Origin of the sequence: Thalassovita litoralis, from assembly GCF_900182725.1 — a bacterium.
In the GTDB taxonomy this organism is placed as follows: domain Bacteria; phylum Pseudomonadota; class Alphaproteobacteria; order Rhodobacterales; family Rhodobacteraceae; genus Thalassobius; species Thalassobius litoralis.
Map to the genome: position 1 here is coordinate 1 of NZ_FXTO01000002.1, position 57,671 is coordinate 57,671.

The 57,671-nt window shown below is 60.0% G+C and carries 49 protein-coding genes (1 of these 49 running past the window's edge); 20 read left to right on the forward strand and 29 right to left on the reverse strand.

Translation table 11 applies throughout. The features are described 5' to 3' along the window. Positions 1-253: 253 nt before the first annotated feature. Together FN828_RS02305 and FN828_RS02310 are read left to right on the forward strand one after the other, a co-directional pair. Positions 254-1,462 carry a serine hydrolase domain-containing protein gene (locus FN828_RS02305; RefSeq protein ID WP_142492038.1) on the forward strand — a complete coding sequence of 403 codons (1,209 nt, stop codon included), beginning with the start codon at positions 254-256 and terminating at the stop codon, positions 1,460-1,462. After that, positions 1,459-3,438, forward strand: coding sequence for an acetoacetate--CoA ligase (locus FN828_RS02310; protein WP_142491781.1), 1,980 nt, complete (start codon positions 1,459-1,461; stop codon positions 3,436-3,438). The genes FN828_RS02305 and FN828_RS02310 overlap by 4 nt, the downstream gene beginning before the upstream one ends. Before the next feature lie 65 nt (positions 3,439-3,503). Here the strand turns inward: FN828_RS02310 and FN828_RS02315 are convergent, their stop codons facing one another. Next, positions 3,504-4,316, reverse strand: coding sequence for a response regulator (locus tag FN828_RS02315; RefSeq protein WP_142491782.1), 813 nt, complete (start codon positions 4,314-4,316; stop codon positions 3,504-3,506). Positions 4,317-4,422: 106 nt separating this feature from the next. On the opposite strand from FN828_RS02315, the gene FN828_RS02320 reads away from it, so the two are divergent. The 4 genes from FN828_RS02320 to FN828_RS02335 all read left to right on the forward strand — a co-directional run bounded on the left by FN828_RS02320 (position 4,423) and on the right by FN828_RS02335 (position 9,739). Continuing rightward, positions 4,423-4,575, forward strand: a complete 153-nt coding sequence (locus FN828_RS02320) for a NepR family anti-sigma factor (RefSeq protein ID WP_142491783.1) — start codon at positions 4,423-4,425, stop codon at positions 4,573-4,575. Then, a complete protein-coding gene (locus tag FN828_RS02325) occupies positions 4,565-5,143 on the forward strand; it encodes an RNA polymerase sigma factor (RefSeq protein ID WP_142491784.1) in 579 nt (192 codons plus the stop codon). The genes FN828_RS02320 and FN828_RS02325 overlap by 11 nt, the downstream gene beginning before the upstream one ends. 38 nt (positions 5,144-5,181) lie before the next feature. Beyond that, on the forward strand, positions 5,182-6,876 hold the full coding sequence (locus tag FN828_RS02330; RefSeq protein ID WP_142491785.1) for a sensor histidine kinase: 1,695 nt from the start codon (positions 5,182-5,184) through the stop codon (positions 6,874-6,876). Positions 6,877-7,129: 253 nt separating this feature from the next. Then, positions 7,130-9,739, forward strand: coding sequence for a calcium-binding protein (locus tag FN828_RS02335; protein WP_185958909.1), 2,610 nt, complete (start codon positions 7,130-7,132; stop codon positions 9,737-9,739). A gap of 72 nt (positions 9,740-9,811) precedes the next feature. Here the strand turns inward: FN828_RS02335 and FN828_RS02340 are convergent, their stop codons facing one another. Then, positions 9,812-10,603 (reverse strand): HpcH/HpaI aldolase/citrate lyase family protein, encoded by a 792-nt coding sequence (locus tag FN828_RS02340; RefSeq protein ID WP_142491787.1) that lies wholly within the window; start codon positions 10,601-10,603, stop codon positions 9,812-9,814. Continuing rightward, the gene (locus FN828_RS02345; protein WP_142491788.1) at positions 10,597-11,433 is read right to left on the reverse strand and encodes an FAS1-like dehydratase domain-containing protein; all 837 of its coding nucleotides are present in this window, start codon (positions 11,431-11,433) and stop codon (positions 10,597-10,599) included. Before FN828_RS02345 ends, FN828_RS02340 begins: the two co-directional genes overlap by 7 nt. A 160-nt stretch (positions 11,434-11,593) precedes the next feature. Between FN828_RS02345 and FN828_RS02350 the strand changes: the two genes are divergently transcribed. Further along, positions 11,594-11,824 carry a sulfurtransferase TusA family protein gene (locus FN828_RS02350; RefSeq protein ID WP_142491789.1) on the forward strand — a complete coding sequence of 77 codons (231 nt, stop codon included), beginning with the start codon at positions 11,594-11,596 and terminating at the stop codon, positions 11,822-11,824. Here FN828_RS02350 and mobA read toward each other — a convergent pair. Further along, the gene (gene mobA / locus FN828_RS02355; RefSeq protein WP_142491790.1) at positions 11,803-12,423 is read right to left on the reverse strand and encodes a molybdenum cofactor guanylyltransferase MobA; all 621 of its coding nucleotides are present in this window, start codon (positions 12,421-12,423) and stop codon (positions 11,803-11,805) included. The genes FN828_RS02350 and mobA overlap by 22 nt on opposite strands. Positions 12,424-12,509: 86 nt before the next feature. Between mobA and FN828_RS02360 the strand changes: the two genes are divergently transcribed. Further along, on the forward strand, positions 12,510-13,013 hold the full coding sequence (locus tag FN828_RS02360) for a DUF2478 domain-containing protein (protein ID WP_185958910.1): 504 nt from the start codon (positions 12,510-12,512) through the stop codon (positions 13,011-13,013). A gap of 17 nt (positions 13,014-13,030) precedes the next feature. Here the strand turns inward: FN828_RS02360 and FN828_RS02365 are convergent, their stop codons facing one another. From FN828_RS02365 to FN828_RS02380, 4 genes are all read right to left on the reverse strand, one after another. After that, the gene (locus tag FN828_RS02365; protein ID WP_142491792.1) at positions 13,031-13,474 is read right to left on the reverse strand and encodes a MarR family winged helix-turn-helix transcriptional regulator; all 444 of its coding nucleotides are present in this window, start codon (positions 13,472-13,474) and stop codon (positions 13,031-13,033) included. 107 nt (positions 13,475-13,581) lie between these two features. After that, positions 13,582-13,773, reverse strand: a complete 192-nt coding sequence (locus tag FN828_RS02370; RefSeq protein ID WP_221930521.1) for a DUF2783 domain-containing protein — start codon at positions 13,771-13,773, stop codon at positions 13,582-13,584. A gap of 4 nt (positions 13,774-13,777) precedes the next feature. Next, positions 13,778-15,403, reverse strand: a complete 1,626-nt coding sequence (locus FN828_RS02375; RefSeq protein WP_142491793.1) for an FAD-dependent oxidoreductase — start codon at positions 15,401-15,403, stop codon at positions 13,778-13,780. A 92-nt stretch (positions 15,404-15,495) separates the two neighbouring features. Next, positions 15,496-16,446: an MBL fold metallo-hydrolase gene (locus FN828_RS02380; protein WP_142491794.1), complete on the reverse strand. Its 951-nt coding sequence runs from the start codon at positions 16,444-16,446 to the stop codon at positions 15,496-15,498. A gap of 198 nt (positions 16,447-16,644) precedes the next feature. Here FN828_RS02380 and FN828_RS02385 point away from each other — a divergent pair, with 198 nt between their 5' ends. Continuing rightward, on the forward strand, positions 16,645-17,121 hold the full coding sequence (locus tag FN828_RS02385) for a MarR family winged helix-turn-helix transcriptional regulator (protein ID WP_142491795.1): 477 nt from the start codon (positions 16,645-16,647) through the stop codon (positions 17,119-17,121). A gap of 12 nt (positions 17,122-17,133) precedes the next feature. On the opposite strand, the gene FN828_RS02390 is transcribed toward FN828_RS02385, so the two are convergent. Together FN828_RS02390 and FN828_RS02395 are read right to left on the reverse strand one after the other, a co-directional pair. Further along, positions 17,134-18,306, reverse strand: coding sequence for an HPP family protein (locus tag FN828_RS02390; RefSeq protein WP_142491796.1), 1,173 nt, complete (start codon positions 18,304-18,306; stop codon positions 17,134-17,136). Between the two features lie 56 nt (positions 18,307-18,362). Beyond that, complete coding sequence (locus FN828_RS02395) at positions 18,363-19,376, reverse strand: AraC family transcriptional regulator (protein ID WP_235891379.1); 1,014 nt, start codon at positions 19,374-19,376, stop codon at positions 18,363-18,365. Positions 19,377-19,433: 57 nt separating this feature from the next. On the opposite strand from FN828_RS02395, the gene FN828_RS02400 reads away from it, so the two are divergent. The 3 genes from FN828_RS02400 to FN828_RS02410 are packed head-to-tail and all read left to right on the forward strand — an operon-like array spanning position 19,434 to position 22,530. Next, entirely contained in the window at positions 19,434-20,201 is a 768-nt protein-coding gene (locus FN828_RS02400; protein ID WP_142491797.1) for an SDR family NAD(P)-dependent oxidoreductase, read from the forward strand. An 11-nt stretch (positions 20,202-20,212) separates the two neighbouring features. Then, the gene (locus FN828_RS02405) at positions 20,213-21,403 is read left to right on the forward strand and encodes an acetyl-CoA C-acetyltransferase (protein ID WP_142491798.1); all 1,191 of its coding nucleotides are present in this window, start codon (positions 20,213-20,215) and stop codon (positions 21,401-21,403) included. After that, positions 21,403-22,530 carry an acyl-CoA dehydrogenase family protein gene (locus FN828_RS02410; RefSeq protein WP_142491799.1) on the forward strand — a complete coding sequence of 376 codons (1,128 nt, stop codon included), beginning with the start codon at positions 21,403-21,405 and terminating at the stop codon, positions 22,528-22,530. The genes FN828_RS02405 and FN828_RS02410 overlap by 1 nt, the downstream gene beginning before the upstream one ends. Before the next feature lie 51 nt (positions 22,531-22,581). Here the strand turns inward: FN828_RS02410 and FN828_RS02415 are convergent, their stop codons facing one another. From FN828_RS02415 to FN828_RS02450, 8 genes are all read right to left on the reverse strand, one after another. Then, positions 22,582-24,888, reverse strand: coding sequence for a DEAD/DEAH box helicase (locus FN828_RS02415; protein WP_142491800.1), 2,307 nt, complete (start codon positions 24,886-24,888; stop codon positions 22,582-22,584). A 227-nt stretch (positions 24,889-25,115) separates the two neighbouring features. After that, a complete protein-coding gene (locus FN828_RS02420) occupies positions 25,116-26,513 on the reverse strand; it encodes a M20 family metallopeptidase (protein ID WP_142491801.1) in 1,398 nt (465 codons plus the stop codon). Next, positions 26,514-28,097, reverse strand: a complete 1,584-nt coding sequence (locus tag FN828_RS02425) for a gamma-glutamyltransferase family protein (RefSeq protein ID WP_142491802.1) — start codon at positions 28,095-28,097, stop codon at positions 26,514-26,516. Between the two features lie 4 nt (positions 28,098-28,101). Further along, positions 28,102-29,100 (reverse strand): ABC transporter ATP-binding protein, encoded by a 999-nt coding sequence (locus FN828_RS02430; RefSeq protein ID WP_235891380.1) that lies wholly within the window; start codon positions 29,098-29,100, stop codon positions 28,102-28,104. Then, complete coding sequence (locus FN828_RS02435) at positions 29,100-30,095, reverse strand: ABC transporter ATP-binding protein (RefSeq protein ID WP_142491803.1); 996 nt, start codon at positions 30,093-30,095, stop codon at positions 29,100-29,102. Before FN828_RS02435 ends, FN828_RS02430 begins: the two co-directional genes overlap by 1 nt. 4 nt (positions 30,096-30,099) lie before the next feature. Further along, positions 30,100-30,999, reverse strand: a complete 900-nt coding sequence (locus tag FN828_RS02440; protein WP_142491804.1) for an ABC transporter permease — start codon at positions 30,997-30,999, stop codon at positions 30,100-30,102. A 1-nt stretch (position 31,000) separates the two neighbouring features. Continuing rightward, complete coding sequence (locus tag FN828_RS02445) at positions 31,001-31,918, reverse strand: ABC transporter permease (protein WP_142491805.1); 918 nt, start codon at positions 31,916-31,918, stop codon at positions 31,001-31,003. Positions 31,919-32,050: 132 nt separating this feature from the next. Next, positions 32,051-33,571 carry an ABC transporter substrate-binding protein gene (locus FN828_RS02450; protein ID WP_142491806.1) on the reverse strand — a complete coding sequence of 507 codons (1,521 nt, stop codon included), beginning with the start codon at positions 33,569-33,571 and terminating at the stop codon, positions 32,051-32,053. Between the two features lie 161 nt (positions 33,572-33,732). Here FN828_RS02450 and FN828_RS02455 point away from each other — a divergent pair, with 161 nt between their 5' ends. Then, the gene (locus FN828_RS02455) at positions 33,733-34,509 is read left to right on the forward strand and encodes an IclR family transcriptional regulator (protein WP_142491807.1); all 777 of its coding nucleotides are present in this window, start codon (positions 33,733-33,735) and stop codon (positions 34,507-34,509) included. A 214-nt stretch (positions 34,510-34,723) separates the two neighbouring features. Here FN828_RS02455 and FN828_RS02460 read toward each other — a convergent pair whose 3' ends face one another. The 6 genes from FN828_RS02460 to FN828_RS02485 all read right to left on the reverse strand — a co-directional run bounded on the left by FN828_RS02460 (position 34,724) and on the right by FN828_RS02485 (position 42,596). Next, positions 34,724-36,337 carry an FMN-binding glutamate synthase family protein gene (locus FN828_RS02460; RefSeq protein ID WP_142491808.1) on the reverse strand — a complete coding sequence of 538 codons (1,614 nt, stop codon included), beginning with the start codon at positions 36,335-36,337 and terminating at the stop codon, positions 34,724-34,726. Between the two features lie 19 nt (positions 36,338-36,356). After that, on the reverse strand, positions 36,357-37,124 hold the full coding sequence (locus FN828_RS02465; RefSeq protein ID WP_142491809.1) for a BKACE family enzyme: 768 nt from the start codon (positions 37,122-37,124) through the stop codon (positions 36,357-36,359). Continuing rightward, the gene (locus tag FN828_RS02470) at positions 37,121-38,449 is read right to left on the reverse strand and encodes an aspartate aminotransferase family protein (protein WP_142491810.1); all 1,329 of its coding nucleotides are present in this window, start codon (positions 38,447-38,449) and stop codon (positions 37,121-37,123) included. The genes FN828_RS02465 and FN828_RS02470 overlap by 4 nt, the downstream gene beginning before the upstream one ends. Positions 38,450-38,455: 6 nt before the next feature. Next, positions 38,456-38,881, reverse strand: coding sequence for a universal stress protein (locus tag FN828_RS02475; RefSeq protein WP_142491811.1), 426 nt, complete (start codon positions 38,879-38,881; stop codon positions 38,456-38,458). Between the two features lie 12 nt (positions 38,882-38,893). Further along, complete coding sequence (locus tag FN828_RS02480) at positions 38,894-41,530, reverse strand: TRAP transporter permease (RefSeq protein WP_142491812.1); 2,637 nt, start codon at positions 41,528-41,530, stop codon at positions 38,894-38,896. Between the two features lie 103 nt (positions 41,531-41,633). Further along, the gene (locus FN828_RS02485) at positions 41,634-42,596 is read right to left on the reverse strand and encodes a TAXI family TRAP transporter solute-binding subunit (RefSeq protein ID WP_142491813.1); all 963 of its coding nucleotides are present in this window, start codon (positions 42,594-42,596) and stop codon (positions 41,634-41,636) included. A 146-nt stretch (positions 42,597-42,742) separates the two neighbouring features. On the opposite strand from FN828_RS02485, the gene FN828_RS02490 reads away from it, so the two are divergent. Continuing rightward, on the forward strand, positions 42,743-43,597 hold the full coding sequence (locus FN828_RS02490; protein ID WP_142491814.1) for a MurR/RpiR family transcriptional regulator: 855 nt from the start codon (positions 42,743-42,745) through the stop codon (positions 43,595-43,597). A 55-nt stretch (positions 43,598-43,652) separates the two neighbouring features. Here FN828_RS02490 and pepT read toward each other — a convergent pair whose 3' ends face one another. Continuing rightward, a complete protein-coding gene (gene pepT / locus FN828_RS02495) occupies positions 43,653-44,891 on the reverse strand; it encodes a peptidase T (RefSeq protein ID WP_142491815.1) in 1,239 nt (412 codons plus the stop codon). 49 nt (positions 44,892-44,940) lie between these two features. Next, on the reverse strand, positions 44,941-45,837 hold the full coding sequence (locus FN828_RS02500; RefSeq protein WP_142491816.1) for a LysR substrate-binding domain-containing protein: 897 nt from the start codon (positions 45,835-45,837) through the stop codon (positions 44,941-44,943). Positions 45,838-45,959: 122 nt separating this feature from the next. Between FN828_RS02500 and FN828_RS02505 the strand changes: the two genes are divergently transcribed. The 4 genes from FN828_RS02505 to FN828_RS02520 all read left to right on the forward strand — a co-directional run bounded on the left by FN828_RS02505 (position 45,960) and on the right by FN828_RS02520 (position 52,065). Next, positions 45,960-47,687 carry an acyl-CoA dehydrogenase family protein gene (locus FN828_RS02505; protein ID WP_142491817.1) on the forward strand — a complete coding sequence of 576 codons (1,728 nt, stop codon included), beginning with the start codon at positions 45,960-45,962 and terminating at the stop codon, positions 47,685-47,687. Then, positions 47,684-48,883: a CaiB/BaiF CoA transferase family protein gene (locus tag FN828_RS02510; protein WP_142491818.1), complete on the forward strand. Its 1,200-nt coding sequence runs from the start codon at positions 47,684-47,686 to the stop codon at positions 48,881-48,883. Before FN828_RS02505 ends, FN828_RS02510 begins: the two co-directional genes overlap by 4 nt. A gap of 42 nt (positions 48,884-48,925) precedes the next feature. Further along, positions 48,926-50,059 (forward strand): TAXI family TRAP transporter solute-binding subunit, encoded by a 1,134-nt coding sequence (locus tag FN828_RS02515; protein WP_142491819.1) that lies wholly within the window; start codon positions 48,926-48,928, stop codon positions 50,057-50,059. Between the two features lie 71 nt (positions 50,060-50,130). Next, a complete protein-coding gene (locus FN828_RS02520; protein ID WP_142491820.1) occupies positions 50,131-52,065 on the forward strand; it encodes a TRAP transporter permease in 1,935 nt (644 codons plus the stop codon). A 90-nt stretch (positions 52,066-52,155) separates the two neighbouring features. Here the strand turns inward: FN828_RS02520 and FN828_RS02525 are convergent, their stop codons facing one another. Then, entirely contained in the window at positions 52,156-53,199 is a 1,044-nt protein-coding gene (locus tag FN828_RS02525; protein WP_142491821.1) for a TRAP transporter substrate-binding protein, read from the reverse strand. A 63-nt stretch (positions 53,200-53,262) separates the two neighbouring features. Continuing rightward, positions 53,263-56,004: a benzoate-CoA ligase family protein gene (locus tag FN828_RS21075; RefSeq protein WP_142491822.1), complete on the reverse strand. Its 2,742-nt coding sequence runs from the start codon at positions 56,002-56,004 to the stop codon at positions 53,263-53,265. An 87-nt stretch (positions 56,005-56,091) separates the two neighbouring features. Between FN828_RS21075 and FN828_RS02535 the strand changes: the two genes are divergently transcribed. Then, on the forward strand, positions 56,092-56,490 hold the full coding sequence (locus FN828_RS02535; protein ID WP_142491823.1) for an acyl-CoA thioesterase: 399 nt from the start codon (positions 56,092-56,094) through the stop codon (positions 56,488-56,490). A 5-nt stretch (positions 56,491-56,495) separates the two neighbouring features. Then, on the forward strand, positions 56,496-57,281 hold the full coding sequence (locus FN828_RS02540; protein ID WP_142491824.1) for an IclR family transcriptional regulator: 786 nt from the start codon (positions 56,496-56,498) through the stop codon (positions 57,279-57,281). 61 nt (positions 57,282-57,342) lie between these two features. On the opposite strand, the gene FN828_RS02545 is transcribed toward FN828_RS02540, so the two are convergent. Next, positions 57,343-57,671 carry the final stretch of a TRAP transporter permease gene (locus tag FN828_RS02545; RefSeq protein ID WP_142491825.1) on the reverse strand. 2,011 nt of this gene lie beyond the right edge of the window, so only the last 329 of its 2,340 coding nucleotides appear in the window; its start codon lies off the right edge, out of view; its stop codon occupies positions 57,343-57,345.

Consider the following 57,671-nt stretch of genomic DNA (forward strand, 5'->3'; position numbering starts at 1 on the left):
AAGTTAAGTGCTCTTACGCCAATGGTACTGCATCTCAAGATGTGGGAGAGTAGGTAACCGCCAAACCTAGCAATAACCAATAATCTCTATATACGATGATCCTAATACAAAGCCCGGCCTTGCGCCGGGCTTTTGTTATTTTCACATCAGTGTTCCTACTGACTTGAATTGAACACCTCCGTGCAACATGCTGCCCCAAGCGAAGATATAGAGGGGGGAGCGCATGGAACGGGTGACACCGGAACAGCAGGGAATGGATGCGGGACGTTTGGCGCGGATTGGTGCCTGGATGGACCGTTATGTTGACGCGCGGAAATATCCGGGGTGTTCGGTCTTGGTCGCGCGTGGGGGCAAAGAAGTCTATCACCACGCGACCGGCCTGCGGGATATTGAACGGAATTTGCCGTTTGAGCGCGATACCGTGGCGCGGATTTATTCGATGACGAAGCCTGTGACCTCGGTCGCGATCCTGATGCTGGCCGAGCGGGGCCTGTTCCATCTGGATGCGCCGGTGTCAGAGTTTATTCCGGCGTTCCGTGATATGACCTGTCTGCTGCCGGGGGCGGTGGACATTGGGCAGGTGAAAGCCTGTGCAACGCCAACCTTGCATCACCTGCTGACCCATACATCCGGGCTAAGCTATCCATTCAATCCGGGGCTACTGCCTGCGGTGATGAATGATGTGGATATTCTGTTCAAACCGGATCAGGGCTCGTTGGAAGCGATGGCCAATAAGGTCGCGGATTTGCCGCTGGCGTTTGAGCCGGGTGCGCGTTGGGAATATTCGGTATCAATCGACATTCTGGGCCGGGTGGTCGAAGTGGTTTCTGGCAAATCGCTGGCAGAGTTCTTTGCCGACGAAATCACAGGACCGTTGGGCATGACGGAAACCGCGTTTTCGGTGGTGCCGCAGGGCCGCGACAGGTTTGCCGCGCTGTATACGCCGCTGGCCGGGGACGCGATGGCATTGAATTCGGCGCAGAAAGGGGCCGAAACATTGCGCAGGGTGGACGATCCGCAAACATCCCCGTTCCTTGAGGCATCCATGCACTCTGGCGGTGGGGGCTTGACCGGCACGCTGGATGATTACATGAAGTTCACCGAGATGTTGCGGCGTGGTGGGGAATTGGGCGCACGCCTGTTGTCCCCGAAAACCGTGGATTTCATGCGCCGGAACCATTTGCGGGGCGATATCGCTTCGATGGGACCGGCCAGTTTCGCTGAACAACCGATGGAGGGGATGGGCTTTGGCCTTGGGGGTTCGGTGGTTTTGGAACCGGGGCGCACCCGCGTTCCCAGCAGCGTTGGGGATTTCAGTTGGGGGGGCATGGCCTCTACCTTTTTCTGGACGGACCCGGTGCTGGATCTGAGCGTGGTATTCTTTACGCAATTGTCCCCCTCCAGCTCTTACCCCGCGCGGGCAGAGTTGAAAGCATTGATACATGGAGCAGTGGTGGCATGAGCGAAGATCGAAAAATTCTGTGGACCCCAACCAAAGAACGGGCCGAGGCCAGCCTGATGGCCGAATATATCCGATGGCTAAAGACGCATCGGGGGCTGGAGTTCGCAGACTATAACGCCCTGTGGGAATGGAGCATTTCCGATCTGGATGGGTTCTGGACCTCGATCGTGGAATTCTTCGATCTGAAATTCAGCAAGCCGTGGGATGTGGTGCTGAAAGAGCGCAAACAACCCGGAGCGGAATGGTTCGTGGGCGCCGAAATGAACTTTGCCGATCAGGTGTTCCGTTGGGCGGATGCAAAGCCCGATGCGCAGGCGTTGATCGTGCAGTCGCAAACCGTGGGCCGCAAGGAATATAGCTGGGCAGAGCTGCGCCAGTCGGTTGCCAATGTGGCCGATCATCTGCGTGGGATGGGCGTGGGCAAGGGCGACCGGGTGGTTGCCATCCTGCCCAATACGGAACTGTCGATCATTGCCTTTCTGGCAACGATCAGTCTGGGGGCGATTTGGTCGCTTTGTGCGCCGGATATGGGGCATGTCGCTATTCTGGATCGGTTTAAGCAGATCGAACCGAAGGTTCTGATTGCGCAGGACGGCTATAACCACATGGGCAAGATGATCGACCGGCGCGACATTATCGCCGGGATCGCTGCGGGCCTGCCAACGCTGGAACAGCAGGTGATCCTGCCGATTGTGGGGGATCTGCCCGACGGTGCCGTGCATTGGGATGACATGGTGCAGGGCGATGCGGAATTGCAGATCGAACAGGTGGATTTTTCCCATCCGATCTGGGTGGTGTATTCGTCCGGCACCACCGGAAACCCGAAACCCATCGTGCATGGTCATGGCGGCGCGTTGCTGGAAGGGGCGAAGGCCAGCCTGCATATGGACCTGACGGACCAGACGCGGTTTTCCTGGCTGACGTCCTCGGGGTGGATCATGTGGAACGTTCAGGCGACCTGTCTGGCCAAAGGGGCGACCGTGGCCATGTTCGACGGGGCGGCCAATTACCCCGATATGATGGAAGTTTGGCGGTTTGTTGCGGCTGAAAAGCTGGATTATTTCGGGGCAGGGGCCGCCTATTTCAGCGGATGCCAAAAGGCCGGGATCAAGCCCGCGGCGGAACTGGATTTGTCGGCGCTTGTGTCGATTGGCGCGACGGGATCACCGATGACCGCCGAAGGCTATGATTGGGTATACGGGGAAATTTCGACGGATGCGTGGCTGGCCCCGATTTCGGGCGGCACGGATATTGCCGGGGCTTTCGTCTGCGGCAACCCGATGCTGCCGGTGCGCGCAGGTGAAATGCAGGCGCGGGCGCTGGGGAATGCGGTTCGGTCATTTGACGAGATGGGCAATGAACTGATTGGCGAGGTTGGGGAACTGGTCTGTACCGAACCATTGCCATCCATGCCGCTGTATTTCTGGGGTGACGAGGGCAATCTGCGTCTGATCGACAGCTATTATGACACCTATCCCGGTGTCTGGCGGCACGGGGACTGGATTGAAATCACAGCCGAAGGTGGGTCTGTGATCTATGGCCGTTCGGATGCCACGATCAACCGGCGGGGGCTGCGCTTGGGTAGCTCGGAAATCTACCGCGCGGTCGAGGCGCTGGACGAGGTGCAGGATTCATTGGTCGTTGATCTGGAATTTCTGGGTCGGGACAGCTTCATGCCGCTGTTCGTGGTGATGACGCAGGGCCATGAGTTAGACGATGCAATGCTGGATAAAATCCGCGCGTCGATCCGGGCCAGCGTGTCGGCGCGGTTCCTGCCGGATGAAATCGTTGCGATCCCCGAAGTGCCGCGCACTTTGTCCGGCAAAAAGCTGGAAGTGCCGGTGAAAAAGCTGCTGCTGGGCGGTGATCCGGCCAAGGTGGTCAATCGTGATTCAATGGCCAATCCTGACAGCTTTGACATGTTCATTCGCTATGCCGCCGATCACGACCGGCTGGGCCATCAGGTCCACGGCTAAGCATAAAAAAGCCCCGGCGCCTTTCGGTGCCGGGGAGTTTCCGGAAGGGATAGCCGGATCGTATTTCAGGCGGTCAGCGTTTCGGTGCTGGCAAAGAACATTGCCTGACTGACAGCAGAACGCACCTGTTGTTCGGAATAGGGCTTGGTGATTACAAAGGCCGGTTCGGGCCGTTTCCCCGTCAGCAATCGTTCGGGAAAAGCGGTGATGAAAATCACGGGAATATCGCTGGCCGCAATCAGAATTTCGTTCACGGCGTCAATCCCGGATGATCCATCCGCCAGTTGAATATCTGACAGGATCAGGTCGGGGTGGTCGCGTCCGGCCAGCCGAACAGCGCCGTCATGTGTACGGGCAACGCCGGTGATGGCGTGGCCCATGTCCGCGACGATATCCTGAAGGTCCATGGCGATGATTGCCTCGTCCTCGATCACCAGAATACGGCCTGTAATACTGTCTTCCATTTCTGCGCGGGCGATGTGGATCAGCCGATCAACGTCTGCCGCATTGGTTCCCATGATTTGAGCGATTTCAATGGCAGTGAATTCTTCGATCGTGTGCAGCAACAAAGCCTCGCGCGTGTTAGCGGTCAGGGCTTTCAGGTGGCGTTGGGCGTGGGCGGCCAAGCCGTCTTCGGGATCGGATACAGGGGCGCCCGCGCTGGTCCAGATCAGGTGGAATGCGCGAAACAGGGCCACTTTGTCCGAAAACCCTTGTTCAAAAACCGAACGATCCGCCAGCAGCGCCTCTAGCGTGGCTGCGGCATAGGAGTCGCCGGTTTTCTGGCTGCCAGTCAGCGCACGGGCGTAGCGCCGTAGATAAGGCAGAAGATTGGCAACAGTCACCGCCAAAAAAGTGCTTTCGGTGTTTTGTGACATGTGCGCTCCTCGTACTGTTTTTCAAACTTTCTTGGAACCTAACCCGGCAGAATTGAGTTAGTTCCCCAAGAATTAGATTTTTTACGAGTTGCGGAAAGAAAGCGGTATGACCGAGAAACAGCCTAAGTCCAGTCTGGAAGAGTTGATCGACGATAACCTGCGCAAGGTTTACCGACAGGTCGAAGACGAACAGGTGCCAGACAGGTTTCTGGAGCTTCTGGAGAAGCTGAAGCAACAGGAAAACACCGATGGGACATAACACACAGCCCCCGGACCCGCGGGACGAGATCGTGACCCATTTACCGGCCTTGCGGGCTTTTGCCGTCAGTCTGACGCGTAACGGTTCGCAGGCGGATGATTTGGTGCAAGACACCATTGTGAAGGCTTGGAAAAATTTCGATAAATTCCAGCCCGGCACGAATATGCGGGCATGGTTGTTCACAATTTTGCGGAATACATTCTATTCCGCGATGCGCAAAAGCCGCCGCGAAGTGGCTGATGTGGATGGGGCGCTGGCCGCCACATTGGCGGAAAAACCCCACCATGACGGGCGGTTGGCCATGGCTGATTTTGAAAAAGCGTTCGTCACCCTGCCCGAAGAACAGCGTGAAGCGCTGATTTTGGTAGGTGCTTCGGGATTTTCCTACGAAGAAGCGGCTGAAACCTGCGGGGTCGCTGTGGGAACCATCAAAAGCCGGGTCAACGGGGGGCGGGCGCGATTGGCCGAGTTGTTGGAAATCCGTGATGATGAAAGCATGGAACTGACGGACGCGCAGACAGTGGCCGTTGTGACCAATTCGATGCAGCCGCGAAAGGGCGCTGCGTGAACACCCTGTTTCAGCGCTTGCGCAATCAAAGCGAAACTTTGCCTTTTCGTATTGCGGCGCTTCTGGCGTTGGCGCTGTTGCCCATCGGATTGATTTCCGTCACGCAGACCGTGCTGCTGATCCGGGAGTCGGATAATCGCACCAAGGCCAGTTTGCTGGCGCTGACGTCAGAAGCCGCAGCCGGAGAGGAGGCGCATATTCGCACCGCTTTCGGTGCGGCGGGTGCTATTGAGGCGTTGCTGCCGGTTCTGCGCAACAATCCCGAAGGCTGCGCCGTTCAGTTGCAGCAATTCCTGCGCAGCTACCCGGCATTTTCATTTGCCGGATATGTTGACGGGGATGGGGTGGTTCAGTGTGCCTCGGCGGGGATAGGCAAGGATCTGTCCGCCCTTAGCCTGTTCAGCCTGATGCGGGACACGCCGGTTCCGCGTGTGACGATCAACCGAAACGGGCCGATCAGCGGCACCTCGGTCCTGATTGTATCGGTTCCGGTGATGGAGCGCGGGCAATACGCCGGGTATGTGGCTGTATCATTGCCGCATCGGGTGTTCTTTGGCGACATCGAGGAGGCCTCGGTCCGGTCGCTGGTCAACCTGATCACGTTCAATGCAGATGGGCAGGTGATGACCAGCAGCGAAGGCTTGGATGAGGTCGTATCGGAACTGCCGATCAATCGCGATCTAAAGGAATTTGTAGGCAACCCGGAAACGGCGTTTATTGATACAACGGCCAATGGCCTGCTGCGGGTCTATTCCGTCGTGCCAGTGGTGCCAAACGTGGCGTATGCGATGGGGATATGGCAATACGAGCAGCATTCCTTTGTCACGGAAAACATCAAGATCACAAATTCGGTTCTGTTTCCGGTTGCGATGTGGCTGGCCTGTCTGGGGGTGGCGTTCTTCGCGGTGCAGCGCATGGTGATCCGGCCCACGCGAAACCTGCGGGCGCGGATGTTGTTGTTCATGCGGACCCGCCGCATTTCCCCACCGCGCAATGATGGGTCGGTCCCCATCGAAATCCGCGAGATTGACGAAACCTGGAAGATGATGGCCGAAAGCGTTCTTCAGGATGAGGCAGAGTTGCATAACTCTTTGCACGAAAAGACGATTTTGGTGAAAGAAGTCCACCATCGCGTGAAAAATAACCTGCAATTGATTGCCTCGATTCTAAGCATGAAAATCCGCAAGACCCAAAACATGGAGGTGCGCCATTCCCTGCAAGAGGTCCATCGCCGGGTGATGAGCATCTCGCGCGTTCATCAGAAACTATACGAAACCACCACCGAAGAACGCGTGCGGGCGGATGAATTGCTGCGTACCATCGTGGAACAGATCAAATCCTCGGCCCTGCCGGACGCCCGTGCGCTACAGTATTCCGAAGCGTTCGAGCCAGTGGTGATGTACCCGGATCAGGGGGTTCCCCTGTCTTTGGCGGCGTCGGAAATGGTGATGAACGCCCTGAAATACATGGGGGCGCCCGCGGGGGAAAAACCGTGGCTAGAGATCAGCCTGACCCGCGAAGGGGAAAACGATGTGGTGTTCGAGGTGGCCAATTCGGTTGGGAACAAGGTGTGCCGGGATGTGCCAGACACCGAAACCGGATTGGGGGATAAGCTGATTGCAGCATTCGTGCAGCAAATGGAAGGCGTCGTAGAAACCCAAGAGGAAGAGGGCGTTTACCGCATCCGTATCCGCATCCCGATTGCCGATTTTCAGGAAGAGGCCCGGCAATAGCGCGCGCCCCACGCCACAGATTTTGATGGACGGCTGTACAACATAGGGATGTGGCCGCGCTGCGCCTGTGCCTTGATGCCCCTGATTAAAGGTCCGGGGTATTGGATCGCGCGGCATAACTGTTGCGTGATATTTCTATCGGAACGGCTTTACAGATATCGAATTACCGTGAAAAACTTGGTTTTTGCGTCGCCCCCGGTGTTGGGATTTTATCGGCGCGGTTTTGATGTGCATTAGAGCAAAGGGTTTATTCATGCCTATCACCCCTCAAATTGATACGATTTTCGGCAGCGGCAGTGGGGTTTTCGGTCGCCTTGGTAGCAACCCCGTTTCAACGGTATTGAGCGATGGTCGCATCGCTGTTGCTTGGAACGAATGGGAATATCCCGGCGATGGGTCTATTCCGGGGATCGACTATCAGGTCTGGACCAGCATCCTGAACCCCGATGGGACGATTTCGGTTCCGGCAAGCATTGTGAACGATACCAATGTCGGCTCTCACGGTGCGCCACAGATCGCGGCGCTGTCCGATGGCGGATATGTTGTCAACTGGATCGTGATGAACCATGAAACGGTGCAGGGCGACGGCCAGACTGTCTATACCTATGAATCTATGGTGCGCAGCTTTACTGCGACTGGCACCGCCGAAGGTGCGGCGGCCGAGGTATCGCCGGATTTGGCGGTGTATGATCCGTCTGACTATAATTCAATGCTGTCCAATAACATCACACGGTCCAACATCATCAGCCTTGATGGGGGCGGGGCGTTGACGTTGTACAGCTACCGCGAAAGCGGGGCGATCTATGATGATGCGGGCACATGGGCGCGCGTCGTGGGTAATGACGGGCAAACGCTGGGCACCCCCGTCCGCATTTGGGAAAGCAGCAACTCGACAATGGAGGCGGTGCAACTCACCTCTGGCGATCTGGTGTTCCTGAATTACGAGGGCGACTTGGTCGGCTATTCCATCCGCATCACGGGCGCGGATTTGACCAGCGCCCCAACCTCGGTTCCCGGTGCAACCGGGCCGGTTGAATTCCTGCATGACCCTGAACCTTTCCTGAATGCCACCGGCTATATTTCCGGTGTGCGATTGGCCGCGCTAAGCGATGGAAGCTTCACCGTCATTTATGGCTACAATCATCAACTGGGCGCGGACAACGACGAATCCCTGCGTCTGGACCGTTACGATGCGGCGGGACAATATCAATCAACCGTGGTGATCCCCGTGCTGGATGACGTGGTGCAGCAGCCCGGTGCCGTTCCCTATGAAATTCTGGGGCTGTCTGGCGGTCGTATCATGGTGGTGTGGTCTCATGCCGTGGCCTATGGCGATCTGGACATAATGGGCGTGATCGTCAACGCAGACGGTACGCTGGAAAGCGTCCCTGCCGTGATCAACCCCAACACCACCGGATTGCAATTGCTGGGGGATTTGTCGCTGTTGCCGAACGGTGATGTTTTCATGACCGTGACCGACGCCTCCGGTGCGCTGGTGGGCGGCGTTGCCGATTACATGCACGGCGTTGTGCTGGATGTGCCCGGCGTTGTGGCGCCCATTGGGGTGAACTATGTCGGCACCAGCGGGCATGACACGTTCTATGGCGGTGCGGCGGATGATACTGCGCATGGCTATGCCGGGAACGATACGCTGGGTGGCGGCGGCGGCAATGACAGCCTGTTCGGCGAGGCCGGAAATGACATGCTGATGGGCAATGCAGGCCGCGACTATCTGGACGGTGGTGCTGGATACGATCAGCTTTGGGCCGGGGCGGACAATGACACCCTGATGGGGGGAAACGGGGCGGATGTGTTGGGCGCCGATCTGGGCAATGACCTGATCTATGGCGATGACACGGTTGAAAGCGCACTGGATGGGAATGACTCGATCTACGCCGGGGCCGGAAATGATACGGCCTATGGCATGGGCGGGAACGATGAAATCTGGTTGGGCGATGGCCTGAACCTTGCCTATGGTGGCAGCGGTGACGACGTGTTGGGCGGTGGAGCAGATGCCGACAGCCTGCATGGGGGCGATGGTCAGGATTCCCTTTATGCCGGGGCTGGTGACGATTCGATCTGGGGCGATGCTGGCAACGATATTATCTGGACAGGCACCGGCAGCGATTGGGCTGATGGCGGCGCAGGTAACGATTTGCTGGGCGGGGTCGATGGCGATGACACGCTGTTGGGCGGCCTTGGCGATGACACGCTGTATGGCGGGGCTGGCGACGACAGCCTTGAAGGCGGCGATGGCAACGATGAAATCTGGGGTGGAACCGGGGCCAACACATTGCACGGCGGCGCGGGTAACGACCTGCTGGGCGGTGGCGCATTGAATGATGTCATTCATGGCGGCAGCGGGCATGACACGATTTATGCGGCGGCGGGTGATGATTATATCACCGGCGATTACGGTAACGATGAAATCTGGGCCGGGGCTGGCAACGATACGCTGGACGGCGGCGACGATCAGGACACGCTGGCTGGTCTGGACGGGAACGACAGTATCACCGGGGGCCGGGGCGACGATCTGTTGATGGGGGCCGCTGGGGCGGACACATTGGTTGGGGATGCCGGGAATGACACGATATGGGGCGGCGCGGATGCTGACCTGTTCGTGTTCACCGCTGGCGATGGTCAGGATATGATCGGTGACTTTAACGGCGTTGCGGGTGATCGGCTGAACCTAAGTGACAGCTTGTGGGCAGGGGCGGGTCCGCTGGATGCCACTGGGGTTGTTGCAGCCTATGCCAGCAACGGGGCGACTGGGATCGAGCTAAGCTTTACCGGCGGCGAAACCATTACCCTGACCGGGTTTTGGGATATGGCCAATCTGGATAGCTACATCACCATCGTCTGAACCAGACGGGCATACAAAATCAAAAGGGCAGCGATGGGCTGCCCTTTTTTGTGTGTTTGGGGGCGTCGCCGCCTATTCAGATGCGGCCAGTATGGCACGGGCGCGTATACGGACGGGTTCATCCACCATAGCGCCATCCACCGATACGGCCCCATCCCCGGACTCCAGAACCCGCCGCGCCCAGTTCAGTTCTGCGGCGCTGGGGGCGAAGGCGCGTAACACGTCGGCAATTTGTTTCGGGTGGATGCACAGCTTTCCGGTCATCCCCATGTGCCGTGCATGAAGCGCGTCGTCGAAGCTGACAGCCAGATCATCCAGTTGCGTTGTCACGCCATCAATCGGGGCGGCAATCCCGGCCAGTCGCGACGCCAATACCAGTTCACTGCGCACGGGCAGCAGCACGTCGCGCAAGTGGTGGCACCCCAGATCGGCGCAGTAATCCACAGACCCAAAGGCCAAACGTTCCACCCCTTGCAGCGCGGCGATGGCGCGGGCGTTGGATAAGCCCTTGGCCGTTTCTATCAATGCGATCAGCGGAATCCCCTGCAAGGCCGCAACGGTGGCCGACACTTCGGCCAGATATTCGGACTTTGGCAACATCACCGCAGAGGGTGCCAAGGCCCGCACGGCTGCCATGTCCTTTGGATGCCAGGCGGTGCCTGCCGCGTTGATCCGCACAATGACCGGCAAATCAGTGAAATCCGTGCGCAGCGCATCGCGTGCGGTGTCCTTGTCTGCGATGGCTACGGCGTCTTCCAGATCAAGAATGATGGCATCCGCGCCTGATCCTGCGGCCTTGGCAAACCGTTCCGGCCGCGAGGCGGGAACGAAAAGCGGGGCGCGAATATGGGATAGGTTTACCATTCTGCCTGTGCCTCCATCGCGACAGGGCCACCCGTGCGGGCGGTCCACAGTTTCAGACCTGCGCCGTCGGTGCTGGCGTTCAAGGTGAAATCAGCGTCATCAAAGATCGGCGACAGGCTGCGGAACCGGAAATATCTGGGCGGTTTACCATGAAGATCGGCAGCGTATTGGCACAGCTGTGTGGCCTGCATTGGGCCATGCACGATCAGGCCCGGATAGCCTTCGACCCCGGTCGCATAGGGTTTGTCGTAGTGGATGCGGTGGCCGTTGAAGGTAAGCGCGGAATAGCGAAACAGCAGCGGTGCGGTCGGGGTGACGGTACGGTGCTGTTCCCCAATCGCAGCGGGGGCGGGGGCTGTAGTGGTTGTCCCGGTCGGACTGGCCCCACGGTAAACGATGTCCTGCCGTTCCGTCAGAACCTTTAGCCCGTTGCTGGTCACATCATGGTCGACGGTTACAAAACAAAGCGGCCCGGTGCGGCCCTGTTTCAGCGTTACATCTGTGATAACGGACCGGCGCGTGACAGTTTCGCCAATACGGATCGGACCGAAAAACTGTATCGCGCCACCGGCCCACATGCGGCGGGGTAATGGCACGGGCGGCAGGAACCCACCCCGCGCGGGATGCCCATCTTCGCCCAACTTCATCGTCGGGACAGTCGGTTGCGCCAGACAAAAATGGATCAGCAGGGGGGCAACGTCACCGATTTCAGTCCCGGAATCGCGGTCGAATGTGGCATTGAACTGGCGCACTAAGGTCGGGTCGAGGTGTTCGCTGTCTTTCTGTTCGCGCCCAATCCAGCCGCGCAGGTGGTCAATGTCGATTTCCATTGCCGGGTCTCCGAAAAGTTTCAGCCTGACCTAGCCCAGTGTGGCGGCATTGAACAAATATATGTTTTTAATCTTCTGTATATGAAATTTATATACCTTATCGTTTTGCGCCAGACGGTCCCAGTAGACAGCCCCGGATGGCTGGTTTACCAGCTTGGTCATGACTTTTGATGACAGCTATGATGCTTCTGGGTTGCTATGCCCCTTGCCCGTGCTGAAGGCGCGGAAACGGTTGTTGGCGTTGCAACCGGGGCAGGTGTTGCGCCTGATTGCAACGGACCCGGCGGCGATCGTGGACGTGCCACATTTTTGTGCGCAAACAGGGTACGAGCTTTTGGGGATGGAAGACCCCAGCCCGGAAACGCAGGTTTACTTCATCCGAAAACACTGATCCCCACGGGCCAAGGCGCGGGCCTGACGCAAATCCTGCGGGGTGTTGATGTTGAAAAATGGGTCCGCCCCACCATGCGGGAATATGACCTGCGTGCCGCCATGCGCATCCGCCCACAGCCGCACCTTGCGGTCCCCGCGTTCCAGCGCATTGGCCAGATCGTCACGCAGCGCCACGGGCCACATTCCAAATATGGGCTGTAACACCGGCGTTTCGCCGGGGGCCTGACTGGCGGCCAGCGTCAGCCCGCCGGGTTCTGCCAGACGCGCCACCAGATCACGGGGAAAAAACGGTGTGTCAGCCGCCACCGTTACCACCCGATCCGCGCCCAAAGCTGCGGCCCAATCCATTGCAGCCAGAACCCCGGCCAACGGGCCGGGCTGATCCGCGATGCCATCCGCCAGAACGGGTCGCCGGAACCTTTGAAACCGCGCCGGGTTTCCGTTGGCGTTCAGCGCAAGTTCGCTGCATTGCGGGGCCAATCGTGCGATGACGTAATCCAACAGGGATTGCCCCGCCAAGGACAGCAAGCCTTTGTCGCCGCCGCCCATGCGGCTGGCTTTGCCACCTGCCAGTATGACGCCCGGAACCTTCGTCATGATGTGGTCCTTCCTGCGACCCTGCTGCCCTTTCGCAGCATAGTGGCATCCTGTAAGGGAGAATGATCCGTTGCAAGGGGCCGCATATGTTGGGCTTTATCATCTCTGAAAAACCGGGGCAGGCCGATGCGATTTTACAGCGGCTTGCGCAGGACTTGATTGTACAAGGCGTCAGACTGACTGGCGCGGTTCAGGAAACCACGCGCCTGTCTGCCAATCAAAAGAAAAGTATGGCCTTGCATCTGCTGCCGGATGGCCCGCTGATTGGCATCAGTCAGGATCTTGGCCCGATGGCTACCGGCTGTTCTTTGGACCCAGACGGGTTGGAACAGGCGGTGGGGTTGATGGCCGCAGCGTTAGAGCGCCAGCCACAAATTCTATTGCTGAACAAATTCGGCAAGCAAGAAGCCGAGGGCCGTGGTGTCCGTCCACTGATCGGCGAGGCACTGGCGCGGGATATTCCCGTGTTGATCGGGGTCGGCCGGGAAAAGCTGCCCTTGTTTCAGGCGTTCGCGGGGGATATGGCGCAGGAATTACCGCGCGATTTGCCCGCCCTGCTGGATTGGTGTCAGCAGCATATGACGGTCTGAAACCGGGCCTTTGGCGTTCAGGCGGTTTGCGTGTCGATCCTGTGAATAGCGGCGTAAAGCGCGGTAATCCCCTGTTCCAGCGCAGCGCGATCTGCATCGGGCATTGCATCCAGAATGGACGCCGCACGCGCCCGGATCAACGGGTGAACCGTGGCAAACAGGTCGTGCCCTTTTTCCGTGCAGGAATACAGCCGCAGGCGGCGATCTTCGGATGGGGTGGCGCGGGTGATCAGCCCCTTTTTGTTCAGCCGATCCGCCGCGCGGCTGACCTGTACCTTGTCCAGCGAGGTACGCTTGGACAATTCAAGCGATGTGATCTGATCCACATCCGCCAACAGAAACAAAAGCCGCCATTCTTCGCGCGTCAGGCCAAAATCGGTTTGGTACACGTCCACCAAATGACGCGAAAAAGATTCCGCCGTGACGGCCAGTCGATATGGGAAAAAATCGGTCAGTTGCATGGCTGTGGTCCGTGTTCTGTGTCTTGTGCCGGATACTGCCCCAAAGATAAAGGCCGAAGACGGGAAAGACCCCGGCGTGGATGAACCGGGGTCTTTAGGTGTGTGGTTTAGTCCAGCTTGGCAGCGGCCAGAACCTGTTCCAGCACCTCTTGGTCGCCGATGTGATTGGCCATCAGCAGGATGATCCGGGCGTTCAGGGCCATGCTGGCATCGTCGCTTAGGCCGTCATGGACCGCGATCAGCCGGGCATAGAAATCATCCGCTTTTGCCAGATTGGGTTGGGTGTTCAGCATTGCCATCAGGTTATTCCTTTCCGCAGGCTTTGCGCAGGGCGGCCCGCAGCGCGGTTTCGTCATAGCTGTCCCAGCGGGCGGCGACATGCTGATCCGGGCGGATCAGATAAACGCCGGATTTCGTGGTCCCCAAATAGCGATCAGCCAAGGCACCCGTGGTATCGTCTGCCGCCGACAGCGCCATGCGGGTGGCGGTCACGCCGTCTTCGGTCACGCTGTCCGGGGCATCGGCGTCGATGGTCAGGATCTGAAAGCGGCTGCCCAATTGACCCAACAGGAACCCATCCCCCAACGGGGCGTCAGGGCAGGGGCTGCCGGGGCGGCTGCGGGCAGGGCCGCCAATCAGGGCGTCGGGACCGTTCAGCGACAGGCCGTCATAGGTGCAAGGCACCGACAGGCGACCGGAATTCACGATGGGGCGGGCGAAATCGTAATGTTCCGCCAAATCCAGCACCGCGTTGCGGAATACATGGCTGACCTTGGATTTCGGGGTGATGAAATCGGTCGAACGGGTGGAGTTCAGAATGTTTTCATCTGCGCCATGCACCCGTTCTTCGTTATAGGTGTCCAGCAGGGTGTCAGGCGCTTCGCCCCGGATCACCATGCCCAGTTTCCAGCCCAGATTGTCCACGTCCTGCATCCCGGAATTGGCCCCACGGGCGCCAAACGGGCTGACCTGATGCGCGGCATCCCCGGCAAAGAACACGCGGCCATGACGGAAATTATCCATCCGCTTGCATTGGAACGTGTAGATCGAGGACCAGACCATTTCATAATCCACGCCTTCGCCCAGGAACGCATCCAGGCGGCGGCGGATATTTTCCTCTTTCATTTCTTCCTTGCGGTCGACGTCCCAGCCAATCTGGAAATCCACGCGCCAAACGTCATCGGGCTGTTTGTGCAGCAGGGTCGATGCGCCCTGACCGTGGGTCGGTTCAAACCAGAACCAGCGTTCGGTCGGGAAGTTTTCCGACTTCATTTTGATATCGGCAATCAGGAAGCTGTCCTGAAAAACCTTGCCGGTGAAATCATAGCCCAGCATGGTCCGCAGCGGCGACGATGCGCCATCGCACCCGATCAGCCAATCCGCTTCGATTGTATAAGTCCCGTCCGGGGTCAGAATTTCGATTTCCACATAATCGTCATGCGGAATGACGTTTTCGACCCGGTTTTTGCCGCGCACTTCAAGGGGCGCGCCCTCGGCCTGCATGGCCTCGAACCGATCCAGCATGAAGCTTTCAAAATAGGGCTGCTGCATGTTGATAAAGGCCGGGTATTCATGGCCTTCTTCGGGCAACAGGTTGAATTCAAAAACCTTGCGGTCCTTGTGGAACACTTTGCCCAGATTCCACACCACGCCTTTTTCCACCATCGGTTTGCCACAGCCATAGCGGTCAGCGATTTCCAGACAGCGTTTGGCGAAACAGATGGCACGGCTGCCCATGCCCACGCCTTCGTGGTCGTCCAGTACCAGAACCGGAATGCCCTGCTGGCCTAAATCCAGCGCGGTTGCCACCCCGATGGGGCCGCCACCCATCACCACAACCGGATGACGCACCGGCGTTGCGGCGTCCTGATCGGGTGATTTTTTGTAGGGGTAGCGTTTGAAGGCGAGCGTATATCTGTCGTCAAACATGGTGTCTCCTCCGAATGCGGGCGGCCTGTGCGCAAGCCCGCTTGGTATTAAGGCGCAGGAACCGGCCCCGTGTGGGGCTAGTCCGTAAATGTTCAGCCTTGCAGTGCGTCCCACATTGCCAGATCGCGCTGGGCGGTCCAGATGCGGGGGGTGTCGATGCCGCGGGCTTCGTCATAGGCGCGGGCCACGTTGAACGGCAGGCAATGTTCGTAGATCGCGTAATCCGCGAATTTCGGGTCACACTCGGCGCGGCAGGCATCCCATGCTTCTTTCAGGGTGCCGTTGCGGGCGGCCACACGGGCCACCGGGCGATAGGTGCTGTCCACGAAATCACGGGTGTTTTCGATGGCGGCGTTCACCATTTCCTTGCCCACCAGCGCATCGCCCCGGCCCGGCGCGATGGCGTCCACGTCATAGGCCTTGATCGCGTCCAGCGTGTTGCCCCAGTCGCCGAAATGCCCATCACCGCAGTAGCAGGCCGAATGGTATTCCACGATGTCGCCGGTGAACATCACGTTCTGATCGGGCACATGGATCACCGCGTCACCCGCCGTATGAGCGCGGCCGATTTGCTTGATGTCCACCCGGCGGTTGCCCAGATAAACCGTCATGCTGTCGCTAAAGGTGGTGGTCGGGAAGGTCAGGCCGGGGATGCTTTCGTGGCCTTCGAACAGGCGCGGGAAACGCTGGAATTCGCTGTCCCAGTCTTCTTGGCCGCGTTCCACCACCATCGCACGGGCGGCATCCGACATGATCACCTGCTGCGCCCCAAAGGCGCTGGCCCCCAGAACACGCACGGCATGGTAATGGGTCAGAACCACATGGGTGATTGGCTTATCCGTAACAGAGCGCACGCATTCGATTACCTTATTGGCCAGACGCGGGGTGGCCTGCGCCTCGACGATCATCACGCTGTCATCGCCGATGATGACGCCGCTGTTGGGGTCGCCCTCGGCGGTGAAGGCATACAGGCCTTCGCCTACCTCGGTGAAGCTGATGTTTTTTTCGGTCATGTCCCCTTGGGACGCGAATGCCTTGGCCATCTGTTTTCTTTCCTTGGGTCGGTTGCAACAGGCGGGGGAGAGGGCTGTGCCGTGCCTCCTCCGCATCGGTCTGCGGTCTTATCCCATAAATACGTTGCATATGCAACGAAAATCGAAAGCGGCTTTTTTCTGCGGTCTGAATGTGACAGGTTGGGATGGGGTATTCCGTTCCCAACCATTTGAAAGAAGGGGAAATACATGAACGACGACAGTGTTCGCGGCGATGGCGCAGTCCAGCCGGTGTTCGATCTGACCCAGTTCACCCCCTACAAACTGGCGCTGGCCGCTCAATTGCTAAGCGAGGCATTGGCGCGGCAATATCGGCAAAGATTCGGTATCTCGATCCCGGATTGGCGGGTGCTGGTCCACCTGTCCCATTCCGGCGGCGCATCCGTGCGCGACATTGAAACCAGCGTGGTGATGGAAAAATCCAAAGTCAGCCGCGCGGCATCCCGATTAGAAGGGCGGGGCTTGGTCGCCAAACGCCCCCACCCCGAGGATAAGCGGCTGGTGCATCTGTCCTTGACGCCCGAAGGTCAGGCGCTTGTGGCGGAAATTCAACCGCTTGCGTTGACCTTGCAAGCCCAGATCGAGGCGGATTTGGGGGCGGGGTTCGCCGATTTTGCCAAGGCGCTGGACCTGCTGGCCGACAAATACAATCTGCAAGGCGGCTGACACGCCCCGCGATTAAAGCGGTGTCTCGGGCGCGGACAGGCTGTGCCGGGCCAGTGCTGCGATCAGATCGGTGCGGGTTACGATGCCCACGATCTGACCCCGGTCCAGCACGGGAACGGCATCGCAATCGCCTTCGGACATCATCGGCAGCAGGGCGGCCACCGGGGTTGTGGGCAGGGCGCGGGGCATGGCTGTCGCCATGATTTCGCTGGCCGACACGGGCCTGTCCCGGTTTTGGTCCAGCAGCCGTGCCATTGCCGCCGAAAACCGCCGATCCAGCCGGAACGCATCCTCACGTGCGCGGCGGATCAGGTGAATTTGGAAAATTACCCCCAGAAACTTGTCGCCGTCCTGCACCACGGGCAAGGACGTGAACCCATGTTGCCGAAACAGGTCCGCGACCTGATTCAGCGGCGTATCCGGCCCAACCGTGACCAGATTGCGCGACATGATATCGTCCGCCGTGGCAGGCCCGGTGCGATGCCGCGCCGCTTCGATTTCGGCGGCCCCGATCAGGCGTGCCAGATCTTCGACCCCCAAATTCAGCGATTGGCGATAGCGGTCCAGAATGCCGGTCAGGTCGTCCTCGTTCAGGCCCAAACGTTCCGCCGGTTCCGGGTCATGGGTGCCGTGGGAATTGCGGTCCTCGAATTGACGAAAGGGATAATGCCGTCCGCTGATGCGTGCGTAAATCGTGGCAAGGACCACCAATAACACCGTTCCCACGCCAACCGGGGCCAGCGCAAACCAGACCCCCAGCGATTGCACCGCATCGGGGCTAAGTGCGGCTGTCATGGCCACGGCCCCGGCTGGGGGATGTACCGCCCGCAGCAATGTCATCACCGCAATCGCCAGCCCCACCGCCAGCGCAACGCGCAGCGCAGGGTCCGGCACCAACAGGCACACCCCAACCCCCACCAACGCCGCCGACATGTTCCCCACCACCGCAGACCACGGCTGTGCCAGCGGGCTGTTTGGCACTGCGAACACCAGAACAGATGTCGCTCCGAACGGCGCGATCAGATACAGCCCGGTCCGCAGGTCCACCAAGGGGGACAATATAAACAGCCCCACGCAGCCCAACCCGATCAGCGCCCCCAGCCCGGCGCGCAATGCCTCTTTCCACGGGCCGGACGGAATGGCCGGGCCAAGCGCCCGTAATATATGCTGAAAATCAAATGTCATTGCGGGGTCTTTCACGTCGGGGTCTGGGCTTTGCTATCCCGGAACCGCCCCCCGGATCAACCGCGCGGGCTGCGGCCTGTCCATTTGCGATAGGCGCGGAAAAACGCACTGGGTTCGCTATAGCCCACGGCGGCGGCCACATCCGCCACGCTGACCCCGCCCGTATCCAGCATCCGCTGGGCGCGGGTCATGCGCAATTCGTCCTTGATCGCGCGATAGCTTTGCCCATCCGCCCGCAACTGGCGGCGCAGTGTGGCAGGGGATACCCCCATCCGTCCGGCCAGCGCGTCAAATCCGGGCCAATCCGTCGGGGGCAAATCCGCCAATATCCCGCGCACCCGGATCGCGGTTCCCTGATCGTGGCGGAACCGGATCAGGATATTCGCCGGGGCTTCGCGCAGGAATGTTTTCAGCGCAGCGTCCCCTCGGATCACCGGCAGCGATAAATAGGCCGCATCGAAAACCAGCCGGGTTTCAGGGGCATCGAACTGCACGGGAACGCCGAAAAATTGCCGATAATCCGCCCGGTCCGGTGGGGCAGGGCAGGCGAAATCCAGCCGCCGTAGTGGAATGCGTCGCCCCACCAGCCAACAGGTCACGCCCATCAGGATCAACCAATAGGTCCGATAGGCAAAAGCCGATCGCTGCATTTCGTCTTGCAGGGTGATCCGCGCCTCGCCCTCGCGCAGGGTCAATTGCCCGGTCGGGCCATCCAGCACCACGTTCAAAAAGGACAGCGCCCGGTGCAAGGCCTGTTTCAGCGTCCCAGTCGACAGCACCGCATGGCACAGCAGCGCGAAACTGCCGGGCCGCATGGGCCGCGCCCCAAGGCCGAAAAATTCGTCCTGCATGGTCTGGGCGATCAGCCACCACAGCCGCCCATAGTCCTGCGCCGATACCGGGCCAACAGGCGGGATCATCCCCAGTTCTGCCAGCAAAAGCGCGGGGTCATGCCCCCCCGCCCGCAGACAGGACAGCGCATCTTCGACAAATCCAGCAGAAATCGGCGGTTGCTTCATCCCTGTGCGATACTGGCAAAACCGATCATAAATCAAGATATTTAGCGTCATTGATTGCCATGCCGTCCGGCCTAAGCTGCGCCGCGATACGGTATCGGAGGAGACATCATGCAAATCGACGGGAAGGCCTTTGTTGTCACGGGGGCAGGTTCGGGTCTTGGCGCGGCTGTGGCGGATATGATCGTGGCCGCAGGCGGCAGCGTCGTGTTGGCTGACATCAACGCCGACGCGGGCACCGCCAAGGCGGCAGAGCTGGGTCAAACCGCCCGGTTTTGCCAGACCGACGTAACGCAAGACGCCGATGGCAAGGCCGCCATTGCTGCCGCGCTGGATGGGTTCGGGCGGCTGGACGGGCTGGTGAATTGCGCAGGTATTGCGCCGGGCGAAAAAATTCTGGGCCGTAATGGTCCTCATGCTCTGGACAGCTTTGCCCGCGCCATTTCGATCAACCTTGTGGGCAGCTTCAACATGCTGCGGCTGGCGGCGGATGCGATTTCCCAGCAGGCACCGGGGCCGGATGGTGAACGTGGCGTGATCGTCAACACCGCGTCCATCGCGGCCTATGACGGGCAGATCGGGCAGGCGGCCTATGCCGCATCCAAGGGCGGCGTTGCGGCGCTGACCTTGCCCGCAGCCCGCGAACTGGCGCGGTATGGCATCCGTGTTGTGACCGTCGCGCCGGGCATTTTCGGCACTCCGATGATGGCCGCCATGCCACAGGACGTTCAGGATGCGTTGGGGGCATCGGTTCCGTTTCCATCCCGGCTGGGCAACCCCGCTGAATTTGCTGCGCTTGTGCGCCATATCTGTGAAAACCCCATGCTGAACGGCGAAGTCATCCGACTGGACGGTGCGCTGCGCATGGCCGCGAAATAAGGAGCTTTCCAATGTCTCATTCTGATCCCATCGTTATCGTGGGCATGGCCCGGACCCCTATGGGTGGCTTTCAGGGCGATCTGTCTGACGCTGACGCCTCGACCTTGGGCGGGGCCGCCATTGCTGCGGCGCTGACCCGCGCGGGCCTGTCCGCCGATGCGGTACAAGAGGTTGTCATGGGCTGCGTTCTGCCCGCAGGGCAGGGGCAGGCTCCGGCCCGTCAAGCGGGCATAAAGGCCGGTTTGCCGCTGGGCGCGGGCGCGACCACCGTGAATAAAATGTGCGGTTCTGGAATGCGGGCAGCGATGTTCGCTCATGATATGCTGATTGCGGGCAGTGCCGATGTGATCGTGGCGGGCGGCATGGAAAGCATGACCAACGCGCCCTATCTGCTGCCCAAGGCGCGGGGCGGCTATCGCATGGGCCACGGCGCGGTTGTGGATCACATGTTCATGGATGGCTTGGAAGATGCCTATGACAAGGGTCGTCTGATGGGCACCTTTGCCGAAGATTGCGCGCAGGCCTATCAGTTCAGCCGTCAGGCACAGGACGATTTTGCGATCACGTCCTTGAAGCGGGCGCAGAAAGCTATCGAAGACGGCAGTTTTGCCGCCGAAGTGGCCCCGATCACCCTGCAAACCCGCAAGGGCGATGTGACTGTCAGCATTGACGAACAACCCGGCAAGGCGCGGCTGGACAAAATCCCGACCCTGAAACCCGCCTTCCGCAAGGACGGCACGGTGACGGCGGCCAATGCGTCCTCGATTTCCGACGGGGCGGCGGCGCTGGTGATGATGCGGGCGTCACAGGCTGAAAAACGTGGCCTGGCCCCGCTGGCGCGGATCACGGGCCACACCACCCACGCGCATGAACCGTATAATTTCCCCACCGCCCCCATCGGTGCCATGCAAAAGCTGGCCGATAAAACCGGCTGGGCGATGAAAGACGTAGACCTGTTTGAAATTAACGAGGCCTTTGCCGTTGTCGCAATGGCCGCAATGCGCGATCTGGACCTGCCGCATGATAAGGTGAACGTGCATGGTGGCGCTTGCGCCTTGGGCCATCCGATCGGCGCATCCGGGGCGCGGGTGATGGTTACACTGTTGGCGGCGCTTCAGAAATATGATCTGAAACGGGGGGTGGCGTCCCTGTGTATCGGCGGTGGCGAAGCCACGGCGATTGGTCTGGAAAGGATTGTCTGATGCAACTGGATGAAACCAACGAAATGGTGCGCGACGCTGTCCGCGCCTTTGCACAGGAACAACTGGCCCCCGGCGCGGCAAAGCGGGACGAGGAACACGCCTTTCCCAAGGCCGAACTGACAGAGATGGGAAATCTGGGTTTTCTGGGGATGCTGGTCCCTGAATCCTATGGCGGTTCGGACATGGGCATGGTGTCTTATGCGCTGGCACTGGAAGAAATCGCCGCTGCGGATGGCGCTTGTTCCACCATCGTATCGGTTCACAGTTCTGTCGGATGTGTGCCGATCCTGAAATACGGGACCGAGGATCAGAAACAGCGTTTCCTGCCGAAAATGGCGGCGGGTGAATGGATTGGCGGCTTTGCCCTGACAGAACCACAGGCCGGGTCCGATGCGTCGGGGCTGAAAACCCGTGCGCGGCGCGATGGGGATCACTATGTTCTGGATGGGGTGAAGCAATTCATCACCTCGGGGAAAAACGGCGATGTGGTGATCGTGTTCGCCGTTACCGATCCCGACGCGGGTAAAAAGGGCATCACCGCTTTCATCGTGCCCACGGATACACCCGGTTATCAGGTGGTTTCGGTTGAACGTAAACTGGGGCAGCACAGTTCTGATACTTGTGCGCTGGCCTTTACCAATATGCGTATCCCGGTGGAAAATCGTCTGGGTGCCGAAGGCGAAGGGTATAAAATCGCGCTGGCTAACCTTGAGGGGGGGCGTATCGGTATCGCCTCGCAATCGGTGGGCATGGCCCGCGCGGCGTTTGACGCGGCCCGCGCCTATGCGCAGGAACGGATCACCTTTGGCAAGCCGATCATGCAGCATCAGACCATCGCGTTTAAGCTGGCCGATATGGCCACGAAGATCGAAGCCGCCCGCCATATGGTTTTGCACGCCGCTGCCCTGCGGCAACAGGGCAAACCCTGCCTGACCGAAGCATCAATGGCGAAACTCTTTGCTTCGGAAATGGCCGAACAGGTTTGCACTGCGGCTATTCAGATCCACGGGGGCTATGGCTATCTGGCCGATTACCCGGTGGAACGCATCTATCGCGATGTCCGCGTGTGCCAGATTTACGAAGGCACGTCCGAGGTGCAGCGCATGGTCATTGCGCGCGGCTTGTAAGCCCCTAAATCAAAACGCCCCCGGTTTGACCGGGGGCGTTTTTGCATGTGCTTACCGTTTGCGGCGCGGCAGCGCATCGCCGCCTTTGCCCTTTATGCGAGGGCGGCCCAGCGATACGCTGGGATCGCTTGCCCCGCGCGGCTTGGCCGGTTTTCCGTCAGGCTTGCCGCCAAACGGTTTGCCGTCGGGTTTCCCGCCAAAAGACTTGCCCCCCGGCTTATCGCCAAAAGATTTGCCGCCGGGTTTCCCGCCAAAGGGCTTCCCACCGGGTTTGCCGTCAGATTTGCCACCAAACGGTTTGCCGCCCGGTTTGCCATCAGGTTTCCCGCCAAAGGATTTCCCCGGTTTCCCACGCGGCGCATCGCCATCGCTGCGGCCCTTATAGGGTGTGCGCGGTGCATCGCCCCCGGATTTGCCGAACGGTTTCTTGCCGGGTTTGTCCCCAAAAGGCCGGTCCCCAAAGGATTTCTTGTCCTTACCACGGGGGCCATCATCGCGACCGGCCCGTTCGCCACGGTCCCGCTTGGGGGACGCGGAATCCCAAACCGCCTTGTCGCGCGGCTTGCGGTCGGGGCGTGCATCGCGGGCGGGACGGTCGTCATCGTCGCGCCGTTTCGACGGGCGGTCCCATTTCGCGGGCCGTTCGGCTGCGTCGTCATCGCTGCGCGGTCCTTTGCGGTGCGGTTTGCCGCCCCGCTCGAACCCGCCCCGGCCCCCGGCGCCGCGATCAAAGCCCGGCTTGTCCCGGCGCGGTGGCGGCGGCAGGTCTGGCACACCATCCACGCGTTTTGCGCTGATCCCGTCCTCCAGCATTCCGTCTTGCAGGAACGCCTCGAACCCGTCCACGGCGCTTTCGGACAGTTCCACAAAGGTTTCGGATTCTGCGACGCGGATTTTCCCGATCTGCGATTTTTCCAGATTGCCCGCGCGGCACAGCATCGGCAGCAGCCAGCGCGCTTCGGCATTGTTCACCCGGCCCACAGACAGCGACACCCATGCCGACGGCCCGAACGCTGCACGAGGATCGCGCGGCTCTCTGGGTTCGCGGGGTTCGCGCGGCAAAATCGGGGTATTCAGTTCTTCGGGGGCGGACAGTTTGCCCTGATACAGCCGCAAACAGGCCGCTGCGATTTGCTGCGGGCTGTATTGTTCCAGCAACGTATCGGCAAAGGCGGTTTCTTCCTCGCTCATGGGATCGGTCCATGCCGGATCGGCCAGCAGGCGGGCCTCATCCTTGGCGCGGATTTCCTCGGGCGTGGGGGCAAAGCCCCAGTTTGCTTCGATCTTGGCCCAACCCAGCAGGCGGGCGGCTTTTTTCGTGGCCTTGTCCGGCACGATCAGCGCCGAAATCCCCTTGCGCCCGGCGCGGCCTGTGCGGCCCGAACGGTGCAGCAGCGCTTCGGTGTTGGTGGGCAGATCGGCATGAATCACCAACTCCAGATTGGGCAGGTCGATGCCGCGTGCCGCCACATCGGTGGCCACGCAAACCCGCGCCCGTCCGTCCCGCAGCGCCTGAAGTGCATGGCTGCGTTCGTCCTGGCTTAGTTCCCCGGACAGGGACACAACCGCAAAGCCGCGATTGGCGAACCGCGCGGTCAGACGCGCCACGGCGGCGCGGGTGTTGGCGAATACGATCACGGTTTGCGCATCATGGAACCGCAACAGGTTGATAATCGCATGTTCGGCGTCAACGGCGGCCACCTGGATGGCCTGATATTCGATGTCGCTGTGTTGCTGGCCCTTGGTCAGGGTGGTGACGCGTTCAGCGTCGCGCTGATAGCGTTTTGCCAGTTCCACGATGGACGGCGGGACAGTGGCCGAAAACAGCAGCGTGCGGCGGTTTTCCGGCGCTTCGCCCAGCATGTATTCCAGATCCTCGCGGAACCCCAGATCCAGCATTTCATCGGCTTCGTCCAGCACGATGGCGCGAATGTCGGTCAGGTCCAGCGCCCCGCGTTCGATATGATCGCGCAGCCGCCCCGGTGTTCCCACCACGATATGCGCCCCGCGTTCCAGCGCACGCCGTTCGGTCCGTGCATCCATACCGCCGATGCAGGATACCACCGTAGCCCCGGTTTTTGCATAGAGCCACGCCAGTTCCCGCTGCACCTGCAAGGCCAGTTCCCGCGTCGGGGCCACCACCAGCGCCATCGGCGCGGCGGGCGGGGGCATCATATCGGCATCGCCCAACAGGGTGGGGGCAATCGCCAGACCGAACCCTACCGTCTTTCCCGATCCGGTCTGGGCGGACACCAACAGGTCCGCTTCGGCCAGTTCAGGGGCGGTGACGGCCTGTTGCACATCGGTAAGCGAGGTATATCCGCGCTCGGCCAGCGCATCGGAAAGGGGGGTGATCATCGGGGGGAGTGTCCATAGCAAGCGCGCCGCAGGGGCGGCGGAAAGACAACTGTCTATACCATCCCGGCGGGCTTGTCCATGCTGATTTCCAAGGCAGGGGCCGAGGCGGGAAATTCCAACCGCTGCATTGTGGGGCATCGGTGGAATTTGAGTATTTTGGGCAAGATGAAAAGCGCGGATTTTCCTGAGCGCCCCGCGCATGTTCGGCGGGGCGTTCAGGGGCGGGCTTAGGTTTGCGGCAGTCCGGTGCCGGTGCCAATATCCCAAAACACCCCGGCCATCGCCCGCAGGGCATCGCGGCAGACAGGTTTCAGGACGTGTTCATTCGGCGCGTGCTGTGAACAGCCACGATAGGAATGCGGCACCCAGACCGTTGGCAGGCCCAGAATGTCGGCAAAGGTGTCATTTGGCAGCGATCCCGCCAGATTGGGCAAAACATGCGGGGGCTTGCCTGCGGTTTCGGTCAACGAGGCCTGAACGAATTTGACCCAAGGATGGGATGGATCCAGCCGTGTTGCGGCGAAAAAGCCGCGTTCGTGCGGGACGATCTGGACCTTCTGGAACCCATGCGCATCCAGATGGCGGCGCAGGGCTGGCAGGATGTCCTGCGGATTGGTGCCTACGACATAGCGCAATTGGCATGTCGCCCGCGCCGAGGATGAAATTGCATTCACCGGCGCTTCGGGTACACCGCTTTTCATTGCCAGAATGGCAAAGCTGTTCCAGCCATAGGCCCGTTCGGCCGGGGTCAGGCTTTCTTCGCCCCAGTCGAAATCAATCTTGGGGCTGTCGGGATCGTCCGGTTCAATCGGCAGCCCGGCCAGCGCGGCACGCACGTTGTCGGTCAGGCTGTCGGGGCGCCATTCGGGAATGCGGATTTGGCCGCGTGCATCGCTGATGGTGGAGAGCGCTTGTGCCAGAATCATCGCCGGATCGGCCAGCAGCCCACCCCAGTTGCCGGAATGATGCGCCCCTTCGCGCAGGTCCACTGCCAGATCGAAGGTGACGCCGCCGCGCGATCCCATGAACATCGTCGGGGTATCCGGTTGCAGGCGCGGCCCGTCCGAGGCGATCAGCACATCCGCCGCCAGCCTGTCCTTGTGCGCCTCAAAGAATTGCGCCAGCCCCGGCGATCCGGTTTCTTCGCTCATTTCCAGAATGATCCGGGTGTTGAAGCCCAGCTGACCACGCACCTGCACGACCGCTTCCAGAGCGGCGATGTTGATCAGGTGTTGGCCCTTGTTATCGGCGCTGCCGCGACCGTACAGGCGCTCGCCCTCCTCGACCAAGGTGAAGGGGGCCAGCCCCACCCGCCACATGCCGTCCTGGGCGCGGATCACATCGCCGTGGCCATAGGTCAGGACCGTGGGCAGATCGTCGCCTTCGTGGCGGTCGCCAATCAGCAGCGGGCCACCGCCCTGAACCGGGTTGTCAAAGATTTCACATTGAAACCCCAGCGCGGTCAGACGGGGCAGCATGGCCTGTTGCAGATAGCGCATCAATTCCGGGGCGGCGTCCGGGTTCTGGCTTTCGCTGGGATAGGCGACCAGATCGGCCAGTTCGGTCTGGAACGTGCCTGCATCAAAATAGGCGGATACGGCATCAATCGCGGCGGTACGGGTCATTCAGGCGGTTTCCTTTTCACAAACGGCATCGCCCCAAGGGGACATGATTTCAGTGCAGCCCGTGTTCACCGATCCTTTGCGCATCACCCCGGCGGGGCAGGCAAAGGCATAGGGGAACATGGTGCGATGGGTGGTACGAACATCGTAATCGGCTGACAGGCTGTCGATCACCGATTGGGGCAGGGCGTCATCGGCCACCACGATGGGGCCACCGGACACATCAATGCGGGGTTGGTGAAAGGCCGCGCCAATATCCATCCCGTAATCGGCAACGAACCCGGTCAGTTGCGCCACGGCTGACACGATTTTGCGCCCTCCGCTGGCCCCAAAGGCAAAGCGCGTGTCGTCGGGGGCTTCGCCGATGACAGGGCAGACATTCATCAGGCAGCGTTTGCCCGCCGCCAGCGAATTGGGCCGCCCCGGCACCGGATCGAACCACATGATCCCGTTGTTCATCAGGAACCCCGTTGACGGCGACACCACCCGCGAGCCGAAAATCGACAGCAGCGTTTGGGTTTGCGCCACCATATTGCCATGCCGGTCGACCACGGAAAAATGCGTGGTACAGCCGGGGGCTTGTGGGTGTTCGCCATCATCCCCCATCGACGACAGGCGGGTTTGATAGGCCGATTTCAGACCCCGCGCATAGGCGGCAAAGGCTTCCGCATCGGGGGCGTTGCCGGTCAGGTCGGTCTTGGCGGCTTCGGTCAGGGCTTGCATCAGGGTTGGCCCGGCGGTCAGCCCCGGCACCGCATGGAGTTGCGTGTCCCGATAGCCAAAACTGAGCGGGTCATGGAAGGTTGCGGCATAGCTGCGCAGATCGTCCTGTGACAGCGATCCGCCCTTGGCCTGCATATCGGCGGCCATCGCGGCCCCCAGATCACCGTCATAAAGCGCCCGCGCCCCGTGCCGCGCGATCTGGTCCAGACTGTCGGCCATGCGCGACTGATCCAGCCGCTTTTCGGCCAGCGCCGTCCATGCGCCGATCTTGGGCCATTGCCCGTCTTCCAGAAACAGCGCCGCTGCGTCCGGGTCTTTTGCCAGTTCCCGCGTGACCGAGGCAATACACAGGGCCGCGTACCAATCTACCAGCATCCCGCGTTTGGCATGGGCAATCGCCGGGGCCACCAGTTCGGCCCACGGCATCCGGCCATAGCGGCCATGCGCCCGGCCCAACCCGTCGACCACACCCGGCACTGCCACGGCGGTTGCGCCCTGAACGTTGCGATTGTCCACCACTTCTTCCCACGGGAACAGATCGCCCGCGATGCCCCGGCCCGACAGCGGGTAATCCGCCGGGTTCAGTGCAGCGGGCGCACGCATTCCGTGGTTCAGCGCCACGGCGCGGCCTTCATCCGCACGCCACAGCATCATTGCGCCGCCGCCCGCGGGGCCGCTCATCCACGGTTCCAGCACGCCGATCACAAAGGATACCGCCACAGCGGCATCCACGGCATCGCCGCCAACGGCCAGAACATCCGCCCCCGCCTGCGCGGCCAGACGGTGCTGGGCTGCGACCACGCCGCCCTTGGTTTCGATCACCACTTTGCGCGTGGTCTGGGTGCGGGACAGGGACTCGCTCATCGGGTCAGCTCCGTTCGAACATGGGGGTTTCCGGGTCGTGCAGGTGGCATTCCACATGCCCATCGCGCATTGGCACCGGGCGCGGGGCGCGTTGCTTGCACAGGTCGGTGGCGCGGGGGCAACGCGGATGGAAGGCACAGCCCGAAGGCGGATCAATCGGGTTGGGATAGGCCATACCCAGTTGCGTATCCGGCACACCCAGCCCCGGTTCCGGCGTCAGCACCGATTTCAGCAGCGCCTGCGTATAGGGATGGGCGGAGGCATCGAACAAATCGCCGGTATTGGTTTCCTCGACAATGCGGCCCAGATACATGACTGCGACCCGCGTCGCCAAATGTTCCACCACCGCCAGATTGTGCGAGATGAACAAATAGGTCAGCCCGAATTCGCGCCGCAATTCCCCCAGCAGGTTCAGAATTTGCGACTGCACCGACACGTCAAGGGCCGAGGTTGGTTCATCGCAAATCACCACCTCGGGCTTCATGATCAGCGCCCGCGCGATGGCGACCCGCTGCCGTTGCCCGCCGGACATCTGGCTGGGATAGCTGTTCATCACACGCGCGGGCAGGCCCACCACATCCAGCATATCGCGCACGGCTTTTTGCTGGCTGGCGGCATCCCCGATCCCGTGAATGCGCAGCGGAAGCGAGATAATATCGGCAATCGACTTGCGCGGGTTCAGCGAACTGTAGGGGTCTTGGAAAATGGGCTGGATGCGGCGGGCCAGCTCCAGCCGGTTTTGCCCGCCAAGCGCCTGCCCATCCACCAGAACCTGCCCGCTGGTCGGAGCTTCCAGACCCAGTAGGATTTTCGCCAGCGTGGATTTCCCGCAACCGGATTCACCAACCAGTCCCAGCACCTCGCCCTTGCGCAGGGACAGGCTGACATCACGCACTGCCGTCAGCGGTTTGCGTTTGCCCATCAGCCCTTGTTTGACCGAATAGGTCTTGGTCACGTTGCGGATTTCAAGCGTCGGGGGCGTCATGTCTTGTCCGTCGAACATCAGGCAGACTCCTTCTTATCATGGCGTTGCCCGTCGGCATGGACACAGCGGAAACAATGGGGGCCATCGGCGTGTAGTGGGATCGTATCGCGGCAGGCCGGGGTTGCTTCGGAACAGCGGGTGCGGAAGGTGCAGCCCGAAACCTGCCCCACCAGCGATGGCACGATGCCGGGAATGGTGCCAAGCGGTGCGCCGCGTTCGGTTTTGCCGGGCAGCGGGATACATTGAAGCAACCCGCGCGTATAAGGATGCAGGGGGCGCTGGAACACATTCAGCGCCGGGCCGGTTTCCACCAGTTCCCCGGCATACATGACCGCCACCTTATCCGCGACGCGGGCCACCACGCCCAAATCGTGCGTGATCAGGATCATGGCCATGCCCATTTCGCGCACCAGATCCACCAGCAGGCGCAAAATCTGTGCCTGAATGGTCACGTCCAACGCCGTTGTGGGTTCATCCGCGATAATCAGTTCCGGCCCGCACATCAGGGCCATTGCGATCATCACCCGCTGCCGCAACCCACCCGAAAGCTGGTGGGGATATTGCGACAGGCGGCTTGCGGCGGCGGTGATACCGACCTTTTCCAGCAACTCGATGGCCCGGTCCCGTGCCTCGGCCCGTGTGGCGTTGCCATGCAGCAGCATCGCCTCCATCAACTGATCGCCAATGGTATAGGCCGGGTTCAGCGAGGTCATGGGTTCCTGAAAGATCATCGACATCCGCGCCCCGCGCAGGCTGCGCATTTGTTTGGCGCTGGCCTTCAGCAGAGCGGTGCCGTCGAAATCCATCACATCGGCAGTGCATTTGATCCGCTTTCCCAGCAGACCCATCACCGCCAGCGATGTCAGGGATTTCCCCGATCCGCTTTCGCCCACGATGCACAGCACCTCGCCCCGGTTCAGGGTGAAATCAATGCCGCGTACCGCGTGCAATGTGCCAGCCCCTACGGGAATGTCGATGGTCAGGTTCTTTACGGTCAACAAAACGTCGGTCATGGCCTCAGCTCCTGTTTTCGGGGGCGGTAACGTCACGCAGACCATCGCCCATCAGATTGATTGCCAGCACCAGCACGAACAGCACAGCACCGGGGATCAGCACCAGCCAAGGTTCAAACAGCATCATGTTTTTGCCTTCGCTGACCATCAGACCCCAGCTTGGTGTCGGCGGTTGCACGCCCAGTCCAAGGAAGGACAGCGCCGCTTCAAGCAGGATGGCGTGGGCCATTTCCAGCGTTACAACCACGATCAGGTTGTTGGCGATATTCGGCATGATTTCCGTCAGCAGGATACGCGGAGTCGATGCGCCGATGGCCTGTGCGGCGGCCACATATTCGCGCTGCCGTACTTGCAGGGTTGATGCCCGCATGACCACCGCGAAACGGTCCCACAGCAGCAGGCCCAGCACGCAAATCACCACTGTCAGCGATCCGCCCAGAATGGCCACCACGGCCAGCGCCACCAGCACAACCGGCATGGCCAGACGCACGTTGATCAGAAAGGTCACAACCGCATCGACGCGTCCGCCGAAATAGCCAGCCGCCACGCCCATCGCGGTGCCGATCAGCCCCGAAATCGTAGCCGCCACAACACCGATCAGCAGCGATACCCGCGCACCATAGATCAGCCGCGACAGGTAATCCCGGCCCAGATGGTCAGTGCCCAGCGGGTGTTCCCATGTTCCACCCAGAAACACCGGCGGTTTCATCCGCGCCATCAGGTCTTGTGCATAGGGATCATGCGGGGCCAGCAATGGTGCCAGAATGGCGATCAGGGTCAGGATTGCCACCACGATCACCCCGATCAGCAGGCCTTGATGCCCGAAAACGCGCTTGCGCAGCAATTGGCCGGGGGTTGGTCCGGTGATTTCCTCTAGCAGAGGATCGTTCGCCGTATGGGTCATGTCAGCTGCTCCTCATGCGGGGGTCCAGCCACGCGTTCAGAACGTCGGCCAGAAAGGTGAAAACGATATAGAACATCGAGAAGATCAGGATCAGCGCCTGCACCGTCGGCAGGTCGTTGCGGCTGATGCTTTCCCACGCCAGGAACCCGGCCCCGTGCAGGGCGAAAATGGATTCCACCACGATAGAGCCACCCAGCATGAAGCCCATCTGCACCGCAGCCAGCGACACCACCGGGATAATCGCGTTGCGCAGCGCATGGCGGAACATCACGCGCAATTCTGACGATCCCTTGGCGCGCGCGGTGCGGATATAGTCCGAGGACAGAACCTCTAGCATCCCGGCGCGGGTCAGGCGCATGATGGCGGGCATCGCGTAATAGCCCAGAACGATGGTGGGCATGATGAAATGCTGCCATGTCGCCGTACCCGAAGGCGGCAACCAGCGCAGTTTGATAGCGAACACCACGATCAGGATCAGCCCGAACCAGAAGCTTGGCAGCGCCTGACCGGCGACGGACATGAACAACGCAATCCGGTCCACCAGCGAATTGGGGCGCATCGCAGCCGCCACGCCCAGCGGTACGGCGGTGATCAGCGCAAAGGCGATGCCGCAAACCCCAAGTGTCATCGTCACGGACAAACGTTCCGCGATCAGACCGGCAACCGGCAGCTTGAAATAATAGCTTTCGCCAAAATCGCCCCGCAGGGCGGCGAACAGCCAGTCGCCATATTGCACCAGCATGGGGCGGTCGAATCCATAAAGGGTACGGATGGCTTCGATGTCTTCGCCGCTGGCGGTTTCCCCCGCCAAGGCCGCTGCCGGGTCGCCCGACAGGAACAACAGCGAAAAACTGATGAAAGAGACGGTAAAGGCGACCAGAATGGCCAGCCCCAGCCGCTTCAGAATGAATTGCAGCACCTTGCTTACTCCGGTGGTAGGAGGCCGGTTTCAAAACCGGCAGTTCCGATAGTTCCCCCTAAGCTGGGGAACAGCCGGGCGGCAGCGGGGACCGCCACCGCCCGATCAGGTCAGGTCAGAAATGTGTCTGGCTTAGTTCCACGTCATCGTGGTGAAGCGCAGCACCTCGTCCGGGGTCGGCGTGTAGCTGACCGAGGGCTTGAACACATAGTTGGTGTTGTAGCTGAACAGCGGCGCCCAATAGGCTTCGTCCGCGATCCGCTTCAGCGCCTTGCTGTAATGCGCGATCCGGGTGTCCGGGTCGGTGGAGCTGTCGGCCACGTTCAGATCGGCCAGAACCTGATCGTCACGGGAATCGTCCAGGCTGCCGTGCTTGAAGAACTGGCTGACCATAGCCGACGCATCGTTGATCGAATAGCTGCCCCAAGTCAGGAAGGACAGCGGCACTTCGCCCTTCATGTTCAGTTCACGCAGGGCCGAATATTGCAGCATCTTGAAATCGGTCTTGATGCCCACGGCATTCAGATAAGATGCAATGGCTTCTGCGTAATCGCGGTTACGATAGGCATAGAATTCGGTCGTGAACCCATCCGCATACCCGGCTTCGGCCAGCAGTGCCTTGGCTTTTTCGGGGTTATATTCATAGGTGGTCACGTCCTGCACACAGCCGAATTGCGACGGGAAACAGGGGGTGTTGACCACTTGCGACTTGCCTTTCAGCAGCGCCGACACAATGGCGTTGCGGTCGATGGCATAGTTGATCGCCTGACGCACCCGCACATCGGTATAGGGGTTCGGGTTCATGGTGGACCGGCCTGCGGCATCCATCGTCAGATAGCCCACGCGCATGGTGGATTCGTTTGCCACGGTGAACTGGCCCATCTGGTCCAGCTTTTCGGCCTGATCCGCAGGCACCTGCCAGATCAGATCCAGCGAGCCGGAAAACAGTTCCGCGATCTGGGTGTTCACATCCGGGATGGTGCGGATGTCGACCTTGGCAATGGTGGGCTGGCCTTTGGGGCTGTCATGGTAGTTTTCGTTCTTTTCCAGCACGAAATGCTGGCCGGGAACGACACTGACCACCTTGTAGGGGCCGGTGCCCACAGGGTTCAGGCCCATGCCCGACGAACCAACCTTGGCGTAATATTCGTTCGGGTACATCGACACCGGACCAGACAGGAATTCGATCGCTGCCGGGAATTTATCCTTCAGGTGGATACGCACGGTGTAATCGTCCACCTTTTCGGCGGATTTCATCCAGTTCACGTTCCGCTGGGTTTTCACGCCATTGGCTTCGTCCGCCACGAAATTGACAGTGAATACAACGTCATCGGCGTTGAACACTTCACCATTGTGGAAGGTCACACCTTCGCGCAGTTTCAGTTCCAGCGTGGTGTCATCGACCCATTCCCAAGATGTCGCAAGGTTGCCCTTGTATTCATTGGTTTCCGGATCACGGTAAATCAGGCCATCCCAGACGGCCCGCTGCATCACCACACCTTCGCGCGACGAATTGAAATAGCTGTCGACGTTTTCCAGCTCTTTCGTGAAGGCCACGTTCAGCGTGTCAGTGTCCTTATCCGCCCAGGCAAGGCCGGTGCTGGCGGCCAAGGCCGCGGCAGCGATGGTTGATTTCAAAATGGTGTGTTTCATGACACCCCCCTCTCTCTTGTGCTTGGCGCAAAGCGCGGTTCGGTTCCCGGTGTCTGTATTGCATTATGATACAGATCGTCGTTATATGATTTAGTAGATCGTCGTAAGAGCGATTCCGTCAATAAGAAATCTGCCAACAGGTCGGGAAAACGTACAAAGGTATGGAAAAGAAGCAAAATACGCTGTTTGTAGGGGCGCTTGCGAAAGGGTTGAAACTGTTGCGCGCTTTTGACGAATCGCACACGGATCTGTCGCTAAGTGATCTGGTTCAACGCACCGGATTGGATAAAAGCGCGGTGCAGCGGTTGGCCAATACGCTACATGTCGAAGGGATGCTTGACAAGGATCCGGTCACGCGCCGGTTTCGCCCGTCCCATGCGTGGTTGCAGATGGCTTATGCCTATTACTGGTCTGATCCGCTGATTGCGCGGGCGATGCCACGGCTGATCGAGCTGTCCCAGCATTTGGGGGAAACCGTCAATCTGGCGGAACTGTCCGGGGATCATATCGTGTATGTCACGCGATTGCCCTGTAAGCGGACGCAATTCGCCGCCACTCTGCCGGGGCGTCGTCTGCCTGCTATCAGTACGGCGGCGGGGCGGGTGATCCTGTCCACCTTTGGGCGGGATGAATGGGAACAGGCCGCACGGACCGGCCCGCTGATTTCGATGACGCCGCGCACGATGCTGGACCGCGCGGATATCGAAGCGTTGATCGAAAAGGCGGCAGGTGAGGGATATTCCGTGTCGCGCGATCAGATGATTTTGAATGAAATTGCCGTTGCGGCGCCGATCCGTGGCATGGATGGGCGTGCAGTGGGGGCGGTGCAATGTTCGATTTCCGCCCATACATGGGACGAGGACAGCATTGCCACGCAGATCGTGCCGTTGCTTCAGGACACGGCCAATTCCATTTCGCCGGGGGCGTTCCGGTCCTGACATATCGGGGCGGGCGGGCTTGATCCAAATGTGCGCCTGACGGCGCGCAGGGTATCTCGGCCCCGGCCTTTGACCTGTGCCTCGGGGTTGGGTGCTGCCGCTGTCATCGTCCTGTGGGCCAAGTGGGTGCCGCATGGTGCCGCCGGATAGATCAGACAGAGTATTTCAGGCAAGATGAACGAAAAAGGGGCGCAGCACGCCGCGCCCCTTGGGATCAGATGCCATCGTCGAATGGCGCAAAACTGGCCGAGGCCGAACGCCGCCAGCGCATCAGATAGCCGAAACGGTCATCGTCCTCGCGCAGCAGGAAGCCTTCGGGCATGTAGGGGTAAACATCATCCCCAGTGACCATATCCCGGTCTTTTTCCCGCATCAGGAAATGGCGTGGCAGGAAATTGCAGGGATGGCTTAGCCCTGCTGCCCCGGTCATATCCCCCAGCGCCTTGAGCGTGTTGCGGTGGAAATTCGCCACCCGTTCCGCCTTGTCCGGGACAACCAGCGCCTTGGCGCGGGCGGGGTCTTGGGTGGCGACGCCGGTGGGGCAGTGGTTGGTGTGACAGGCCTGCGCCTGAATGCACCCGACCGAGAACATGAAGCCACGGGCAGAATTGACCCAATCCGCCCCCAGCGCCAGCACCCGCGCGATGTCGAACGCCGTGACCAGTTTGCCCGACGCCCCAATCCGCACCTGATCGCGCAGGCCGACGCCGCGCAGCGTGTTGTGGACAAAGGTCAGCCCTTCGACCAGCGGCATCCCCATGTGGTTCGCAAATTCCAGCGGGGCCGCGCCTGTGCCGCCTTCTTTGCCATCCACCACGATGAAATCCGGGGTGATCCCGGTTTCCAGCATGGCGCGGACGATACACATGAATTCGCGCCGGTGGCCGATGCACAGTTTGAACCCCACGGGTTTCCCGCCAGACAGATCACGCAGTCTGGCGATAAATTCCATCATCTGAATCGGGGTTTCAAAGGCCGAGTGAGAGGCCGGAGAGATACAGTCCACCCCCATCGGGACGCCCCGTGCTTCGGCGATTTCGGGGGTGATTTTGGCGGCGGGCAGCATCCCGCCCTGACCGGGTTTTGCGCCCTGGCTGAGCTTGATCTCAATCATCTTGATCTGATCGCTTGCGGCCTGTTCTGCAAACCGTACCGGATCAAAATTGCCGTCCTGATCCCGGCACCCGAAATAGCCGGTGCCGATTTCATAGATCAGATCGCCGCCGCCTTCGCGGTGATAGCGGCTGATGCCGCCTTCGCCGGTGTCATGGGCGAAGCCGCCCGACTTGGCGCCTTTGTTCAGGGCCAGAATGGCATTGGCCGACAGCGCTCCGAAGCTCATGGCCGATATGTTGTAGACCGAGGCATTATAGGGCTTGCGGCAATCCGGCCCACCAATCAGCACCCGAAAATCCGTGTTTTTGATCTGCTTGGGGCGGATGGAATGGGTCAGCCATTGATAGCCGCTGTCGTAAATCTTTTGCTTGGTGCCAAAGGGGCGCTTGTCTTCGACCCCTTTGGCGCGCTGATACACGATGGCGCGGGCTTCGCGGGAAAACGGGACTTCTTCGTAATCGTCCTCTAGCAGATATTGCCGGATTTCGGGGCGGATCAGTTCAAAGAAATACCGGATATGCCCAAGGATCGGATAATTCCGCAGCACGGAATGTTTGGTTTGCAGCAGATCATGCAGTCCGATTGCCGTCAGTACGGCGGCAATCGTCAATGGCACCAGAAACCAATCGGAAAAGAATATCCCGATCAAGGAGACAACAAGGGCAACCACGCTAAGGTAAAAGGTCAACATACGTAACAAAGGAACAGGCATGGGGCGTACTCCGGGTGGGTCAGGCGGCCAGCGCCGCGGCAAGTTCTTTCACACGGGCGGCATTATTGGCAGCACAGGTTAAATCGGCATTAAGCCGATTGTTTTCAAACCCGATCCGCGCCTTGCCACCCAGTTGCGCCGCAGCCACCAGACAGGCGGTTTCCTGTGCGCCAAAGGCACAGACCGCCCAATCCACGCCCGGCACTTGCTGTTTCAGGGCCGTAGCCGGAACGCCCAGATCGTCGGGGCTGGATTTTTGGCCGGGTGCATAGCGGCCCAGCACGATCAGCGCCTTCAGATCGGCATTCGGAATGTCCCCTGCCGCAACCAGCCGGGCAAAATGATCGACGTCGGCCTTGTCATACAGGATATGCTGCACATCGGTGCCAGACGCATAACAATCGTGGAAAAACCGCGCTGTCAGGGCTGCGTCCTGCCCATCGGTGATTTCCCGCAGGGCGATGGATACCGCGCGGGGTTGCACGGCTTTGACCAGTTCGCGCTGTTGGTCGGGGGTGTACAGCCCCACGGCTTCGGTCGTGATCTGGGTATAGAAATCGGGTAGTTTTATCGTCAGTTCCGCCAGCAATTCCCGATACATCCCTGCATCAAGCACATGGTTTTGATCGGCGTCGCGGACATGGGCGTGAATGCCGTCGGCCCCTGCGGCCTGACATTCTATTGCGCAGTCGACGATTTCGGGAATGGTGACAGGAACGCGGGGGTGGTCTTTCTTGGTCAGTCGCGCCCCGTTTGGGGCGACCATGATCCGGGGTAGGGGTGTCATGCGGCCAGTGCCTTTTCGATTGCGCCTGATAGCTTGCTGACCAGTTCGTCGATCTGGTCATCCGTGATGATAAAGGGCGGGGCCAGCAGAACGTGATCCCCCCGTTGCCCGTCTATGGTGCCGCCCATTGGGTAACAGATCAACCCGGCGGCAAAGGCTTCGGCCTTGATTTTTGCGTGAATTTTCCGTGACGGATCAAACGGTGCCTTGGTGTCACGATCCTGTACCAGCTCAACCCCACGGAACAATCCGCGCCCGCGAATGTCGCCCACATGCGGGTGTTGCCCAAAGGTACGGCGCAACGCGGCGTCCAGTTTTTCACCCTGTTCACGCACCCGCGCCAGCAGGCCAGTGTTCAGAATTTCGCCCAGAACCGCATTGGCCGCTGCTGCTGCCATCGCGTGTCCCATGTAAGTGTGACCATGCTGGAAAAATCCCGATCCGGCGGCAATCGCGTCATAGATTTTACCGCTGCACAACAGCGCGCCAATCGGCTGATAGCCCGCACCCAGCCCCTTGGCGATCGTGATCATGTCCGGCGAAACGCCATCTTCGGAACAGGCGAACAGGTGGCCGGTCCGGCCCATGCCGCACATCACCTCGTCCAGAATCAGCAAGACGCCGTGGCGGTCGCAAATCTGGCGGATGCGTTTCAGATAGCCGGGCACCGCAGGCACCGCCCCCGCCGTTGCGCCCACTACGGGTTCCGCGACAAAGGCCATTACCGTATCCGGCCCCAGACGCTGGATTTCGGTTTCCAACTCATCCGCCACGCGCTGACCGTAGGCCTCCAGACTTTCGCCATCGGCCCGGTCGCGATATTCGTAGCAGGGCGAAATATGCGTGGTTTCCACCAGCATTGGCGCGAATTGCGCCCGCCGCCATTCATTACCGCCCGTGGCCAGCGCCCCCAGCGTATTACCGTGATAGCTTTGCCGCCGCGCGATGACCCGGTGCCGCTGTGGCTGCCCGATTTCCAGAAAATACTGCCGCGCCAGTTTTAACGAGGCTTCCACAGCTTCGGATCCGCCCGATACCAGATACACCCGCTCGATCCCATCGGGGGCATGGGCCACCAGCGTATCGGCCAGTTGTTCTGCCGGGGCAGAGGTAAAGAACCCCGTATGTGCAAAGGCGACCTGATCCAACTGTTGATGCAATGCGGCGCGCACGGCGGCGTTGGAATGGCCCAGACAGGACACAGCCGCCCCGCCAGAGCCATCCAGATAGCGTTTGCCGGTGGAATCGATCAGATAACAGCCCTCGCCGGAAACGGCGGTGGGCAGGGTGCCCTTGGTCGAGCGACCAAAGATATGGTTTGGCATTTTGGTTCAGGTCCTGACGACATAGACAGATTGATTGGCGTGGCGAACCACCCGCGCGGCATTCGGCCCCAACAGGTAGTCCTTGAGTTCGGGACGGTGCGATCCGATGACGATCACATCCACCCTCAGCTTGTCTGCGGCACGCAGGATTTCATCGTAAATCGTGCCGTGCAGCACATGCGGATGGGCCTCTTGCCCCTCTGGCACGTTCTGGTTGACCCATTCGGCCAGCCGTTGACCGAATGCGTCCAGGGCTTCTTTCTCGAAGCCCGGTTTGAAAAATCCGCTGACCTGCGCCAGACCCATATCCGGCATCACGGAAACGACATGCAGCACGCCGCCATCCCGCAACAAATCCTGTGCGGCTGTCAGCGCGGGCAGGTTGATTGCATCGTTGTTCAGGTCGATCGGCAACAGAATGGACTTGCTCATCTCTGATCCTCCTCAGAAGGCCGGTTTGGTCTGGCGGCGGCGTTGCATGACGATCACCAGCCCCAGCAGCAACAGCGCCGGAATATAGAACACGTATTTCGTGATCCGGTGGTTCGGGCTGAGCAGGCTGATCACCTCGACCCGCTCATCGCCGTAGAAATCGAAACCAGACAGTTTTTCCTGCATCGGTTTGCCGAACATCGGTTCATCCATATACAGTTTGTCGCCCTCGGGCAGCAGGAACAGCCCCGCCGCGTCCGCCCGGCCCGTTGCCGGATCGCTGGCGTCGATATGGTGCAGGATGGTCAGATCCTTCATGGCGCCATCGGTAAAGGATGGCCCATGCACCACGAACCGCACGGAATCCCCCGGTTCTGCGGCATCGAACGCGGCGGCCAGTTCAATCGCCGGACGTTCGATAAAACGCGGCTGCACCCGGTCCAGCCAGAACCCCGGTACGAACAGGGTAAAGGCCACCAGCAGCAGCGCCGCGCTTTCCCACAGCTTCGACCGCGCCAGGAAATAGCCCTGCGTGGCAGCGGCGAACAGCAGCATGGCAAAGGTCGCCACCACGAACACGAATACCGCCTGCACGATCCCCGGCCATGTTCCCAGATCAACGCCGTACAGGATCAGTGTCGGGTTATAGATGAACAGGAACGGCAGCGCCGCCGTGCGCAGTGAAAAGAAGAACGCCGTGAACCCGGTGCGGATCGGATCGCCCCCCGATACGGCTGCCGCTGCAAAGGACGCCAGTCCCACCGGCGGCGTCACATCCGCCATGATCCCAAAATAGAACACGAACAGATGCGCGGCGATCAACGGGACGATCAGCCCCTCTTGGGCGCCCAGCGTCACCACCACGGTCGCCATCAGCGACGACACCACGATATAGTTGGCCGTGGTCGGCAGTCCCATACCAAGGATCAGCGAGAACACCGCGACCAGCACCAGCATGATCATCAGGTTGCCACCGGCCAGCACCTCGACCAGACCGGCCAGTTCGGTGCCGATGGGGGTTTTGGTCACGGTCGCCACGATGATGCCCGCCGCAGCCGTTGCCACGCCGATCCCGATCATGTTGCGGGCGCCCGCGATCATCCCTTCGACCAGATCGTTCAGGCCGAACCGCAGCGCGGCGTTTATGTCCTCGCCGCGAAACAGTGCTTTTAGCGGGCGTTGGGTGACGATGATCATCAGCATCACAGCGACGGCATAAAAGGCCGATTTCGCGGGTGATTGCATTTCGATCATCAGGAACCAGATCAACACCAGAATTGGCAGCAGATATTGCAGGCCAGTGGGGAACACCTGTCCCACGGTCGGCAGGGTGAAGCCCTTGGAGTTGGGATCGTCCAGCGCCAGATCAGGCTTGGACGCGGCCAGTTTCACCGCTCCCACATATGCCGCCAGCAGCGCCAGCGTAATCACCGGGCCGGAAATCCCCGGCGCGGCGGACTGCACCCCCTTGACCGCGTAAACCAGCGCCGTAAACGCCACGCCGCTGACCACGAAGCCGATTGCGATTTTCAGGAACATCCGCCCCAGATTGACCGCCGCCCCCAGTGCGGGCATGTCTTTTTTCAACGCTTCCAGATGGACGATGTAAACCAGCGCGATATAGCTGATCACTGCCGGAATGAACGCGTGCTTGATCACCTCGACATAGGAAATGCCGACAAATTCCACCATCAGAAAGGCCGCAGCCCCCATCACTGGCGGCATGATCTGACCGTTTACCGAACTGGCCACCTCGACCGCCCCGGCCTTTTCGCTGGAAAAGCCCACACGTTTCATCAGCGGAATGGTAAAGGTGCCGGTCGTCACGACATTAGCGATGGACGACCCCGAAATCAGCCCCGTCATGGCCGATCCAACAACCGCCGCCTTGGCCGGACCGCCGCGCAGCGCGCCCAACCCGGCAAAGGCCAGTTGGATGAAATAATTGCCTGCGCCCGCCTTATCCAGCAGCGCGCCGAACAGCACGAACAGGAACACAAACGCGGTGGACACGCCCAGCGGAATGCCGAACACACCCGTCGTATCCAGCCATTGCGCGTTGATGATCGAATTCAGTGACAGGCCCGCATGTTCGATAATATCCGGGATCAGCCACCCCGATCCCATATAGGCGTAAAGCAGGAAAATAGACCCCACCACCGTCAGCGCAGGCCCAAGCGCCCGGCGGGACGCTTCCAGCAACAGCACGATGCCAATTGCGCCGATGATGATCTGCGTTTGTGTCGGCAGGCCCGACCGCGCGGTTTCTGCCAGATCACGTGAAAACAGGAACACGTAGAACGCACAGCCCGACGCCACGATACCGAGCACCCAATCCGTCAGCGGCACCCGGTCGCGCGGCGAAGATTTCAGTGCGGGATAGGCCAGATAGGCCAGAATGACGGCAAATCCCAAATGCACGGGCCGCGTCTGCGACGAATTCAAGGCAGGCAGATATTCCGCGAACCAAAGCTGGGGCTGCGCAATCCATAACTGGAATACCGACCACAGAAAGGCCAGCGCCGAAATCAGCAGCGCCACATTGCGGTTGGTCGGGGCGCGCCCCCCGGTATCCGTGCTGGCGACCAGATCCTGAAGATCTTCGTCGCTATAATCCCGCCCTTTTGCGGTTGTTTCGTCAGCGGCCATTTTGTCCTCCGGCAGTGCAATGGCTTTAAACAAAGGCGGGCCGCCCTATGCGCAGGGCGACCCGTTTTTTTTCAGGCAGGCATATACACCTGACCGTACCGGATCATTCGATCAGACCGGCTTCGCGGTAATATTTCGCGGCACCGGGGTGCAGCGGGGCAGACAAACCGTCTTTGGCCATCTGTTTCGGGTCCAGATGCGCAAAGGCCGGGTGCAGGCTGCGGAATTGATCAATGTCGCTGAAGACGGCTTTGACCAGTTCATAAACCACGTCGTCCGGGGTGTTGGCCGACGTGACCAGCGTGGCGCCCACACCAAAGGTTTGGGTGTCATCGGCATTGCCGCGATACATGCCGCCGGGGATGGTGGCGGTGCGATAGAACGGGTTGTCCGCAACCAGTTTGTCCACGGCAGCGCCGGTTACGTTCACCAGAACCGCGTCGCAGGCGGTGGTGGCTTCCTGAATGGACCCGGACGGGTGGCCAACGGTGTAAACCATTGCGTCAATGTTGTTGTCGCACAGCGCCTGGCTTTGTTCCGCCGCTTGCAATTCCGATGCGACAGAGAAATCACCCATCGTCCAACCCAGAGCGTTCATCAGCACTTCCATCGTGCCGCGCTGGCCCGAACCGGGGTTGCCCACGTTGACGCGCTTGCCTTTCAGGTCTTCAAAATTCTTCACGCCGGAATCGGCACGGGCCACCACGGTGAACGGTTCGGGATGGATCGAGAAAACAGCCCGCAGATCGGTAAAAGCGCCCTGATCAGCGAATTTCGAGGTGCCGTTAAATGCGTGATACTGCCAATCCGATTGCGCCACGCCGAATTCCAGCTCGCCCGAGCGGATGGCGTTGATGTTGTAGACCGATCCGCCGGTCGATTCCACAGCGCAGCGGATGCCATGTTCTTTGCGGGTTTTGGACATCATCCGGCAAATTGCGCCACCCGTCGGGTAATACACGCCGGTCACGCCGCCGGTGCCGATCGAAATGTAGGTATCCGCGTGGGCCGCCGGAGCTGCCAAGGCTGCGAAACCGGCCGTCAGCCAGATTTTTGCAAAATTCATGGAAAACTCTCCCTGAGGTTTGGGGGATGAACCCCTGTGATGCGTATGATTTATTTGTCTCCTAATTGTAATGCAAATGTTTTTTGATTTTGGAATGTTTGCTGCTACTGTAAGCATGCAGCACACAGCACACATCGAATAAGCCTATGAAAAACGAAGAGAAGATTCGCGCCGCGTTGCGCAATATGGCGCAGTCCGGTCCGCCTAAATTAGCCCATTTTTCAGTTTGGCTTCTGGATCATTTAGAGCAGGCAGCCTTCACCTCGATTCGCGGTTTGGCGCAACAGGCCGGGGTCGATGCGAATCTGGTCACACGACTGGCGCGCGAGTTGGGCTATGATGGGTTTGATGCGTTCCGGTCCGAGGTGCAGGGGATCGTCCAGCGCAGGGGGCGGTCCTATGGCAGCCGTGCCCGCGCCCTGCGCGACAATTCCATTCCTGATCTTTACGCTGAACTGGTTGCGGCCAGCCGTGAAAATATCGAAACCGTGACCTCTGCCACCAGTCTGGCAGATATTGACGCCTGTGTGCAGCCGTTGCTGGAGGCGCGGCGCGTTTATACGGTGGGGGTGCGCAGTTGTTATTCCATCGCCCATTACCTGTCCTATGTCGGGGGCATGGCGTTTGATAATTTTGAACAGGTGCCTGCCGTGCCGGGGGCAATTCTGGATCAGATGTCAGCGACAACGCCCGATGATATCGTGATTGCCATCACATACGAGCATTACTCGGCCGAGGTGGTTCGCGCCTGTCAGGTGGCGCAAGAATGCGGGGCGCGGATTTTGGCCCTGACAGATTCTTATGCGTCCCCGGTGGCGGCGAATGCGTGGCGGGTGATCCGGCTGCCGATGGTCGGGCCGCAACTGATGCCGTCGCTGAATTCGGCGTTTCTGGCGGTGGAGCTGATCCTTGCGGCGATGACCGCCCGAAGCGAAGGCGCTGCCGATAACGTTGCCCGGTACGAGGACCGGATTACCCGATTTGGGGGATATACGCTTTAGGCCTGTGTGATCGCTGGCCCGGTCTGTGACGTTCCGGGCCAGCGGGGTATGTCCGTCAGCCTTTGGCGGCCAATGTGCTGAGCGTCAGGCACAGTTGGGTTGCGACGGCCATATCCTGCACAGACACATATTCCAGCGGGCCGTGAATGTTCTGCATCCCGGTGAACAGGTTCGGCGTAGGCACCCCCATTTCCGTCAACCGCGACCCATCGGTTCCGCCCCGGATTGGCACTGAAACCGGATCAATGCCCAACGCACGGCTGGCATCGCGCGCCAGATCGACCGGGGTCATGTCTTTTTCCAGCCAATACCGCATGTTGCGATATTGCGGGGTGATATTACAGGTGATCGTGGCGCGGGGTTCGGTTGCTTGTACCGCAGCGCAGACCTGCCGCAGCAGGTTGCCTTTGGCTTCCAGCCCGTCCAGTTCAAAATCGCGCAGGATGAATTTGATCCGCATTTCAGACGACCCGCCGATCATGTCGGTGGCGTGAATGAACCCTTCGGTGCCATCCGTCAGTTCCGGCACCATTGTCGATTGCGGCAGGGTTTGAATGATTTTCGCGGCCAGATGGATCGCGTTCACCATCTTGTCCTTGGCATAGCCGGGGTGGATTGAAACCCCGGAAATCAGCACCTCGGCCCCATCGGCGGAAAAGCTTTCATATTCGATTTCCCCAACGGCCCCACCGTCGAACGTATAGGCAAAATCAACCCCCAGATCCTTGGGGAGCTGCGCACCAACGCCGCGCCCGATTTCTTCGTCGGGGGTAAAGGCGATGCGGATGTCCCCGTGTTTGATATCCGGGTTGTCCAGCATGTGCCGCGCGGCGGTCATGATGATGGCAACCCCGGCCTTATCATCTGCACCCAACAGCGTTGTGCCGGATGCGGTGATCAGATCATGCCCGACCTTTCCGGCCAGATAGGGGTATTCCGATGGCGACAGCACCAGTGACGGATCGTCGGGAAAACTGATGTCGCCGCCGTTATAGCCCTTGATCACCCGTGGTTTCACGCCGGTGGCATTGAATTGCGGGGCCGTATCAACATGGGCCAAAAAGCCCATCACTGGCCCCGGTGCCGTGCCGGGGATCGTGGCCAGAACCACGCCGTAATCCGTTAACTCTACGTCTTTTGCGCCCATGTCTTGCAGTTCCGTTTGCAAAACTCGCAAAATATCGAACTGACGTTCCGTGCTGGGGGCGGTTGGGGAATCGGCGTCGCTTTGGCTGTCGATGGCCGCGTAGCGCACCAGCCTGTCTTCTAATTCCTGATTGAAATCAGCTTGCATCGTTGCCTCCTGTGGTTTGCCCGCAGAAGGGAGCGGGCGCGAGGCAGAGTCAACCCTGCCGTAGCCGGTTGAATTCGATATGGCGCGTGAACAGTGTGGTCAGATCGCTGCGCGGGCGCTTGGGCCAGATCATCTGAATTTCATGTTCGGCATGGGGATCGTCAATTTCCAGAAAAACAACATCCACCATCGGGGCGCGGGACATGGATACCGGCATCAGCGATATGCCCATGCCCTGCGCAATCAACGCCAGTACCGTCAGCCAGTGTTGCACATGATACGGTTCATAGGGTTCAACATCTGCGGTGCGCAGTAACCCCACGATCCGATCATGGTAATGGGCGGCAAATTCGCGTGAAAACACCAGCACCTTTTCCCCGGCCATATCAGAGATGGAAATTCGGCTGCGTGCGGCCAGCCGATGATTGCGCGGCACGCAACAGACCAGCCGTTCCGTTTCTATCAGGTGGCTGGTCAGCTCCGGGGGCAGGGGGACCGCATGGATGAACCCGACATCGGCCTCGCCCTGCAACAGGGCTTCGATCTGGCGGGTGGTGTTCATTTCATGCAGTTCCAGTTGCACGTTTGGGTGGGCTTCCTCGAAACGGCGCAGGCTGCGGGGCAGGTCGCGGAACAGCATGGACGGCACAAAGGTCACGGATAATCTGCCAGCGGTTCCTTTGGCCTGTTGTTCAGCCAGAGCGCGGGCGGCATCCAACTGCCCCAGAATGCGGGCGGCATGTTCGGCAAACACCGCACCCGCGGGCGTCAGCCGCACAGATCGGTTGCTGCGTTCCATCAGTGCAAAGCCCAGTGTTTCCTCTAGCTGTTTCAGGCTGGCGCTAAGGGGGGGCTGGGAAATATTCAGCCGCGCGGCGGCCCGGCCAAAGTGAAGTTCCTGACTAAGCACCAGAAACTGTTGCAACTGGCGAAAGGTGACGGCCATTAGGTTTCCTAATTGATACTGTAAATCGTATCGTAAAATACTAAATCAGTATTGGAAAGGGAATGAGTTATCCGTCACCTTCGCCCGAAACGTGCCAATTCGCCGCGCCAGAGGAGATGTAGATGACCGCCCAAATTCATAAGAATATTCCCGACAGTGCTGGGCTGAACGCTTATGCCGCCGATACGGCGCTACAAGAACTGGCGCGCCTGTATCTGGATGATGCGAATTACGAACTGGCGCAGCCGGAACTGGACCGGATGGGCCGCTTGGTGGGTGATCGTCTGGAAGAATTGGCGCTGGTTGCAGATAAAAACCCACCGACCCTGCAAATCCGCGCCCGGAATGGGGCCGATCTGGAAAAAATCCACAAACACCCCGCGTATGAGGAATTGGAGCGCTACGCCTTTGGCGAATTCGGGCTGGCCGCTATGTCCCACCGCGCGGGTGTGTTCGGGGCGGAAACCAAGCTGCCGCCGATGGTAAAATATGCGCTGGTCTATTTGTTTGTACAGGCTGAGTTCGGCCTGTGTTGCCCGCTGTCGATGACAGATTCGCTGACCCGGACGCTGGTTAAGTTCGGGTCCAAAGACCTGATTGATACCTATTTTAACCAACTGACCAGTCAGGACATGGACGAACTTTTCCAAGGGTCGATGTTCATGACCGAACAGGTCGCCGGGTCCGATGTGGGGGCGATTGAAACGATTGCCCGGCAGGAAAATGGTGAATGGAAGCTGTACGGGGATAAATGGTTCTGTTCCAACCCCGACGCGGCGCTGGGCATGGTGCTGGCCCGTCCCGAAGGGGGCGGGGATGGCACCAAGGGGCTGTCGTTGTTCCTGTTACCGCGTGTGCTGCCGGATGGGCGCAAGAATGATTATCGCATTCTGCGGCTCAAGGAAAAAATGGGTACGAAATCCATGGCCTCGGGGGAAATCGTGATGGAGGGCGCGACCGCCTATATCGTGGGCGATCCGGGGCAGGGATTCAAACAGATGACCGACATGATCAACATGTCGCGTCTGGCCAATGGGGTTCGGTCTGCGGGCATGATGCGCCGTGCCGTGGCCGAGGCTGTGTTTATTTCCAAGAACCGGACGGCGTTTGGCAAACGTCTGATTGATCTGCCGCTGATGCGCCGCCAACTGGCGAAAATGCTGGTGACGACCGAACAGGGCCGCTCAATGGTGTTCCATACCGCCAAGGTGCTGCAAGCGGCGGATGCGGGGGATGCCGATATGGCCAAGGTGCTGCGCATCCTGACCCCGCTGATCAAGTTCCGCACCTGCCGCGATGCCCGTAAGGTGGCAGGCGACGGCATGGAGGTGCGCGGCGGTTGCGGCTATATCGAAGAATGGTCGGACGCCCGTGTGCTGCGGGATGCCCATCTGGGGTCCATCTGGGAAGGCACCAGCAACATCGTTGCGCTGGATGTGGCCCGCGCCACCCGCCGCGAAGGGGCGCTTGGCCGCCTGTCGGCCTATGTGACGGATTTGCTGGATCAGGCGCAGGCCAAGGGCCGGTCTGTGGCGGCGGTCCGGCTGGCTTTTGCCCGCGCGGCGGCCCGCATGGAAAAAGTCGCAAATGACAAACAACGCGAAGGCGAAGTGCGCGCCGCAGCCTCGGCGGTGTATAACGCCACCTCGGCGGCTGTGATGTTGTGGGAAGACGCCAACCTGTCTGCGCAACCGGGGGATCGGGCTGCGCTGGCGCAAGCGGTGCTGGACCACAAACTGTCCCCGCGTGATCCACTGGCGGATGAGGAAGATATCAGCCCCGAAATGGTGGCGCTGCTGAATGATGCACTGTCGGGCGAGGGGGCGGAACTTCTGCTGGCGGCACAATGAGCAGAACCGGGGCACTGAACGGGTTGCGCGTGATTGATTTGTCGCGCGTGTTGGGTGGGCCTTATGCGGGGCAGATTTTGGGGGATCACGGCGCGGACGTGATCAAGGTCGAACCCCCCGCAGGGGATGAAACCCGCGAATGGGGGCCGCCCTTTCTGGATGGCACGGCCTCGTATTTTCTGGGGCTGAACCGCAACAAACGGGCGATGGCGCTGGATTTGCGCAAAGACGAAGGCCGCGCTGTTTTGCTGCGCCTTCTGGAAGATGCCGATGTGCTGCTGGAAAATTTCAAAACCGGCACGATGGAAAAATGGGGGCTGGGGTTTGATACGCTCACGGAACGCTTTCCCCGCCTGATCCATTGCCGTGTTAGCGGATTTGGTGCGGATGGCCCTATGGGGGGGATGCCCGGCTATGACGCTATTTTGCAGGCGATGGGCGGCATCATGACAGTGAACGGCACGCAGGCCAGCGGCCCGATCCGCGTGGGTTTGCCTGTCGTGGATATGGTAACAGGGCTTCATGCCGTGCAGGGGATTTTGCTGGCGTTGCATCATCGTAGCCTTACGGGAAAGGGGCAGTTTGTCGAAGCGGCGTTGTTTGATACCGCGCTGTCGCTGCTGCATCCCCATGCTGCCAATCACGCGCTGTCTGGGAAATTGCCCAGCCTTTCGGGGAACGATCATCCCAATATCTCGCCTTACTCCACATACGAAACGGCCACGCGCCCGATCTATCTGGCGGTGGGGAACGATCGGCAATTTGCCAAGCTGTGCGCTGAAATCGGTGCGCCACAGATTGCCGAAGATCCGCTGTTTGCGTCGAACGGCGCACGTGTGACCAACCGTGACGCGCTAAAAGTCGCGCTGGAAGCGGTCATGACCGCGTTTGATGGGGCTGAACTGGCGGATCGTCTGATCCGGGCCGGGGTGCCTGCGGGGCCGGTTCTGAATGTCGAGGAGGCACTGGCCCATCCCCACACCGCCCATCGTCAGATGCGCGTGGAAATCGACGATTACAAAGGCTTGGGATCGGCTGTGAAGCTGGGGGAAACCCCTGCCGATTATCAAAGCAAGCCGCCCGCTTTTGGCGAACACACGCACATCATTTTGGCACAGGCCGGATTTTCCGAGGACGAAATCCAGCACCTTGCCGAAACGGGGATAACCCCGACATCCCGCCCGAACAGGGGGTAGGGACAGTATAAGTTTGGAAACAAAAACAGGGAGGAAATCTACATGTTGACCAAATTCACCGCCGCGCTGACCGCGGCCACACTGGCGCTATCCGCCGCCTTGCCCGCCACCGCAGGCGAGGCCGAATTGCCCCGCTCGATGCTGTGGTCCACCTATGACGTGGGGTCCAGCGGCTATGTCGAGGCATCGGCCATCGCGGATGCCTTCGCCAAGGAATACGGCACCCGTGTGCGTATCATGCCTTCGGGGACGTCGATCGGGCGTTTGCTGCCGCTGAAAACAGGCCGCGTGCAATATGGCTGGCTGGCGAACGAACTGTATTTCGCAACCGAGGCACTGTATGATTTCAGCGCACAGGAATGGGGTCCGCAGGACCTGCGCACCATTGCGGGACGTCCGTCGACCTTTGGTATGGCCATCGCTGCGGACAGCGGCGTGAAAACCATTGCAGACCTGAAAGGCCGCAAGGTCGCGCGGGTCAAGGCGAACCCGTCGATCAACATCAAGGTCGAAGCGATCCTGGCCTTTGCCGGGCTGACCTGGGACGATGTGGAAGTGGTGGAAATGCCGTCCTATGGTGCCTCGCTGAAGGCGCTGGTCGATGGGCAGGTTGTCGCCGCAGGGTCCACCCCCACCGCCGCCACGCTGTATGAATTGGAAAGCTCGCCGCACGGAATTTACTGGGCGCCGCTGGACAAGGATAACGCCGCAGGCTGGGACGCGGTTGCCAATGTTGCCACGTTCTTTGCCCCGATCAAAGCCACCAAAGGCGCGGGCATGTCTGCTGAAAACCCGGCTGATATTATCGGTGTGCGCTATCCGATGATCGCGGTTTACGCTGACGCGTCCGAGGACGAGGTTTACAACCTGATCAAGGCGCTGAACGAAACCTATGGTATCTACAAAGGGGCCACTGCCGTCACCGGCGATTGGGCGCTGGAAAAAGCGGGCCGCACCCCATCGGATGCGCCGTTCCACCCCGGTGCTATCCGTTACCTGACCGAAATCGGCCTGTGGACCGAGCAGGATCAGGCATGGAACGATGCCCGTCTGGCCCGCCTGAAAAAGGTACAGGCCGCATGGGACGCCGCGACCGAAGAAGCCTTGGATAAAAACATTCCGGGCAAGCAATGGGCCGCCTTCTGGGAAGAGTACCGCGCTAAAGCGCTGAACTAAGCCCTTATTATTCGCCGCCGTTTGGGGATGAGTCCCCGAACGGCGGTTTTCCCTTTTTCAAAGGTATCGCCATGTCTACCCAAGCTGACCCCGTGCTGGAGACAGCCGCGCCAGCCAACCCCCGTCTGAGCGGGGCAACACGCGTTGCCGTTGCCGTTTTGGGCGTTGCCGGTTTGGTCGCGATTGTCGTCCAGACGTTCAACCTGTCCGCCTTTGGCCTGTTTCCGCTGCTGGCCAATCGCTATTATTACCTGTTGATTGCCCTGTTTCTGGCTGCGTCCTTTTTGATCATGCCCGCGCGATCCGCCAATCGTGATGCCCCGGCCAATCTGTTGGATTGGGGACTGGCTGTGCTGGCAATCGGATCGGGGCTGTATCTGTCTGTCGTGGCCGAAAATATCCTGACAGGTGGTTGGGATGTGGTGGCGCCGCCCGTTGCCGCCGCAGTATCCGGTGTTCTGGTGGCCCTGTCCCTGGAAGCGGTGCGCCGGTCTGGCGGCGCGATCCTGCTGGTGATCTGCGGGTTTTTCGCGGCCTATCCGTTATTTGCCGATTATCTGCCCGGTTTCCTGTGGGGACCATCGCTGAGCCTGACCGAAACCGTGGCGGCACATGCGATGGGCATGGAAAGCATCATTGGCATTCCGCTGCGCGTGGTCGCCGATACGTTGGTGGGTTTCATCATTTTTGGCGCAGTGCTGAATGCGATGGGCGGCGGGCAGTTTTTCATGGACCTGTCGATGGCCCTGATGGGCAAATCGCGGGGCGGGCCTGCCAAGGTGGCGATCCTGTCCAGCGGGTTGTTCGGGTCATTGTCGGGGTCGGTGATTTCCAACGTGCTGACCACCGGGCGGCTGACCATTCCGGCCATGCAGCGCGCGGGCTATCCGCCCAAATACGCCGCCGCGGTCGAGGCCTGCGCGTCGACCGGCGGAACGCTGATGCCGCCGGTGATGGGGGCTGTGGCCTTTATCATGGCGTCGTTTCTGGATACGTCCTATACCACGATCATTGTTGCGGCGCTGGTGCCGTCGGTGCTGTATTATCTGGCGCTGTTGTTGCAAGTGGACCTGTATGCCGCCCGCAAGGGGCTGGCCCCCGCCGGGACCGAAGATATTCCCGCTTTGCCCCGCGTGCTGGCCGAAGGCTGGCACCATCTGGTGTCCCTGATCCTGTTGGTGGGGATGCTGTTCGTGCTGTCGCCCAGCCGCGCGGCCTATTACGCAACGGTGCTGATGCTGATGCTGGGGCTGCTGCGCCACCGCCGTATGCCGACACTCGGCGCTGCCCGTGATCTGCTGGAGGATGTGACCGGCAATATCGCCTATCTGATTGCTACGCTGTGCGGGATCGGGTTGGTGGTTGGATCACTGGCGATCACCGGCGTGGGCAGCGCCTTTTCGCGCGAACTGGTGCAATATGGCGGGCAAAGCGTATTCCTGCTGTTGGTGCTGGGGGCGTTGACCAGCTTTGTTCTGGGGATGGGGATGACGGTTTCGGCCTGTTATATCTTCCTTGCGACGGTGCTGGCCCCGGCCTTGGTGGAACTGGGGCTGTCGCCCATCGGGGCGCATTTGTTCGTGCTGTATTGGGGGATGCTGTCCTATATCACGCCGCCTGTGGCACTGGCGTCGATCACCGCAGCACAGATTTCCGGTGCGAAGGGGCTGGAAACCGGCTTTACCTCGATGCGACTGGGGGCGGCGCTGTTCATTCTGCCGTTTGTGTTCGTTTATGAACCGGCCTTGTTGTTGCAGGGCGATCCGCTGACGATCCTGTTTTCTGTCGGCAGTGCGGTTCTGGCGCTGACTGCGCTATCCTGCGCGCTGGAGGGACATCTGTATCAGGTGGGCCGCATTGGTCCGGTGGCCCGGTTGGTGACTGGGGTCGGGGCGCTGCTGCTGATGATACCGGACCGGATGTACGAAGCCGCAGGGTTGGCTTTGGTTTTGGGACTGGCGTTGTTGCTAACGATGTTAAACAAGGCCCGCCCAACGGCTGCCTGAGCAGAGCAAGGTTGTCGCTGGGACAACTTGAAAACGTAAATAGGGCCGGTCCAAAGACCGGCCCTATCCACAAATCACGACTGATAGGGATCAGTTTCCGGCGGCGGTATGTTTTGCGATCAGCGCTTGTGCCTCGGCAAGCAATGCCGCGCCGTCGATACCTTTGGCGGTGACGTCGTTGATCCAACGTTCGTAAACGGGTTGTGCGAAAGCTTTCCACTTTTCGCTGTCTTCTGGTGAAATCGTGATGATGGTGTTGCCTGCGGCCACGGCTTTTTCCCGCGCGGCACCGTCTGCACCGGCCTGTTGCGCCCCGGCAAAGGCCGAGAATTCCAAGCCGGAATTGGCATCAATCGCGGCGCGGATGTCATCGGGCAGGCTTTCGTATTTGTCCTTGTTCATCGCCAGCGTGAAGGTGACGGTATAGAACGAATACCCATCGGCGAATTCGGTGTGGTTATGTACCAGTTCCGGTACTTTCAGTGCGGTCGTCACTTCCCACGGGATCACGGCCCCGTCGATCACGCCCTTGGACAGGGCTTCGGGAATGGCGGTAACAGGCATACCAATCGGCACTGCGCCCAGATTTTCCAGCAGGAACCCGGCCATACGGCTGGGGATGCGGAATTTCAGGCCTTTCATGTCCTCCATCGAGCGAACCGGGGTGTTGGTGTGCATCACACCGGGGCCGTGAACCCAGCCGCCGATCAGGTGAACATCACGATAATCGGTGTCCTTCATTTCCTTTTCAAACAATTCCCAGAAGGCGCGGCTGGTCGCTTCGGCATTGGTCATCAGGAAGGGCAGTTCAAACACTTCGGAACGGGGGAAGCGACCGGGGGTAAAACCATTCACCGTCCAGGCCAGATCGACGATACCGTCCTGCACCTGATCCATCAGTTCCGGGGGTTTCCCGCCCAGTTGCATTGACGGGTAATGTTCGATTTTCAGCTTGCCCCCGGTGGCGGCTTCGACGCGCTGAATCCATTCATCCAGAACCAGTTTCGGGACATTGGCCTGCGCAGGCAGGAATTGGTGCAGTTTCAGCGTGACCTCTTGCGCCCAAAGCGGGGTGGCCAGAAAAGCGGCCCCTGCGGCCAGACCGGCCAGTAGCGTGCGGCGAATGGTGTTCATTGTTTCCTCCCTTTTGAACACGGTTTTATTTGACTGTACGGGTGTTTCCATCATCCAGACAAGTCAGATGGATGGTGTGCCTGCTTGCGTCAGCAGGGCTTGCCTGTCGATTTTGCCGGTGCCGGTCTTCGGCAATTCGGATACGTATTGGAACAGGCGCGGGGCTTTGAAGGGTGTCAGACGCGATTTCACGTAATCGCGCAGGGCTTGGGTGCGGTCGTCATCCCCGGTCAGACCAGAGGTCAGGCTGACCACCGCCCGCAGTGCCATACGCTTGTCTTCCAGCTCTTCTGCCAGAACTGCGCATTCATGGATATCAGGGTGTTCATTCAGGCAGCGTTCCACCTCTAGCGGCCAGACCCATTGGCCTGAAACCTTGATCAGCTCATCCGCGCGACCTTGGAAATAGTAATATCCATCACGTTCGATGAAACGGTCGCCGGTATAAATCCAATCCCCGCGCATGGTGTCTTGGGTTTTGTCGGGGCGGTTCCAATAACACGGTGCCGATGAATCGCCGCGCACGAACATTACGCCTTCTTCTCCGGGTTGGGTGGGGGTGCCATCGGGGGTGAGCAGCTTTACCTCGTACCCCGGAACGCGGGCGCCTGCTGCGCCGGGGCGGTGGTCGTCCAGATGATTGGACAGGTAGATATGCAGCAATTCGGTCGATCCCAACCCTTCGGTAGGGCCGTGTCCCGCATGGTTTTTCCACGCAGTATAGACATCTTCGGACAGGATTTCAGCCGCTGACATGGATTGCCGCAACGAGGACAGATCGCGCCCGGCGATGGTGTCGGACCGGGCCAGCGCGGTGTACAGCGTTGGCAGGCCGAACAGGACACTGGGGCGATAGGTTTCGATAGCATCCAGAACGGCATCAGGGCGGGGTTGGCCGGGCAATAGCAGCGCCGTTGCCCCAACCGAGAAGGGGAAGGTGACAGAGTTGCCGAAACCGTAAGCGAAATAGATTTTCGGCACCGAAAAAGCGATGTCATCTGTCCGCAGTTTCAAAACCTGTTCGCCAAAGCTTTGCTGGGTGTAGGCCATGTCGTGATGCAGATGGACGATCCCCTTGGGGCGGCCTGTCGATCCGGATGAATACATCCAGAACGCCATGTCATCCGGTCCGGTATCCGCGCAGGGCAGCGTGGTGGGCTGCCCGGATAGAAAACCGTCCGCAGACAGGCACTCATCGGCTGCGCCATTCACTGCGATCCGCGTCGTGACGGCGGTGCCGTTCAATGTTTCGGCGTCAAAGATCGGGGCCAATTCCGCCTCTGTCAGGACAATACGGGCGGCGCTGTCCTTCAGGAAATAGTTCAACACATCCGGTTTGGTCTGAATATTCAGCAGTACTGGCACGAAACCTGCCCGCACAGCACCGAAAAAGGCAGCGGGATAGCTGGGGGTGTCATCCAGAAAAAACGCGATGCGGTCACCGCGTTGCAACCCTGCGGCGGTAAACGCATTGCCCCATTGCGCGGCCTTTTCGATCAGTTCCCGATAGCTAAGCGTTCCCATTGGGCCGATGAGCGCGGGTTTATCGGGATTGCGGGTCAGATTTTGCCACAGGATGTTCGAACAGTTCGGATGATCCGCTTTTGCAAAGCCAATTTCCGCAGCGCCAGCGGTATCGGCCTGCACCGGGTCTGTGATCGGATCGGGTTTGGCAGCTTTATAGGCGTCGTATTCAGCCATGAATTCTGGCGTCAGCCTGCGCATCCGGTCCATATCCACCCGCCCCGAACGGGTCAGATAGTTGAACGCAAAATCCAGTGGCGGCATCTGCATTTTTTCACCGAAGCTTTCGTACCACGTGGCCGAGGTGTTGGCCGCGTCGACGATCTTTTTCGCAATGGGTTGGCGTTCGCGCTGATACGCCATCAAGGCCGTATCTATATCATCATGTGCAGCCAGCGACCGAACCAGCGCAATCGCGTCTTCCATGGCCAGACGCGTGCCGGACCCGATGGAAAAATGCGCCGTATGCACCGCGTCCCCCAGCAGCGCATAGCGCCCGCTGACCCAGTTCTGGCACCACAGGCGCGGAAATTGCCGCCAGTGGGATTTGTTGATGACCAGATCAGTGCCTTGCAGAACGTCCTTAAACAGATCGGCGCAGATATGTGCGCTTTGTTCTTCGGTCATGTCACCAAAGCCATAGGCGCGATGCACCGCGTCCGAGCATTCCACGATAAAAGTGCTGCGATCCGGGGTATACCGATAATGGTGGGCGTTCAGCGGTCCCTTGTCGGTTTCAATAAAGGTTTGGGTCAGGGTGTCGAATGGGACGGTTGCGCCAAACCATGCAAAGTGGTTGCCGAAGTTTTCGATCTTCGGGGCAAAGCCGTCTTCTAATGTCTGGCGGACCAGTGAATTCAGCCCGTCGGCACCGATCACCAGATCGGCCTCTAGCTCCTCCAGCGAGTCGATATGCGTGTTAAACCGGATCGGCACGTCCAAGGCGCGGGCGCGGTCCTTGAGGATTTCGATCAAATCCAGCCGCCCAATCGCGGTGAAACCCACACCATCCAGCGTCACGCTGCCCTGCGGGTGGTTCAGCGTCATGTTCCGCCACCGTTCCATATGCGGCACAACCAGATCATGAGTTTCGGGATCATCGGCCTTCAGAAACTCCAATGCCTGATCAGAGAACACCACACCAAAGCCAAAGGTCGCGCCCTCTGGGTTTTGTTCTGTTACGCGGACGCGCACATGCGGCAGCAGTCGGCGGATCAGGATCGCGGTGTACAGGCCAGCGGGGCCACCACCAAGAATTTCAATACTGGACAGCTTCGACATGATCCCTCCCTAATGTCTGTCGATGTTTGGGAATGAATAGTGTACAATTCCATATTGTGCAAAAGATTCCGCAATAAGGAAATAAAAATGATCCACACCTACCACGTACCAATCACGTTCGGCGATTGTGATCCGGCCGGAATTGTGTTTTATCCCAACAGCTTCAGATGGATTGACGCCAGCTTTCACGATTATCTTCGGCAATTTGGCGGACACGGGGCAATCTGTGCCAAGCTGGGGGGCACAGGCTTGGGGTTGGTCGATTCCGGTGCGCAGTTCCGCTATCCCATGCGGGACGGCGATATGCTGATGATCGGAATCACGGCGTTGGATTGGGGGCGTAAAACGCTGACTGTCAGTTACGAAGCGCACATTGGCGACAAGCTGGCCTTCACGGGAAAAGAGGTGCGCTGTCTGTTCATTCCAACTAAGGACGGCCTGATCGCGGGCGATATGGAGCAGGTCCGCGCAATCGTGGAAGGATAAGAACCATGGCAGAGGATGGCAGCACCGGGGCGGGGATCAAATCGCTGGATTCCGCGCTGGCGGTGCTGATGCGGTTGGCCGGGCGGAATGAGGCGGTGACGCTGTCCGATTTGGCCCGCGATTGTGACATGCCCCCCAGCAAGGTACATCGCTATCTGGCGTCTTTTATGGCCGCGGGTTTGGTCAAACAAGAAGGCCGATCGGGGCGGTATGATCTGGGACCGGGAGCGTTGCAATTGGGGCTGGCGGCGTTGGCGCGGCATGATTTCGTGAATTTCGCGGCTGATGGATTGCCGGACCTTGCGGCCCGCATGGGGATGACCGTGTTGCTGTCCGTCTGGGGCAATGAAGGGGCCACAGTGGTGCGCTGGGAAAAGGGGATCACGCCAACGGTGACGTCGATGGGCTTGGGGACCACGCTACCTTTGTTGAATTCAGCGACGGGGCGGGCGTTTCTGGCTTGGGCGCCCGAGGGGGCGATTTCCGCAGCGCGCGAGGCAGAATTGCGCCGCGCCAGCCGCAATCCGGGGTTGCTGCACGATGTTCCTGCCACAAAATCCGGTTTGGTGGCGTTGGTGGCGCGTATTCGGGCGCGGGGGGTTGCGACGATCGAGGGGAAATATATCCCCGGTCTGGTTGCGGCATCAGCCCCGGTATTGGATTGGCAGGACGAGGCGCAGGCCGTGATCACGGTTGTCGGTACGGAGTTGTCGCAAATTGCGGAAGGTTCGGCAAATGAACGCCATCTGATCCAGTATTGCGCGGAAAAATCGGTGCGTCAACCAGGGTGATCGGGATCGCCTTGCACAGATAAAACGCCCGGCGGGATTGATCCGCGCCGGGCGTTTTTGCTCAATGCTCGGCCACGGGGTCCAAGGTTTTGCCCCGCCAGTGCCACAGGATGATCCCAATGGCCCCGGCAATGCCAATCAGGCTAAGCAGCGGGATTTTCATCAGCACCAGCACGGCCAATGCCAGACGCGCCCAGCTTTCCCAGCGGCCAATCGGGCGCGCCTCGAACCGGGCCAGAACACTGGCCAGAAGGTATAGCGCCAGCATCACCCGCCCGAACACCATCGCCAGATGTAGCGGATGCACTGTGCCGTCCAATCCCGGCAGATAGCGGGCCGCGCCTGCCTCGGGGTTCAGTTGGGCGGCTTCGATCAGCAGCAGTTCGGGAT

Coding starts and splice junctions, on each gene's coding strand:
- FN828_RS02415 (WP_142491800.1), bottom strand. CDS start 24,888: ATGATCACCCCCCTTTCCGATGCGCTGGCCGAGCGCGGATATACCTCG.
- FN828_RS02440 (WP_142491804.1), bottom strand. CDS start 30,999: ATGACCCATACGGCGAACGATCCTCTGCTAGAGGAAATCACCGGACCA.
- FN828_RS02390 (WP_142491796.1), bottom strand. CDS start 18,306: ATGACATTTGATTTTCAGCATATATTACGGGCGCTTGGCCCGGCCATT.
- FN828_RS02385 (WP_142491795.1), top strand. CDS start 16,645: ATGAACGACGACAGTGTTCGCGGCGATGGCGCAGTCCAGCCGGTGTTC.
- FN828_RS02485 (WP_142491813.1), bottom strand. CDS start 42,596: ATGAATTTTGCAAAAATCTGGCTGACGGCCGGTTTCGCAGCCTTGGCA.
- FN828_RS21075 (WP_142491822.1), bottom strand. CDS start 56,004: ATGTCGAAGCTGTCCAGTATTGAAATTCTTGGTGGTGGCCCCGCTGGC.
- FN828_RS02535 (WP_142491823.1), top strand. CDS start 56,092: ATGATCCACACCTACCACGTACCAATCACGTTCGGCGATTGTGATCCG.
- FN828_RS02490 (WP_142491814.1), top strand. CDS start 42,743: ATGAAAAACGAAGAGAAGATTCGCGCCGCGTTGCGCAATATGGCGCAG.
- FN828_RS02365 (WP_142491792.1), bottom strand. CDS start 13,474: ATGCAACTGACCGATTTTTTCCCATATCGACTGGCCGTCACGGCGGAA.
- FN828_RS02350 (WP_142491789.1), top strand. CDS start 11,594: ATGACTTTTGATGACAGCTATGATGCTTCTGGGTTGCTATGCCCCTTG.
- FN828_RS02410 (WP_142491799.1), top strand. CDS start 21,403: ATGCAACTGGATGAAACCAACGAAATGGTGCGCGACGCTGTCCGCGCC.
- FN828_RS02395 (WP_235891379.1), bottom strand. CDS start 19,376: ATGACGCTAAATATCTTGATTTATGATCGGTTTTGCCAGTATCGCACA.
- FN828_RS02465 (WP_142491809.1), bottom strand. CDS start 37,124: ATGACACCCCTACCCCGGATCATGGTCGCCCCAAACGGGGCGCGACTG.
- FN828_RS02370 (WP_221930521.1), bottom strand. CDS start 13,773: ATGGCAATGCTGAACACCCAACCCAATCTGGCAAAAGCGGATGATTTC.
- FN828_RS02310 (WP_142491781.1), top strand. CDS start 1,459: ATGAGCGAAGATCGAAAAATTCTGTGGACCCCAACCAAAGAACGGGCC.
- FN828_RS02320 (WP_142491783.1), top strand. CDS start 4,423: ATGACCGAGAAACAGCCTAAGTCCAGTCTGGAAGAGTTGATCGACGAT.
- FN828_RS02435 (WP_142491803.1), bottom strand. CDS start 30,095: ATGACCGACGTTTTGTTGACCGTAAAGAACCTGACCATCGACATTCCC.
- FN828_RS02380 (WP_142491794.1), bottom strand. CDS start 16,446: ATGGCCAAGGCATTCGCGTCCCAAGGGGACATGACCGAAAAAAACATC.
- FN828_RS02525 (WP_142491821.1), bottom strand. CDS start 53,199: ATGAACACCATTCGCCGCACGCTACTGGCCGGTCTGGCCGCAGGGGCC.
- FN828_RS02515 (WP_142491819.1), top strand. CDS start 48,926: ATGTTGACCAAATTCACCGCCGCGCTGACCGCGGCCACACTGGCGCTA.
- FN828_RS02450 (WP_142491806.1), bottom strand. CDS start 33,571: ATGAAACACACCATTTTGAAATCAACCATCGCTGCCGCGGCCTTGGCC.
- FN828_RS02510 (WP_142491818.1), top strand. CDS start 47,684: ATGAGCAGAACCGGGGCACTGAACGGGTTGCGCGTGATTGATTTGTCG.
- FN828_RS02455 (WP_142491807.1), top strand. CDS start 33,733: ATGGAAAAGAAGCAAAATACGCTGTTTGTAGGGGCGCTTGCGAAAGGG.
- FN828_RS02540 (WP_142491824.1), top strand. CDS start 56,496: ATGGCAGAGGATGGCAGCACCGGGGCGGGGATCAAATCGCTGGATTCC.
- FN828_RS02470 (WP_142491810.1), bottom strand. CDS start 38,449: ATGCCAAACCATATCTTTGGTCGCTCGACCAAGGGCACCCTGCCCACC.
- FN828_RS02305 (WP_142492038.1), top strand. CDS start 254: ATGGATGCGGGACGTTTGGCGCGGATTGGTGCCTGGATGGACCGTTAT.
- FN828_RS02480 (WP_142491812.1), bottom strand. CDS start 41,530: ATGGCCGCTGACGAAACAACCGCAAAAGGGCGGGATTATAGCGACGAA.
- FN828_RS02420 (WP_142491801.1), bottom strand. CDS start 26,513: ATGACCCGTACCGCCGCGATTGATGCCGTATCCGCCTATTTTGATGCA.
- FN828_RS02430 (WP_235891380.1), bottom strand. CDS start 29,100: ATGTTCGACGGACAAGACATGACGCCCCCGACGCTTGAAATCCGCAAC.
- FN828_RS02325 (WP_142491784.1), top strand. CDS start 4,565: ATGGGACATAACACACAGCCCCCGGACCCGCGGGACGAGATCGTGACC.
- FN828_RS02475 (WP_142491811.1), bottom strand. CDS start 38,881: ATGAGCAAGTCCATTCTGTTGCCGATCGACCTGAACAACGATGCAATC.
- FN828_RS02340 (WP_142491787.1), bottom strand. CDS start 10,603: ATGGTAAACCTATCCCATATTCGCGCCCCGCTTTTCGTTCCCGCCTCG.
- FN828_RS02460 (WP_142491808.1), bottom strand. CDS start 36,337: ATGCCTGTTCCTTTGTTACGTATGTTGACCTTTTACCTTAGCGTGGTT.
- FN828_RS02405 (WP_142491798.1), top strand. CDS start 20,213: ATGTCTCATTCTGATCCCATCGTTATCGTGGGCATGGCCCGGACCCCT.
- FN828_RS02400 (WP_142491797.1), top strand. CDS start 19,434: ATGCAAATCGACGGGAAGGCCTTTGTTGTCACGGGGGCAGGTTCGGGT.
- FN828_RS02360 (WP_185958910.1), top strand. CDS start 12,510: ATGTTGGGCTTTATCATCTCTGAAAAACCGGGGCAGGCCGATGCGATT.
- FN828_RS02505 (WP_142491817.1), top strand. CDS start 45,960: ATGACCGCCCAAATTCATAAGAATATTCCCGACAGTGCTGGGCTGAAC.
- FN828_RS02335 (WP_185958909.1), top strand. CDS start 7,130: ATGCCTATCACCCCTCAAATTGATACGATTTTCGGCAGCGGCAGTGGG.
- FN828_RS02520 (WP_142491820.1), top strand. CDS start 50,131: ATGTCTACCCAAGCTGACCCCGTGCTGGAGACAGCCGCGCCAGCCAAC.
- mobA (WP_142491790.1), bottom strand. CDS start 12,423: ATGACGAAGGTTCCGGGCGTCATACTGGCAGGTGGCAAAGCCAGCCGC.
- FN828_RS02345 (WP_142491788.1), bottom strand. CDS start 11,433: ATGGAAATCGACATTGACCACCTGCGCGGCTGGATTGGGCGCGAACAG.
- FN828_RS02315 (WP_142491782.1), bottom strand. CDS start 4,316: ATGTCACAAAACACCGAAAGCACTTTTTTGGCGGTGACTGTTGCCAAT.
- FN828_RS02375 (WP_142491793.1), bottom strand. CDS start 15,403: ATGTTTGACGACAGATATACGCTCGCCTTCAAACGCTACCCCTACAAA.
- pepT (WP_142491815.1), bottom strand. CDS start 44,891: ATGCAAGCTGATTTCAATCAGGAATTAGAAGACAGGCTGGTGCGCTAC.
- FN828_RS02425 (WP_142491802.1), bottom strand. CDS start 28,097: ATGAGCGAGTCCCTGTCCCGCACCCAGACCACGCGCAAAGTGGTGATC.
- FN828_RS02500 (WP_142491816.1), bottom strand. CDS start 45,837: ATGGCCGTCACCTTTCGCCAGTTGCAACAGTTTCTGGTGCTTAGTCAG.